The sequence below is a fragment of the Cellulosimicrobium sp. KWT-B genome (assembly GCF_002127155.1).
GTDB classification, from domain to species: domain Bacteria; phylum Actinomycetota; class Actinomycetes; order Actinomycetales; family Cellulomonadaceae; genus Cellulosimicrobium; species Cellulosimicrobium funkei.
Genome location: NZ_NEDO01000004.1, coordinates 345,375 through 403,045 on the forward strand (window position 1 = coordinate 345,375; position 57,671 = coordinate 403,045).

The window sequence follows — 57,671 nt, forward strand, 5'->3', positions numbered from 1 at the left end:
CCTGCTCTGGTACGACGTGGTCACCACCCCGGAGGGGGAGGTCCTGCGCCAGAGCGTCGAGCCGGGCCGCGCGACCGTCGACCGCATCGTCGGCATGCTCGTGACCACCATCCTCTGCCTCGTCGCGCTCGCGATCGGCACGAACGTGCGCGCGCGCCGTCAGCACGTGTCCGACCTCGTCGAGCGCGCCAACTCCATCGCGCGCGACCGCGACCAGCAGGCGCAGCTCGCCGCCGCCGCCGAGCGCACGCGCATCGCGCGCGAGATGCACGACGTCGTCGCGCACTCCCTCACCGTGATGGTCGCCCTCGCGGACGGGGCCAAGGCGTCGGGCGCCAAGAACCCCGAGCTCGCGGGCCACGCGCTCGACGAGCTCACCGCGACCGGCCGCGCCGCGCTCGCCGACATGCGGCGCGTCCTCGGCGTCCTGCGCGAGCCGGGCGGCGAGCAGACCGTGCCCCTCGCGCCCGCGCACGAGACGCCCGAGCTCGAGGAGATCGTCGAGCGGTTCCGCACCGCCGGGCTGCCCGTCCGGCTCGTGCGCTCCGGCCCGCAGCCGACGCCCGGCCCCGCCCTGCGCCAGACCGCGCACCGCATCGTCCAGGAGGCCCTGACGAACGTGCTGCGCTACGCGCCCCTGTCCCCCGTGGTCCTCGTCGAGGTGTCGCGCCGCGCCGAGCCCGGCGCCGACTGGCTCGAGCTGCGCGTCGTCAACCAGGCGGGCCGTCGTCCCGGGGAGGGCGCGAGCGCCGACGAGCGCGGGCTCCCGCCGTCCGTCGCGGAGCAGCACCCGCCCGGCGTCCCCGTCGGCACCGGGCGCGGGATCATCGGGATGCGGGAGAGGGCCGCGGTCTACGGCGGTACCGTGTCCGCGGGGCCGAGCGGGACGGGCTGGGAGGTGCGGGCGAGCCTGCGCCTCGACCTCGACCCCGGCCGCCAGGCCGGCGCACGCGACGACGGACGGGAACGCACATGACGGGAACGGGGGCACCGATCCGGGTGCTGCTCGTCGACGACCAGGCCCTGCTGCGCATGGGCTTCCGCATGATCCTCGCCGCCGAGGACGACATCGAGGTCGTCGGCGAGGCCGGGGACGGCGAGACGGGCGTCGCCCAGGCGTCCGCGCTCACGCCGGACGTCGTGCTCATGGACGTGCGCATGCCCGGCACGAACGGCATCGAGGCGACGGAGCGGATCGTCGCCGCCCAGCCCGGGTCGCGCGTGATCATCCTCACGACGTTCGACCTCGACGAGTACGCGTTCGCCGCCCTGCGCGCCGGGGCGAGCGGCTTCCTCCTCAAGGACGCCAAGCCCGGCGAGCTCGTCGGGGCGATCCGCGCCGTCGCGAGCGGCGACGCCGCCGTCTCCCCGCGCATCACGCGCCGCATGCTCGAGATGTTCTCCGGCCAGCTCCCGCAGGACGGCGCCGCCGCCCCGGCCCAGGCACCGACCGGCCGGGACGACCCGCGCCTCGCCGACCTCACCGCGCGCGAGCTCGAGGTCTTCGAGGCGCTCGGCGAAGGGCTGACGAACGCCGAGATCGCCGAACGCTTCGTGCTCTCGGAGGCGACGGTCAAGACCCATGTCGGGCGCGTCCTCGGCAAGCTCGGCCTGCGCGACCGCGTCCAGGCCGTCGTGCTCGCCTACGAGACGGGCGTCGCCCGCCCCTCCTGACTGTCCCGCCCCCGGCGCCGAGCAAGTGGTTCTGGCGCGTCCAGGACCTCTGACGCGCCAGGACCACCTGCTCGGCCCGCCGGGATCGCCTGGTCGGCGGGGGGTCCGGGGGTCCGGGGGGTCCGGGGGGTCCGGGGGGTCCGGGGATGGTCGGGCGGTTCAGGCGTTCGCCGTCGTCTCCTCGGCGGCGGCCTTGTCGGCCTCGGCCTGGGCTGCCGCCTGCTCCTTGGCCGCCCGGCGCGCTGCGCGCTTCTCGCCGCGGCGCTCGGCGAGCGTGTAGAGCACCGGCACGACGACGAGCGTGAGCAGCGTCGAGCTCAGCAGGCCGCCGATGACGACGAGCGCGAGCGGCTGGGAGATGAACGCGCCGCCGCCCGTGATCCCGATGGCCATGGGCGTGAGCGCGAAGATCGTCGCGGCGGCGGTCATGACGATGGGGCGCAGGCGCTTGCGCGACCCCTCCATGACGGCGTCGTCGAGCGCCCGCCCGCGCTCGCGGTACTGGTTGATGAGGTCGATGAGCACGATCGCGTTCGACACCACGATGCCGACCAGCATGAGCAGGCCGATGAGGGCCGGCACGCCCAGCGGCGTCCCCGTGGCGAGCAGCAGGAGCAGCGCGCCCGTCGCGGCGAACGGGATCGACACGAGCAGGATGAACGGCTGCAGGAGGCTGCGGAACGTCGCGACCATGACGAGGTAGACGATGAGGACCGCGACGAGCAGCGCGAGGCCGAGGTCGGCGAAGGCGTCGGCCTGGTCGGCGGCGACGCCCCCGACCTCGACCGTCGCACCGCCCTCGAGCTCGAGCCCGTCGATCGCGGTCGTGAGCTCGGTGGTCAGCGCGCCGAGGTCCTGCCCCGCGGGGGTGACCGCGATCGTCGCGCTGCGCTCGCCGTCGACGCGCGTGATCGAGGTGGGGACCTCGACCTCCGCGACCTCGGCGACCTGCGTGAGCGGCACGGGGCCCGCGGCGGTGGGCAGCACGACCTGGTCGAGCTCGGCGACCGTCGCAGGCGCCTCGCCCGCGACCACGCGCACCTGCACCGGGCCGTCGCCGAGGTTCACCGTGCCGACCGGGGCCGGGGACATGGCCCCCGCGACCGTCCCGGCCACCTGCGTCTCCGTGAGCCCGACGGCGGCCGCCGCCTCACGGTCGACCGTCACCTGGACGGTGGCCTGGGCGGCGGCGAGGTTGTTCGTCACCTGCGCGGCGCCGTCGGTCCCCTCCGCGAGCTCCTGCACCTCGGCGGCCGCCGCGGCGAGGGTGTCGGTGTCGGGCGCGCGGACCACGAGGTCGACGGTCGAGCTGCCGAACGCGGCGTCGGCGCCCGCGACCTCGATGCCCTCGCTCGCGTCGCCGCCCAGCCCGGAGACGGCGTCGCGCACGTCCTCCTGGGCCGCCACGGCGTCGGCGTCCGCGTCGAGCGTGACGGCGAACGTCGCCGTCGGGGACCCGCCGCCGCCGAAGAACGCGGCCTCCGGACCGCCCGCGGTGCCGACGGTCGTCTGCACCGTGGCGACGCCGTCGACGTCGAGGAGCGCCTGCTCGACGTCGCGCGCGGCCGCGTCCTGCGCGTCGAGCGACGTGCCCGGCGCGAACGACTCGGTGACGGTGAGCGTGTCCTGGCCGGTGTCGCCGAGGAAGTTGGTCTCGAGCCGCGGTACGAGCGCGAGCGTCCCGGCGAGGATCGCGACCGACACGCCGAGCGTGATCGCGGGGTGGCGCAGGGCCGCCCGCAGCGTCGGGAGGTACGCGCGCTGCCACAGCCCGCGACGCTCCTTGGCCTCCGCGGCGGCGCGGGCGCGCTCGCCCGCGCGGCGCGCGGCCTCCGGGTCGGCCGGGACGGGCGGCGACGTGATGAACCAGTACGCGAGGACCGGGACGATCGTCAGCGCGACGAAGAGCGAGGCCAGCATCGCGATGGCGACGGTGAGCGCGAACGGCCGGAAGAGCTCGCCGACCATGCCGCCCACGAGCGCGATCGGCAGGAACACGGCGACGGTCGCGACGGTCGAGGCGGTGATCGCGCCCGCGACCTCCTTGACCGCACCGATGATGGCGCCGACCTTCTCCTCGCCGTACGACAGGTGCCGCTTGATGTTCTCGATGACGACGATCGAGTCGTCGACCACGCGGCCGATCGCGACCGTCATCGCCCCGAGCGTGAGGATGTTGAGCGTGTAGCCCGTGGCGTTCATGACGATGAAGGTCACGAGCAGCGACAGCGGGATCGACACGGCGGAGACGAGCGTCGAGCGCAGCGACGCGAGGAACAGCAGGATCACGACGACCGCGAAGAGGAGCCCGAGCAGGCCCTCGGTCGCGAGGCCCTCGATGGACTCCTCGATGAACGGGGCCTGGTCGAACACGACCTCGACGCGCACGTCCTGGGCGTCGAGCACGCCGGAGAGGTCGTCGACCGCGTCCTGGACCGCGTGCGACACCTCGACCGTGTTGCCGGCGGGCGTCTTGGTGATGGCGACGGCGAGCGCGGGCTCGCCGTCGAGCCGGGAGAACGACGTCGCGGGCTCCGGGCCCTCGGTGACGGTCGCGACGTCGCCGAGCGCGACCGGCGGGGTGCCGGGCGCCGCGGTCGGGGACACGAGGGGCAGAGCGGCGAGCTCGTCGACGGTCGTGACGGCCGTGCCGACCTGCACGCTGAGGGTGCGGTCGCCCTCCGCGACGGTGCCCGCGGGCACCACGACACCGTTGTCCTGGAGGATCGTGGAGACCTGCTGCGGGCTGAGCCCGGCGGCGGCGAGCGCGGCGGGGTCGAGGGCGATCGTCACCTGCTGGTCGGCGACGCCGCTCACCGCGACGCTGCGGACCCCCTCGACGTCCTCGAGCGCGGGGACGAGGCTCGACGTCACGGTGTCCGCGAGCGCCGCCTCGTCCGCGCCGCCCGACACGGCGAGCTGGATGACCGGGAGATCGTCCACGGAGCCGGTCACGACCTGCGGCTCGACGTCCTCCGGGAGCTGGGACTGCAGCCGCGTGACGGCCGTCTGGAGCTGCGAGGCCGCGGCGTCCATGTCCGTGCCGTACGCGAACTGGACGGTCGTCACCGAGAGGCCGGTCGACGACGTCGACGTGACGTCCTCGACCCCCTTGACCCCGCGCGCGGCCGTCTCGACGGGGACGGTGACCTGCTGCTCGACGATCGCCGGGGCCGAGCCCGGGTACGCGCCGACGACGGCGGCCGTGGGGATCTGCAGGCTCGGTATGAGCTCCTGCTTGAGCGATCCCATGCTGAGGACGCCGAAGATCGCGATCGCGACGGTGGCGAGCGCGACGAGCGCGCGGTTGGCCAGCGACAGCCGGGCGAGACGGGACACGGAGCCTCCAGGGGTTCCAGGTCGGGCGGGAGACGACGTCGGCGTCGCGATTTCGTTAGCGTAACGCGAAGCATCTCAGGATGGTTCCCGCGCCCACCGATAGAGTCGGCGCCGTGACCCACCCCGCCGACGACGAGCGCGCGGCGCTCGCCCGGCGCCTCGAGGACGCCCAGCGCCGGCTCGCCGACCTGCTGCTCGCGCAGCGCCTCGAGCCGCTGCTCCGCACGACCCTGACGGTCCCCCAGCTCCGCGCGCTCGCGGTGCTGCAGCTCGACGGGGAGACGAGCTCGCACCGGCTCGCGGACGTGCTCGGCATCTCCCCCGCGACGCTCTCGGGGATCGTGGACCGGCTCGAGGCGGCGGGCATGGCGTCGCGCCGCCCCGACCCGCAGGACGGTCGCGTGCGCCTCGTCGCCGCGACCCCGCGCGGCGCCGCGGCGGTGCGCCGGCTCGTCGCGCAGGAGGACGAGCCCCTCACGGACCTCCTCGACCGGCTCGACGTCGCCGACCTGCGCGCGCTGACGGCCGGGATCGAGGCCCTCACGCGGGCCGCGGAGTCGGCCGCGGCCGACCCCGACCCGGCGACCAGCGCGCCGTCGGGCACCTCGGGCGACGGCTCGGCCGACGCCGGGACCGACCCCGAGGACTGAGGGTCCCGGGCCGCGCGGCCCAGGACCCTCTCCCCCGTCGGTGCCGCCGGCGGCTCAGACCTCGCCGAGCGCCTCCTCGGGCGTCCCCTCGACGGTCCGGGCCGTGCGGTTCCACCGGGACCACAGGACGCGCTCGCCGAGCTCGCCCGCCATCCGGTGCCCGTACGCCACGAACACGACGACGCCGAGCACGAGGATCCCTGCCCCGAGCCAGAACGGCGCCGTCGCGGACACCGGGTGCAGGAGCCCCGCGATGACCGGGGCGGGGGCGGCGAAGCCCCAGCGCACGAGGTTGAACGCGCCGGTGGTCACGCGGCGGTCGGGGTCGCCGAGCGCGAGCGAGAGGTCCGTGAGGTTGGCGTTCGCGATGCCCATGAACACGCCGGCACCGACGAGCACGACGACGGACCAGGCGGTCCCGAGGTCGAGCGCGAGGAGCACGAGCGCGACGAGGACGCCCACGACGGCCACGCCCAGCGTCTGGACGGCGCCGACGCGGTGCGCGAGCCGGTGCCCGACGACGAGGATCCCGACCGCGAGCCCCACGCCCCACGCGGTGAAGACGAGACCGAGCGGCACGACGTCGAGCCCGAGGAACACGGGGGTGTACCCGAGCACGACGAAGAAGCAGAAGTTGTACGCGGCGGTGACCGCGGCGAGCGCGAGGAAGCCGGGCTTGCGGAACAGGCGGAAGACCTGGCCGACGCGCAGCGGCGCGGGCTTCTCGGCGGGGTCCTTGAGGCGCGTCACGGACACGAGCAGCGCCACGAGCATGAAGACGCCGCACACGAAGAACGGCACGCGCCAGGAGATGCCGCCGAGCAGCCCGCCGAGGAGCGGCCCGACGGCGAAGCCGAGGCCGACGCACGTCTCGAAGAGCTCGACGACCCACTCGCGGTCGTTCGCCAGGGAGACCAGGAGGACCATCGCCGTCGCGAAGAACATCGCGTTGCCGAGACCCCACAGGCCGCGGAGCGCGGCGAGCTGGCCGATGCTCGTGCTCAGCGCCGCGAGCACGGCCGCGACGGCCACCAGGCTGACGCCCGTGGCGAGGATCTTCTTGTAGCCGAAGCGCCCGGTCGCCATGACGGCGGGGATCATGCCGAGCGCCATGACGGCGATGTAGGCGGTGAAGAGGAGCTCGATCTGCCAGGTCGACGCCCCGATCTCCTCGCCGATCACGGGCAGGATCGGGTCGACGACGGCGATGCCGGCGATCGCGAAGAACGCGGTGAGGGCGGTCGCGTAGATGGCGGTGCGGTTCGGTTCGTTGCGTGTGGAGGCCACTCGGTCGCACTTCCTGGTGAGGGAGGCCGCCGCACGAGGAGCGGCGGCGGGAGAAGTACCTGTATCTAGCAGGCAACTATCTGTAGAATACACCCATGACGGTTGCCAAGGGAAACGATCAGCCGCAGGCCGAGGAGCGCGGGGACGCGACCGCCCAGGACGTGCTGGGCACGATCGAGCTCGAGGTCGCCCAGCTCCTGCGCCGTGCGGAGCGCACGCGCGCCTCCGGGAGCCCCGGCACGTCGCGCCGGGGCGGCACGCTCGACCGGTCGGGCTACCTGCTGCTCCACACGCTCGGCACCCACGGCCCGCTGCACGTCAACGCGCTCGCCGAGCGCCTCGGGCTCGACGCCTCCACCGTCACCCGCCAGGTGGTCGCGCTCGAACGGGCCGGGCACGTGCGCCGGGCCCGGGACCCGCACGACGGCCGGGCGGTCGTCGTCGAGCCCACGAGCGCGGGCCTCGACGAGCTCGCGGCCCACCGCGTGGCGCGCACCGCGCTCTACGCGGACGTGCTCGGGAACTGGTCGCGCCTCGACCGGGCCCTCCTCGCCGAGCTCCTCGGCCGGCTCAACGACGACCTCGACGCCTACCGTCGCCGCCGCGACGAGGCCTGACCCGCCGGGCGCGCCTCGCCGTCAGGCCCCGGGGAGCGCCCACCGCAGCAGCCGCGTGACCGTCTCCCCCGCCGGGTGCGCCCACCGCTGGGGCAGTCCCCGCACGCGCGGCATGCCCGCGCGTGCCCAGTCCGGCAGGGACGCCCGCGCGGCCACCGCGAGCCCCGCGTACACCCGACGCACCGCCCACGGCAGCGGCGGCTCGACGAGGAGGAACCGCGCGGCGTCGAGCGCTGCCGGGGTGAGGCCGAGCACCGGACGGTACCCGGCGACGGCGTCGTCCAGCTCGCGCACCGTGACCGGCACGTCCTCGACGCCCAGGGCGCGGCCGACCACCGCCGCCTGCGCGACGTACTCGTCGCACCCGGCGGCGTCGAGCGGGCGGTGCCCGAACTCCTGGTGCGCCACGAGGAAGCTCTGCGTCTCGGCGACGTGGACCCAGCGCAGCAGGTCCGGGTCGCTCGCGCGGTAGGGGCGGCCGTCGGGCGCGACGCCGCGGACCCGCTCGTGGACCGCGCGGACCGCCGCCACGGCGCCGGCGGCGTCGTCGGCCGTGCCGAAGGTCGTCGTGGCGATGAAGGTCGAGGTCCGCTGGAGGCGCCCCCAGGGGTCGCCCCGGTAGCCCGAGTGGGCGGCGACCCCGGCCATCGCGAGCGGGTGCAGGCTCTGCAGGAGCAGCGCGCGCAGCCCGCCGACGAACATCGACGCGTCGCCGTGCACCCGCTGGACCGCGGACCCCGGTGGGAACCAGCGCGGGCCGGGCGTCTCGTGGATGCGCGCCCGCGTCGCCGTGGCGTCCGGGCCCGCGACCCGCAGGAAGATGGCGCGCTCCGCCGCGCCGCGCACCCGCTCCGCCACCTGCGTCATGCGCTCGATGCTCGCACCTCGCGCACGCCCCCGCTCCCCGCGCGGGCCGTCCGACACATGCCAACATCTCGCTGCAAAGAAACTCTTGCAAAGAGTCGTTTGCATCGCTACGGTCGTCGTATGCCCACCGACAGCGCACCGGCACCCGTCCCGGCCGAACGCCACCCCGCGCTCGGCCCCGCGCAGCTCAAGGCGCTCGCGCACCCGCTGCGGGTGCAGATCCTCGACCTGCTCTCGACGCACGGCGCGCTCACCGCGAGCCGCCTCGCCGACCTCGTGGGCGAGTCCAGCGGGTCCACGAGCTACCACCTGCGCCAGCTCGCGCGGCACGGCTTCGTCCGGGAGGTCGCGGGCCGCGGGACGGCGCGCGAGCGCTGGTGGGAGCGCCCGCCGGGCGGGTTCACGGTCGACGTCCCGCACGACGAGGAGGACGCCGCCGCCACGCTCGCGGGCGCGATGGTGAGCCGCGAGTTCGAGTCCGCGCGGGCGCGCAAGATCCAGGCGTTCCTCGAGCGCTCCCCCGAGCTGCCGACGCGGTGGCTCGACGGCAGCCGCCTGACGACGGCGAGCATGTGGCTCACCGCCGACCAGATGCTCGAGGTCGCGGAGGCGTGGGACGCGTTCGACGCGACGCTCCAGCGGTTCCAGGGCCAGGAGCAGGCGCCCGGCGCGCGGCCCGTGCAGATCCACTTCAACGTCTTCCCGACGATCGACGGCAAGGAGAACCCCTCATGAGCGCGTACTCCCCCACCCTGCCCCGCACGGCCGAGCTCCGTGGCACGGACCGTCTGCTCGTCCTCGTGGGCTCTGCCCTGGCCGACCTCGGCCGCCGCCGCGCGGCCGCCCGGTCCCGGGTGTCGACCACCCCGCGCGCCGCGGAGGCCGCCGTCCGCCCGGACGACGCGTCGCTCCGCACGGCCGAGGACCGCACGCGCGACCGGGCCGCCCTGTCCCGTGCGTCCCTTCTGCCCTGATCACCGGAAGATTCCACCCCCATGGGGACTCCTCCCCATGCCCTGAGCGACCCTGCCTCGGTTACCCTCGTCGGGGCGTTCTGCGGGCAGTCTGCGGGCACCGGAGCACCCGTTCCCCTCGTCACCGCCGCTCGGCGGGACCAGGAGACCGTGTGCCCCGCCCAGGCACAGAGGAGCACACGTGGGTCTTCTCACGACCATCCGCGAGCATCGTCGTACCGTCGCGTCGGTGAGCACCGTGTCGGTGTTCTCGACGGCGCTGGTGGGCATGGCGCTGCTCTACGAGGGCGAGGCCACGGCGGACGTGGACCTCAACGACTCGGGCGTGTGGGTGACGAAGACGTCGGCCGGCCTGGTGGGGCGGTTCAACTACGAGTCCCAGGCGATGGACGGCACGCTCAACGCGGGCAGCGCGTCGTTCGACGTGCAGCAGGACGCGGGCCGAGTCCTCCTCGACGACCAGGGGACGAGCACGTCGTCCCCCGTGGACGTCGCCCACCTCAAGCTCACCGGGCAGATCCGCCTGCCGGCCGGGGCGCAGGTCGCCTCCGGCGGCGCGACGACCGCGATCCTCGACGGCGAGGAGGGCCTGCTGTGGGTCCTGCCGTTCGACGGCGCCACCTCGTTCGACGCCGAGAAGCTCGACCCGACGGCCGAGGTCGGCGGTGACGGCGCGCTGACGGTGTCCGAGGACGGGACGGTCTTCGCCGCGATCCCCTCGACCGGGGCCCTGTGGACCGTCGAGACCACGAGCAAGGGCGCCGTCCTCGGTGACCCGTCGTCGACGTCCCTCCCGGTCGGGAAGGGCGCCGAGGTCGAGGTGACGGCCGTCGGTGACGAGCCCGTCGTCCTCGACCGCTCCGCCTCGCAGCTCGTGCTGCCCGGCGGCCGGACCGTCGCGGTCGAGGGCGCGGAGCAGGCGCGGCTCCAGCAGCCGTCCGCCGGGTCGGGCGACGTCGTCGTCGCGACGACCGACGCGCTCGTGACCCAGCCCCTGAAGGGCGGCGACGCCCAGCGCCGCGCCGCCCAGGGCGTCCCGGCCGCCCCGGTGCGCCTCGGGTCGTGCACGTACGGGGCGTGGGCCTCGACCGGCCAGGTGATCCGCGACTGCGAGGGCACCGACCGCGACGTCGACGAGCGCCTCGAAGGGCTCGACCCTCAGACCCGCCTGGAGTACCGGGTGAACCGGCAGGTGATCGTGCTCAACGACCTGTCGGCGGGGACGTTGTGGATGGCGGCGGACGAGTACCAGAAGGTCGACGACTGGGACGTCCAGATGCCCGAGGAGGCCGAGGGCGAGGAGGCCGACGCGGAGCTGACGAACCCCGAGCAGGTGGACCAGTTCATCGCGGACCGGTCCCAGCCGAACCGGCCGCCGCAGCCGAAGGACGACACGTTCGGGGTGCGTCCGGGGCGCACGACGATCCTGCCGGTGCTGGGCAACGACGTGGACCCGGACGGGGACGTGATGACGGCGTCGCTCGTCGGGGACTCGCCGTCGAACGCGACCGTGCAGACCATCATGGGCGGCGCCGCGCTCCAGGCCGTCGTCCCCGAGGACGCCGAGGGCACCGGGTCGTTCCGGTACTCCGTGTCCGACGGCCGCGGCGGCGTCGCCGAGGCGGGCGTCACCCTCAAGGTGTCCCCCTGGGGCGAGAACGCTCCCCCCGAGCAGACCGGTGACCCCGTCCTGCGCGTCGCCCAGGGCGGCGCCGCGACGATCAAGGTGCTGCCCTTCTTCAAGGACCCGGACGGCGACGACCTGTACCTCGCCTCGGCGGCCGCGACGGTCGCGGGCGACGACGTGCGCTCGCGCCCCGACGGCACGGTCGAGCTGCGCGACGGCGGCGGCTCGACCGGGCGCAAGATCGTGACCCTGCTCGTCTCCGACGGCGAGCTGTCCTTCGAGGGCAAGCTGCTGGTCGACGTGGTGCCCGGTCCGCAGCCGCCGGTCGCGGTGAGCGACCACGTGGTGGTCCCGGCGGGGCAGCCGGTGACGGTCGAGCCGTTGCGCAACGACACCGACCCGAACGGGGACGAGCTGCGCCTGGCGTCGGTGTCGGAGTCCGCCCCGGCGCAGATCACGCCGAACTACGACGCGGGCACGTTCACGTTCCTCTCGATGGAGCCGCGCTCCTACGACCTGACGTACCAGGTGACCGACGGCCCGAACGCGACCACGGGCCTGGTGCGGGTGGACGTCCTGCCGCCGTCCGAGGCCGAAGGCGCCCCGATCGTCGTCACCGACACCGCGCTCCTCCCGGCGGGCGGGTCCACGCTCGTGGACGTCCTCGCGAACGACACGGACCCCGCGGGCGGCGTGCTCGTCGTGCAGTCCGTGCGCGTGCCCGCCGACGCCGGGGTGTCGGTCGCGATCCTGGCCCACCAGATGCTGCGGGTGACCGAGATCCGGCGCCTGGACGCGCCGGTGACGGTGGAGTACACGGCCTCCAACGGCACCGAGACCGCGACCGGCCAGGTGCGGGTCGTGCCGGTGCCGGCGCCGACGCGGCTGCAGCCGCCGAACGCGGTCGCGGACGAGGTGACGGTGCACGCGGGGGACGTGGTGACGGTCCCGGTGCTGAAGAACGACACGCACCCGGACGGGTTGGAGCTGTTCCTGCAGCCCGAGCTGGAGCAGGACGTGGACCCGGCGCTGGGCGAGGCGTTCGTGTCGGAGGACACGCTGCGGTTCAAGGCGGGCTCGGAGGCGGGCACGGCGTACGCGATCTACCGGGTGCGGGACGTCAACGGGCAGGAGGACTCGGCCCAGGTCACGATCCGGATCCGCGACGGTGAGGACAACGCCCCGCCGCAGCCGCGCGAGATCGAGGCCCGGGTGCTGTCCGGGTCCAGCGTGCGCATCGCGGTCCCGCTGGACGGCATCGACCCCGACGGCGACTCCGTCCAGGTCACCGGGATCGCCACCCCCGCGGGCAAGGGCACCGCCCGGGTCGTGGACGGGATGATCGAGTACGCCGCGTCGAAGAACGCGACCGGGGCGGACACCTTCACCTACTCCGTGCTCGACGCGCGCGGCGCCACCGCCACGGGCACGGTCAACGTCGGCATCGCCCGTCCCGCGGACACGAACCAGTCGCCGGTCGCGGTGGACGACGAGGTGACGGTGCGCCCGGGGCGCACGGTCTCGGTCGCGGCGCTGGCCAACGACACCGACCCCGACGGCGACCAGGTCGGGCTGGTCCCGGGCGGGATCGAGGACACCCACGACCTGGACGCCGAGGTCGTGGCCGACCGCATCGTGCTCACCTCGCCCGACCAGGACGGCTCGTACACGTTCTACTACCAGATCCAGGACACCTACGGCGCCCGCGCGACCGGCGCGGTCACCGTGAACGTCTCGGCGAACGCGCCCCTGCTGCCCCCGGTCGCGCGCGACGACACCGTGCCCGTGGAGGACATCCTGGGCAAGACCGAGGTCACCGTCCCCGTCCTGGACAACGACGAGGACCCCGACGGCGCCGCGAGCGAGCTCACCGTCACCACCGACGCGACCACCGCGAGCGTCACCCCCGACGGCGAGCTCACCATCACCCTCACCGAGGGCCGCCAGGTCATCACCTACACCGCGACAGACATCGACGGCCTCACCGCCAAGGCCTTCGTCAAGGTCCCCGGCCTCACCGACCAGGCCCCGACCCTCCGTCCCGGCATCACGCCCCTGGAGGTCGTGAGCGGCGAGCCGCTGCCCATCGACATCACGGACTACGTCCTGGTCGTCGAGGGCAAGACTCCCCGGCTCACCACGGAGGAGAAGGTCACCGCGCTCGAGGGCACGCGCGAGGTCCTCTCGACCACGGAGATCACCTACACGTCCGCGGCGGACTACGTCGGTCCCGCCGCCGTGACCTTCGAGGTCACCGACGGCTCCGGTCCCGACGACCCCGACGGCCACACCGCGCTGCTCACGCTGCCGATCAGCGTCGTGCCGCCGGAGAACCTGCCGCCGGAGCTGTCGACCCCGACGCTCGACGTCGCGGCGGGCGAGGAGGCCTCGATCGACCTCGCGCGCTTCGCGACCGACCCCGACGGCGACCCCCTGACCTTCAAGGCCACCGGCCAGGCGCAGGGCGTGACCGTGTCCGTCGAGGGCACGACCCTGCGCGCCCAGGCGACCCCGGACGTGCCCAAGGGCTCGGTCGTGCAGGTCCCGATCACCGTCACCGACGGCGAGCACCCCCCGGTCGAGGGCACCGCGACCCTGACCGTCGTGGCCTCGACCCGGCCCCTGGCGCGCGCCAACCCGGACACCGTCGACGACGCCCATCAGGGCAAGGCCACCACCGTGCCCGTCCTGGCCAACGACTCCAACCCCTTCCCCGACACGCCGCTCGAGATCGTGGCGGCGAGCGTCGAGACGGGCAGCGGCGACGTGTCGTACAGCGGGGGCGACGTCGTCGTGACGCCCGCCGACTCGTTCGTCGGCGTCATGGTGGTCGTCTACCGGATCCAGGACGCGACGAAGGACCCGGACCGCATGGTCGAGGGCCGCGTGCAGCTCAAGGTGCTGGGCAAGCCCGAGGCGCCCTCGACCCCGCAGGTCGTCGAGGTCCGCTCCAAGACCGTCGTGCTCACCTGGGACCCGCCGAACAACAACGGCGCCGACATCACCGGCTACACCGTGCGCTCCCAGAACGGCTACGAGAAGGCCTGCGGCACCACCACCTGCACCCTGGACGGCCTGACCAACAACGTCGAGTACACCTTCACCGTCTACGCGACCAACGCCGTCGGCGACGGACCCGCCTCCCCGGCCTCCGCCGTCGCCCGCCCCGACGAGAAGCCCGACCCGCCAGCCGCACCCACCCTCGAGTTCGGCGACAAGTCCCTCACGGTCACCTGGACCAACAAGACCTACACCGACCGCTCGCCGATCGAGACGGTCGACCTCGAGATCTCCCCGGCACCGAAGGGCGGCGCCGTCCAGGTCACGGCGCTCTCGGGCACCCAGTACGTCTGGAACGGGCTCGAGAACGGCACCGCGTACAGCGTCCGGGTCCGGGCGAACAACCTCGCCCCCGACCCCTCGGACTGGGGCGAGTACTCGGCCGAGGAGATCCCGGCGGGCCTGCCGGACGTCCCGGAGACGCCGAGCGCGGTCCGCGCCGCGGACTCGCCGCTCAACGGCGGCTCGATCGACGTGTCGTGGAAGGCGCCGTTCGAGAACGGCGACGCGATCAAGGGTTACACCCTGCAGCGGTACAAGAACGGCTCCCGCGACGGCGCCGCGCTCTCCCTCACCGCGACGAGCCACAAGGCGACGGGCCTCGACAACGAGTCGTCGTACACGTTCACGGTGACGGCCGAGAACAAGGCGGGCCGGACGGCGGAGAGCGCGGCGTCCGCGGCCGTGGTCCCCTACGGGCGCCCCGAGGCTCCGCCCCGGCCGAGCGTGCAGAACGTGGGCGGCGGCGGGCAGGACAGCGGCATCCCGCGCGTGTCGTGGGGCGCCGCCGACGCGAACGGCAGCCCGATCACGAAGTACACCGTCACGGCGTCGCCCGGGGGCGCGAAGAGGGACGTCGACGGTACGTCCGTCGACTTCACGGGCCTCCCCGCCGGGAACTACACGTTCACCGTCACCGCGACGAACAAGGGCGGCACGTCCACGTCGAGCCCGGCGTCGGGGCAGATCAGCGCGTACGGCAAGCCCAGCGAACCGGGCGTGTCCGTGTCCCGACTGAGCGCGACCTCGGGCCGCTTCTCGATCTCCGCGCCCTCGTCGAACGGCGGCAACGGCGTCTCGCGCTACAACTGGCAGATCGAGGGCGGGTCCAGCGGCTCGGGGCAGACGGTCGACGTCGGGAACGACTACGACCAGACGTTCCGCCTCCGGGCGCAGGCGTGCAACGCCGCCGGGTGCGGGCCGTGGAGCGGCTGGGCGACGCACCGCACCGACCCTCGCCCGGTCCCGCCGAGCGTCTGGGTGACGCGCGGTCCGCAGCGCAACACGCAGCCCGGCTACGGCAACTGCACCGGCCACATGTGCACGGTCTTCCGGGTCAACGCGAACTCCACGTTCCCGTCCGGCACCTACACCTTCCGGTGCTACTACGACGGCAACCAGGTCGGGAGCTACTCCTGGACCGAGTACCTCGCGGCCGGCAGCTACGTCGACCTCGGGTGCATCCTCGGCAACCCGTACGGCACGCAGCGCACCGCGACGGTGACGGTGAGCATCTCACCGGGGAACGGCGTGACCGTCGAACCGAAGCCCTGGCCCATCCTGTGACGCGGTCCTGAGACGGCCGATCTGCCGTCGGCGAATGAGCCGACGGCAGATCGGCCTCCTCACGGGGCCACTGCGGGCGCAGGGTGGTCGCATGACCACGCACCTGACCGGCCGACCCGCCGTCGGCGACCACCACCGGACCCCGCGCGCGGAGGCCGCCGCCCCGGCGGCCTCGTCGTTCGACGACCAGCTCACGACGCGCCTGCTCCACCAGCGCATCGTCGTCCTCGGCACGGCCGTGGACGACGCCGTCGCGAACCGCCTGTGCGCCCAGCTCCTCCTGCTCTCGGCGGAGGACCCGCGCGCGGACGTCGCGCTCTACGTCAACTCCCCCGGGGGCTCGGTGAGCGCCGGCCTCGCGATCTACGACACGATGCGGCTCATCCCCAACGACGTGTCGACCGTCGCGATGGGCTTCGCCGCGAGCATGGGCCAGTTCCTCCTGTGCGCGGGGACGCCGGGCAAGCGGTTCGCGCTGCCGCACGCGCGGATCATGATGCACCAGCCGTCGGCCGGGATCGGGGGCACCGCCGTCGACATCGCGATCCAGGCGGAGAACCTCGTCTACACCAAGGGGCTCATGCACCGGCTCCTCGCGGAGAGCACCGGGCAGTCCGTCGAGACGATCGCCGACGACTCCGACCGCGACCGTTGGTTCACGGCGCAGCAGGCGCTCGAGTACGGGATGGTCGACCGGATCGTCGAGAGCGTCGACGACGTCCGCCCCGCCCGCGCGGCCCGGAAGGTGGGTCTGTGATGGCGAGCTACACGATCCCGACCGTGGTCGAGCGCACGCCGCTGGGCGAGCGCGCGTTCGACGTCTTCTCCCGCCTGCTGTCCGAGCGCATCGTGTTCCTCGGCACCGAGATCGACGACGGCGTCGCGAACGTCGTCATGGCGCAGCTCCTGCACCTGGAGTCGGACGCCCCGGACCAGGAGATCGGGCTGTACATCAACTCCCCGGGCGGCTCCGCGACCGCGCTGATGGCGATCTACGACACGATGCAGTTCGTCCGCTGCGACGTCTCGACCATCTGCATGGGTCAGGCGGCCTCGGCCGCGGCCGTCCTGCTCGCGGCGGGCACGCCCGGCAAGCGGTTCGTGCTGGAGCACTCGCGCGTCCTGCTGCACCAGCCGTCGGGCGGCGGGGAGGGCACGATCTCGGACCTGTCGATCCAGGCCGAGGAGATCCTCCGGATCCGGTCCGAGACGGAGGAGGTGCTGGCGCGGCACACGGGCCAGACCGTCGAGCGCCTGCGCGCCGACACCGACCGCGACCTGGTGCTCACCGCGCGCCAGGCCGTGGAGTACGGCGTCGCGGACGCCGTCGTCACCTCGCGCAAGCTCGCCGTGGCGGCGTGACGCCCGACCGCGGAGGCGACCCGGGCGTCGTCAGCCGCGTCGTCGGAACCACGACCGGCGGCGCGGCTCGGGGGTCGTCGTCTCCGCGGTCGACGGCTCGGGCTCGGCGGGCTCGTGCTCCGCGGGCGCAGGCTCTGGCGCGGCCGGCTCCTCCGCCGGCGGCTCCGGGACGGTGAGCGCGGGCGCCCTCGGCGCCGAGGCGGCAGGGTCTGCCGTGGCCGGCTCCGACGCCGCGGCCTCGGGCTCCGCCGCTGCGGCCTCGGGCTCCGCCGCCGTGGCCTCGGGCGCGGCGGCCAGGGGCGCGGCGGCCTCGGGCGCGGCGGTCCGTCGGGACGACGCGGAGATGCCCGCGATCCGCCCGCGCTCGTCGAACCGCACGGTCACGGTGCCGTCGGGCACGTCCAGCACGACGGCGCCGGTCCCGTCCTCGACGGCCGGCAGGCCACGTGCGCTCGCGTAGGACGCGACGGCGCGCCGGTGGTCGACGACCGTGACGGACAGCAGCCCCTCGCTCAGCGTCCGCACGACGCGCGGCACGCTCGGGGCGGCCAGGGCGAGGTCGGCGTCGTCCAGGAGGAACCACGCCCGCGTGCCGCCGCCGACGGGGGCGCTGTAGTGGGCGAACGTGCCGGTCACGGCCTTGGCCGCGAGCGCGAGCCGGTGGGCGAGGTCGTCGGCCAGCGGGAGCTCCGGCTCGGCGGCCTCGCGCAGCCCGGTCCGGCGCGTGCTCTCGGCGGCGGTGAGCACGGCGTCGGGGAAGCCGTTGACGTTCTGCCACGCCCACATCCACGTGCCCGGTCCGGGCGCGGCCGTGCCGAGGAACTGGAGGCGGCACGTCGCGGTCCCGCCGTCGGGCGCGGTGAAGGTGAAGACCCCGGTGGTCAGGTCGGCGGCCCAGGCGTCGTCGCCGTGGAGGTCCGTCAGGTGGAGCTGGTGCTCGTGGGAGAGGAACGCGGCGTCGTCGACGAGGTCCTGGAGGGCCGGGACGTCCTGGGCTGCCGTGCCGTGCGCGGTCTGCGGCTCCGTCATGGACCGACGGTAGCGGCGCGCACGGCGCCCGGCCCCCGCACGACACGCGGTGCGACGGGACCGCCGCTCAGGCCGCGAGGAGCAGGACGTCGCCGGCGCGCGCCGTCGGACGCCGGAGCGTCTCGGCGACGGGGAGGTCCCGCACGGGCTCGCCCACCGGGGCGACGTGCCGTGGCGCGGAGAGGGCACCGCGCTCTCGCGCGGAGGACAGCACGCGGACGGGCGCGAGCGGCCGGAGCTCCTCGCCCGTGCGGGCGACGAGGTCGACGAGCCGCAGGCCGAGGGCGCCGCACACGGCGGCGAGGACCTCGGACGACGCCTCCTTGCGCCCGCGCTCCACCTCGGACAGGTAGGCGGTGGAGACGCGCGCGTCGGCCGCGACGTCGACGAGCGTGCGCCCCTGCGCGAGCCGCGCCCGCCGCAGGATCCCCCCGATGACGTGGCGCAGGAGGGGCTCCGCCCGTCCGCCCGCCCGGGAGCGGGGGCTCGGCGTCACCCCGTCCGGCACCACGTCCGGCACCACGTCCGGCAGCGTGCCCGGCACCGCGCTCGTCGCGTCCATGCGTTCACGCTACCCGCGGCCCACCCGGGTGCCGAGGCGCCCGGGTGGGTATCTGCTGCTGGCGTAAGGCCGGGCGCACGACGCGACGCCGGCCGCGCGCCCGGCCGGACGGGTCACCAGCGCTCGAGCGACCAGGCCATCTGCCAGAAGCGGATCTCGTGGCGGCAGCTCAGCTCGAACGCGCGCTCCATGCGCGCGCGCTCCGCCTCGCCCGCGTCCGCGGCGAGCGCGTCGAGGCGTGCGCGCAGGTCCGTGAGGACGTCCTCGGTGCGCTCGGCCGCGTAGAACTGCCACCAGCCCGCGAGCGGGTGGTCGTCGCCGAGGGCGCCGGGCGTCGTCGCGCGCTCGCCGAGCCAGAAGCGCCGCGCGGACCAGATGTAGGTCCACGGGCACGGCAGCAGCGCGGCGAGCAGCACGCCGAGCGAGTCGCGGCCGGCCGCCGTCATGTGGTCGACGTAGGCCTGCGCGCTCGGCGCGAGGCGGTGCGTCTGCGCCTCCTCGTACGTCACGCCGAGGAAGTCGCACATCGCGTGGTGCGCGTGCGACTCGTCGTCGAGGAGGAAGCCGGCCTTGTCGTGGAAGTAGGCCGCCCACGACCGGTCGGGCGCGAGGGCCATGCCGAGGCCGTAGCAGCGCAGGTAGGCCGTGAGGTACTGGTGGTCCTGGCCCACGTAGTGGCGGACCGCGGCGGGCTCGACGGAGCCGTCGCGCAGCCCGGCCAGGAAGGGGTGGTCGTAGAACGTCTCGAAGAGGTCCGCGTACCGGCGGGCGAGGTCGGCGGTGAAGCCGGTCTCCTCCTGCCGGACGAGCGCGGTCGGGTCGTCCGCGAGGACAGGGTTCAGGGTGATGGCAGCAGGCGTCGTCATGCCCACGTTCCTCCGCTCGTGCTAGCGAGATCAGGTTCGACGGGTCCGGGCGGCCGTACCGCTCGTCTCAGTCCCTCGGCCCGGGCCGTGGCCCGGGCGGGACGCCCCGCGTGGTTCGCGCCGACCCTAGCAAGGACGGCGCCGGTGCGGGAGCCCTCGCCACGGTGTGGGAATATAGTTGTAGCGACAACAAGTTGGAGAAGACATGACCACGAGCACGCCGGGCGCGCCGACCGACCGCCTCCTGTCCCCGTCCACGAGCATGGACGCCGTCACGCTGCGCGTGGGCGACCTCGAGCTCATGACCTCGTACTACACGGGCGCGTTCGCCCTCGCCCCGCTCGAGGAGCGGTCGCGCGGCGCGGAGGTGCACCGTGTGCTGGGCCGCGGCCGCACACCCATGCTGCGCCTCGTGCACACCCCCGGGCTCCCGCCCGTCGACCCGCGCCAGGCCGGCCTGTTCCACACGGCCTTCCTGTTCGACGACGGCCCGAGCCTCGCCGCGACCGTCTACCGCGCCGCGCAGGACCGCCGCGGCACCTTCGTCGGGTCGAGCGACCACCTCGTCAGCGAGGCGTTCTACTTCACCGACCCCGAGGGCAACGGCGTCGAGCTCTACACCGACCGCCCCCGCGAGACGTGGGTGCGCGAGCACGGTCAGATCCTCATGACGACGACGTTCCTCGACCCGAACGCCTACCTGCGCACGCACCTCGACCAGGAGACGTTCGACGCCGGCCCCTCGCTCGCGGGCCGCGTCGGCCACGTGCACCTGCAGGTCGGCGACGTCGCGACCGCCCACGCCTTCTACGTCGACGCCGTCGGCTTCGAGGCGACGCTCACCGGGTACAGCGGGGCGCTCTTCGCGTCCGCGGGCGGGTACCACCACCACGTCGCGATGAACGTGTGGAACAGCGCGGGCGCCGGGCCCCGCGCCGCGAGCCTCGGGCTCGGCGACGTCGCCGTCACCGTGCCGGGCCGTGAGGACCTCGACGCGCTCGTCGCGCGCCTCCGCGCCCGCGGGCTGGAGCACGCGGACGACGGCCGCTCCGTCGTCGTGCACGACCCGTGGGGCACGCGCGTGACGCTGTCCGTCCCCGGCACCACGACCGAGGAGCTGCTCGCGCGCTGAGGCGCGGCGGCCCGGGCACGGAGCGCGCGCCCGGGGCACGAGGCGCACGATGGGAGGACCCGCCGAGCGCACCGAGGAGCGACCGTGTTCCGCAGCCTCTTCCCCGTCCTCACCGTGGCCGACCTCGACCGGTCCCTCGGCTTCTACCGCGACCTGCTGCGCGGGACGGTCGAGTACGCGTTCCCCGACGACGGCCCGCCCGTCTACGTGAGCGTGCGCGTGGGCGGGTCACCACTCGGGCTCGGGCAGGGCGACCCGCCTCCGGCGGACACCCGCGTCGTGCTGTGGGTGTACGTCGACGACTGCGACCGCGCCGTCGAGCACCTCGCGGCAGCGGGCGTGCCCGTCCTGGAGCCGCCCGCGGACCAGCCGTGGGGCGAGCGCGTCGCGCGCGTGCAGGACCCGGACGGCACCGTCGTGATCCTCGGCCAGGAGGCCGCTCCCCCGGCCGAGCCGGAGGGCCCGACGGGGCTGTCCTAGCCCGGGGAGCCCTGGCGCCTCGGAGCCGACCGCCCGTCGGCACGGTGCCCCCACCGGGACTCGAACCCGGAACACGCCGGGTTTAAGCCGGCCGCCTCTGCCAGTTGGGCCATGGGGGCGCGGGCCGAATCTACCGCGCGCGCGGCGCTCTCCGGGCCCGTCGGCACGACGGCCGCCCGCTCGGGACCCGGACGCGACGAGGGGCGAGCCGCACGCGCGGCTCGCCCCTCGTCGTCGGGCACGACGGCCGGGCCGGGGCCCGGCCGCGACCTCAGGAGGCCTTCGCCGCCGGCGTCCGGTCGTCGGCGTCGACGGTGCCCGCACCGGACTCCGCCGCGGCCGCCGAGCCCTGCGCGGTCTGCTTGACCGGGTCGCCGTCCTTCTTGGGCGGGACGGACGCGGCGCGGAACTCCGCGCGCGGGTCGTGCAGCGAGCCGAGCGACACGAGCTCGCGACCCATGAGGAACTGGCCGATCCAGCCGATGAAGATGCGGATCTTGCGGTTGCCCGTCGGCATCGCCATGACGTGGTAGCTGCGGTGCATGAGCCACGCGAGCGTCCCGCGGAGCTTGAACACGCCGAACAGCTCCGCGACGCCCTTGTACAGGCCGAGCGACGCGACCGTACCGACGCTCTTGTGGCGGTACTCGACCGGCGGCTCGCTGTGCAGCTCGAGCGCGAGGTTGTCGGCGAGGCGCGTGGCCTCGCGGATGGCGTGCTGCGCGTTCGGCGGGCAGAACTTGCCCGGGTTCAGCACGTCCGGGACGGCGGCGCAGTCGCCCGCGGCCCACGCGTTCGGCACGACGTTGCCGTCGGCGTCCGCGACCTGGAGCGTCGGCAGCACGGTGATGCGGCCCAGCTTGTCGACCGGGAGGTCGGACGACTCCTTGAGGACCGGGTTCGCCTTGACGCCCGCGGTCCACACGATCGTGTCGGAGTCGAACTCGACCCCGGTCGAGGTGACGACGTGGCCGTCCACGCACGACGACAGGAACGTGCTGAGGTGGAACTCGATGCCGCGCTTCTTCAGCTCGTCGAGCGCGTACTGCGCCATGGGCTCGCTGAGCTCGGGCAGGATGCGGCCCGCGCCCTCGATCATGACGAAGCGGAGGTCCTTCTCCTCGATCGTCGCGTAGTTGCGCGTCGCGTAGCGGGCCATGTCCTCGATCTCGGCCAGCGCCTCGATGCCCGCGAACCCGCCGCCGACGAACGTGAACGTGAGCATGCGGCGACGCAGCTTCTCGTCCCACGTGGACGACGCGACGTCCATGCGGTTGAGCACGTGGTTGCGGACCGCGATGGCCTCCTCCACGTTCTTGAAGCCGATCGCGTTCTCCGCCAGGCCCGGGATGGGCAGCGTGCGCGACACCGAGCCGAGGCCGACGATCAGGTGGTCGTACGTGACCGAGTAGTCGTCGCCCTCCTCCGGGTGGATCGTCACACGGCGGTCGGTGTGGTCGATCGAGACGACCTTGCCCTGGAGCACGTCGACGCCCTTGAGCGCACGGCGGTGCGGCGCGACGACGTCGCGGCCGTCGATCGAGCCCGCGGCCGCCTCGGGGAGGAACGGCGCGTACGTCATGTACGGGCGCGGGTCGACGACGACGATCGCCGCCTCGCGGCGACCGAGCTTCTTGCGCAGCCGGCGGGCGGCGTACAGACCCACGGAGCCGCCGCCGAGGACGACGACGCGGGGCACCTTGCGGGGCCGCGGCGAAGCGGTCTGGGCACGGCTGACCGAGGTCAGGTCATTCTGAGGCATGGTTCCAGAGTATTACCGGTTGCGGCACAGGCGAGCCGGAGCGTCCGCCTGACGGGCGTGACGCGCCCCACGCCGCGCGGACGGACGGGGGCAGAGGCGGGCACACGCGGGCACAGGCGACATTCCGCAGGGCCCGGGACCGGGGTGGGGCGCCGCCGTCCGCCGTCGGCGCACCACCCCGGGCCTGCCGGTCAGCCGATCGCGCCCACGACGGGCGTCGGGCCGGTCGGTGCGGGCGGCACCCCGCCCGCGGGCGGGGTCGCGGGGGCCTCCTGCGACGGCGCCGGATCGCCCTCGGCCGGCTCGTCGGCCGGCGCGTCGCTGGTGCCGCCCGTGCCCGACGACGTCTCCCCCGTCCCCACGCTCGACGGCACCGCGGTCGGTGCCTGGAGGAACGGCCACGGCATGTCGCGCGTGCGCGTCCCCGTCGCCGGGACGGGGCGGCCGTCGCCCTCGGGGTACTCGACGTCCTCCTCGGCGACCGCGCGCAGCGGGTAGACGTTCCACCGCTCGCGCCCGTCCGTCGCCAGGGCGGGCTGGAAGTACCACGTGCCCTCGACGTCGGGCACCGCCCACGCCCCGGAGGCACCCTCCTCGGTGATCGTGCGGACCTGGCGGCCACGGTCGTCGAAGACCTGGACGTCGCGGAGCGGCTCGCCCGCCGCGTCGTAGACGAAGAGGTTGGACACCTGCGCGCCGTCGACCCACACGCCCGCCGTGCCCGGGGAGTCCCCGCTCCCGAACGACACGCTGCTCACCAGGCCGCTGCTCGCGTCGCTGCGACCCTGCTCGTAGCCGCGGTCCCACGCGTACGGGCTCGACGCGCTCGCCGAGGCGGCGACGAGGACGGCGGGCACGGCCGCGACGGCCGCGGCGACCGACAGGGGTCGGCCGACCTTCCGCAGCCCCCGGGTGGGCAGCCACCGGCCCCGGCCCCACTGCACGCTCACGACGACCGCGAGCAGCACGACGACGCGCGCGGACAGGTCCGGCGGGAGCACGGCCACCTGGTATCCCGCGACCAGGGCGAGCAGGAGCGTCGCCACGACCCAGCCGCGCAGGATCCACCACGCGGGCGTGAGGGCGCGCAGGAACTCGGCCGTCGAGGCCCACTGCGGCGACGTGGTGACGGGCTTCCACCCCGCGCGCCAGTCCGCCGCGAGCATCTCGCCGAGCCCGGACAGCCGACGGCGCAGCCCAGGGCGCGGGCCGCGCACGCCGTCCGGGGCGGCGGGAGGCAGGCCGGCCGCGGTGCGCAGCTCGGCGGCGTACTCGGCGGGCGGACCGAAGAACGCGACGAGGTCGAGGCCCGTGTCGTCGAGCGCCTCCGTGCCGGCCGTGCCGGCCGTGCCGGCCGGAGCGCCGTCGGACGACGCCGAAGCGGGAGCTCGGCGCGGGAGCGCGCCGGGCGCGTCGACGACGGCCTCGGCGAGGTCGGCCTCGAGCCCGTCGGCGAGCTCCTCGACCTGGTCGGGGCGCAGGTCGGCGAGGTGCGCGCGCACCTGCTGGGCGTAGGCGTGGACGTGCCCGTAGAAGGCCCGCCCGACGGGCGCGCCGGCGGGCGGCTGCGCGGGGGTCGTCGTGCTCATCAGGCGGCCACCTCTCCGGTCCGCAGCAGCGCGGACACGGTGCCCGCGAACGTCTGCCACTCCTTGCGGTGCAGGTCGAGCATGGCCCGGCCCTGCGGGTTGATCCCGTAGTACTTGCGGTGCGGCCCGGCGTCGGACGGCACGACGTAGGTGGTCAGCGCCCCGCCCGCGTACAGGCGTCGCAGCGTCCCGTACACGGACGCGTCCCCCACGTCCTCGAGCCCCGCCGCGCGCAGGCGCCGCACGACGTCGTACCCGTACCCGTCCTCGGCCTCGACCGCGGCGAGCACCGCCGCGTCGAGCACCCCCTTGAGCAGCTGCGTGGTGTCCATCCGTCCCTCCGTCGGGCGTGGCCCCGGTCCGTCCCGGTGCTCGGCCACCGGGATCACGGGATGCACACTACCGCGCGATGCGCAGTACCGGGCACACGACACGCCCCTCGCCCGGACACGCCGGAGCCCGGGCCGCGGGCACCGGGGTCCGGTGCCGCGCGACGCCGGGCTCGGCGGTCGGGCGGGAAGGGCCGCCGGGGCGGCCCGGGGTCAGGCGAGCGACCAGGCGATGCCGTCGAGGATGTCGTGCTCGCTCGTCACGACCTCGGTGAGCGACCCGCCCGCGGCGGCGACGTCGTCGCGCACGCGGCGCACGACCTCCGACCACACGAGCGCGCCCGCGCCGATGACGTCGACCCGCCCGGGGTGCATGAACCCCAGCGCGGTGCGCTCGGCGCGCGTGCGGTGCAGCAGGTCGTCGCACGCCGCGAGCACGGTGTCGACCGGCAGCACGGACCCGTTGATCCGGTCGCGGTCGTACCGGGCGAGGCCGAGCGCGTGGGCCGTGACCGTCGTGACGGACCCGGCGAGCCCGACGAGCGTCGCGGCCCGCCCGAGCGGCACCACGCGGGCAGCGTCGTCGAGCGCGGCCCGCACGTCGGCACGGGCCGCCGCCTCCTCCTCGGGGGTCGGCGGGTCGGAGCGCAGGTGCCGCTCCGTCATGCGCACGCACCCCACGTCCATCGAGTACGCGGCGTCGGGCGTCGTCGTGCCGAGCACGAGCTCCGTCGAGCCGCCGCCGAGGTCCACCACGACGTAGGGGCCGGGGCGCACGGCCGCGACGGTCGACGTCGCCCCGCGGAACGACAGCGCGGCCTCCTCCTCGCCCGAGACGACCTCGGGCTCGACGCCGAGCGCGTCGAGGACGCCCGCGACGAACTCGTCACGGTTCTCGGCGTCCCGCGTGGCCGACGTCGCGACGAAGCGCGTCCGCGTCGCGCCCAGGTCGGCGATCACCTGCGCGTAGCGGCGCGCGGCGTCGAGCGTGCGCGCGAGCGCCTCGGGGGCGAGCCGACCCGTGCGGTCGACGCCCTGGCCGAGCCGGACGACCTCCATGCGGCGGTCCAGGTCGACGAGGGTCCCGGCCTGCGGGTCGACGTCGGCGACGAGGAGGCGGATCGAGTTGGTGCCGCAGTCGATCGCCGCCACGCGCGAGGCGCCGGGCGGGACGGGGGCGGGCGAGGTGGCCGGCGCGGCGGTCGCGCCCGGGTCCCGGGTGAGCGGAGAGGTGGAGCCAGAGGTCATGCGTCCAAGCGTGCCACGCGGTCAGCAGGTGCAGCGGTCGGGGCGCCACACGTCGCGCACGCGCTCGAGCGCCTCGTCGCCCAGCGGGTTGACGCCCGGCCCGGCCGCGAGCGCGTGGCCCACGAGGACGTGCAGGCACTTCACGCGCGTGGGCATCCCGCCCGCCGAGATGCCGTCGATCTCCTCGACATGGCCGAGCGCCTCGCGCTGCGCGAGGTAGTGCTCGTGCGCGCGCCGGTAGGCGGCGGCGAGCTCCTCGTCCTCGGTGAGCCGCTCCGACATCTCCTTCATGACGCCGTTCGCCTCGAGCGTCGACGCGGCCGCGACCGCGCCCGGGCTCGTGAGGTAGAAGGTCGTGGGGAACGGCGTGCCGTTCTCGAGCCGCGGCGCCGTGCGGACGACGAGCGGGCGCCCGCACGCGCACCGCGCGGCGATGCCGACGACACCGCGCGGCGTGCGCCCGAGCTGCTCCGCGAGCGTCTCGAGGTCGCGCTCGGAGACGACGGCGTCCGGGTCGTCGGCGGGGATGGCCAGGCGGGCGTCGGGCACGGGACTTCCTTCGGGTCGGTCGGCGGCGTCGGGACGACGCCTCACCCATTCTCCCCGCTCGGCGGAGCGTCCTCGTCGCCGGCCGGTTCCTCGCCCGCGGGCGCGGTCCCGTCGGACGTCCCCGCGTCGTCGCCGGCGGGCGTGCGCGGACCGCCCGCGACCTGCACCGACTCCCAGATGGCCTCGTACCAGGGCGTGCCCTCCTCGTACCCCCGGACGGGCCCGTCCGTGATCGTCCGCCCGGTCTGCGGGTCGGTGTCGTCGACCACCGTCTCCGGGTCGAGCACGCGCCACGGCCGCTCCCCCGGCATGACGAAGTTCAGCCGGTCCCGCGCCTCGCGCTCGACGTAGGCCTGGTCGTCCCACCGGGCGAGCTCGGCCTCGAGCTCGGTGTGCTCGGCCTGCGCCTGCTCGAGGCTGGCGCGCAGCTCGCGCAGCTCCCCCGTCTGGTTGACGTACGCGCGCAGCGTCGGCAGCAGGAGCACCGCGGCGAGGAGCACGACGACGGACAGGACCAGGGTCCGGACGGTCACCACCTCGGGCAGGAGGAAGCCGTAGCGGCTCCGACGCCGGTCCTCGGGCGCCGGGCCGGCGGCACGTCGCGTCGACGTCGCGCTGCTCGGTCGGGCGGCGGGGCGGCGCGCTCCGGACGACGACGGGGTCCGGGCGGTCGAGCCGCCTCCCGGGGACTTCGCCGAGGAGCCCGACGCCGTCCGCGGGGCGCCCGTGGACGCCGGGCGCGGGCTCGCGGACCCCGACGACGCGGAGCGCTTCGTGGGCTTCGTCCCGGACGTGCCGCGCGCGGGCCCGGAGCCCGGCCGCGCGGGGGCACCGGGGCGCGGGGGACGGCGCGAGGACGGCATGCCCCGATTGTGCTGCCGCGAGACGCGGCGCGCCGGGAGCACGCGCGGTGCGCCCGCGAACGTGAGGCGATCGACACGACTTCTTCACCCGCCGGACGCGCCGGAGCCCGGCGGGCCGACGAGCGGCCCTCCGGGCTCCGGGTGCCGGGTCACCCCGGCGGGGTCGTGCGCGACCGACGGTCAGCCGCAGGTCAGCCCTGCACCGTCCAGCGCGGGAACGCGCCACGGCCGGCGTAGCGGGCGGCGTCGTCCAGCGCCTCCTCGATGCGCAGGAGCTGGTTGTACTTGTTGATGCGCTCGCCGCGGGCGGGGGCGCCCGTCTTGATCTGGCCGGCGTTCGTCGCGACGGACAGGTCCGCGATCGTCGTGTCCTCGGTCTCGCCCGAGCGGTGCGACACCATCGCGGTGAAGCCGTTGCGCTGCGCGAGCTCGACGGCGTCGAGCGTCTCGGTGAGCGTGCCGATCTGGTTGAGCTTCACGAGGAGCGAGTTCGCCGCCTTGAGCTCGATGCCCTTCGCGAGACGCTCCGGGTTGGTGACGAACAGGTCGTCGCCGACGATCTGCACCCGGTCGCCGACCTCGGCGACGAGCTGCGACCAGCTGTCCCACTCGTCCTCCGACAGCGGGTCCTCGATGGAGACCAGCGGGTAGTCGCGCACCAGCTGCTCGTAGTAGGCGATCATCTCGGCCGGCGTCTTCGCGCCACCCTCGAACTGGTACGCGCCGTCCTTGAAGAACTCGGTCGACGCGACGTCGAGCGCGAGCGTCACGTCGGTGCCCGGCGCGAAGCCGGCCTTCTCGATCGCGACGAGGATGAGGTCGAGCGCCTCGCGGTTGCTCGCGAGGTTCGGCGCGAAGCCGCCCTCGTCGCCGAGGCCGGTGGCCAGGCCCTTCTCCTTGAGCACGGACTTCAGCGCGTGGTAGACCTCGGCGCCGGTGCGCAGCGCCTCGCGGAACGAGGACGCGCCGATCGGGGCGACCATGAACTCCTGGATGTCCACGTTCGAGTCCGCGTGCGACCCGCCGTTGAGGATGTTCATCATCGGCACGGGCAGGACGTGCGCGTTCGGGCCGCCGACGTAGCGGTACAGGTCGAGGCCCGCGCTCTTCGCGGCGGCCTTCGCGACGGCGAGCGAGACGCCGAGGATGGCGTTCGCGCCGAGCTTGCCCTTGTTCGGGGTGCCGTCGAGGTCGATGAGGGCGGCGTCGATGAGGCGCTGGTCCTCGGCCTCGAAGCCGATGAGCTCCGGGGCGATGTCGTCGATCACGGAGTTCACCGCGCCCTCGACGCCCTTGCCCAGGTAGCGGGACTTGTCGCCGTCACGACGCTCGACGGCCTCGAACGCACCGGTCGACGCGCCCGAGGGCACTCCGGCGCGGGCGAACGTCCCGTCGTCCAGGACGACCTCGACCTCGACGGTCGGGTTTCCGCGGGAGTCGAGGATCTCGCGCGCTCCAACGGCTTCGATGCTGGCCACAGGTGCTCCTTCGGGGCAGGGCTGCGGGCGCTTCGAACGGTGGTGGCGGACCCGGGCAGGGAAACCCGGGACGCCGCGTGCGCGCCCGCGACGATGGTGGGTTTACGACCACAGCCTAGTGCCCGGTTGTGACCTGCGCCGCTGCGTCCGGTCCGTGGGCCCCGGGTCGGGGACCTGCGCGTCGACGATCGGGACGAACGTCCCGTCTCAGCCCTGCGCCGCCGGGCCGGGCTCCGCGGGCGCCCCTGCCGACGTCTCGGCCGCGACGATCCGCGCCTCGACGCGCCGCAGCTCGCCCCGCAGCGCGGCCTCCGCGTCGAGCCCGTCGGCCTCCGCGCGGGCCACGAGCGCGAGCAGCTCGCGTCCGAGCCGCTCGTCCGGCGTCGGGCCGGCGCCGTCCTCGCCGGCCGCACCCGGCCCGGTGCCCGACGGTGCCGCGAGCGCCGCGCCGACGACGTCGCCGAGGCCGCCGCGCCCGGCCCGGGACAGGACCTTCTGCGCGCGGGCGAGCGCCCCCTGCGTGTGCGAGATGCCCTCGAGCACCGACGAGCGCTGCTTCTCCGCCTTCTTGATCGCGTCCCACTGCCCGTGCAGGTCGGTCGCGTCGGCGTCCGCGAACACGTGCGGGTGGCGCCGCACGAGCTTCGCCGCGAGGTCGGCGGCGACGTCGTCGACGGTGAACGGGTCCGGCTCCTCGCTCGCGATGCGCGCGTGGAACAGCACCTGCAGGAGCAGGTCGCCGAGCTCCTCGCGCATCCCGGCGCGGTCGTCGGTCTCGATGGCGTCGGCGAGCTCGTGCGCCTCCTCGAGGAGGTACCGCACGAGCGAGACGTGCGTCTGCTCGCGGTCCCACGGGCACCCGCCCGGGGAGTAGAGGCGGTCCATGACGGCGACCACGTCGCGCAGCGGGTCGGTCGCGGCGTGGGGCGCGCGGTCGTGCGCGGGCTCGTGCTGATCCGGGGCGGCCGAGGGCTCGGGGGCGGTCACCGCCTCATCGTAGGTTCGCCGGGCGGCACGCGGTCGCCGCCGGTCGAGCGTGCCGTCGCTGCCGGTCGAGCACGCGGTCGTGGCCCGGGCCGGGCCACGACCGCGTGGTGGGGATGGCGGAAGCGCTACGACCGCCAGGTGTCCGACAGCGTCACGGAGCCGTCGGCGCCGACCGTCGCCGTGCGGTTGCCGCCGCTCTCCCAGACGACGTTCCCGCCGCCGTCGCGCTTGACGTACTTGTACTGGAAGGTCGTGCCGGCCGGGAGGTCGACGCGCGCGGTCCACACCGGGTAGGCCGACGACGACAGCGGGACGCCGTTCGCGGGCGCCCAGGAGCCGAGCGCCGGGATGCTGCCGACGACGTGGACCGTCTGGCCCCACGTGGTGGTCGCGGTGACGGAGAACGACGCGTCGCCCTGCCCTTCGACCGGCCCGCCCGGCGACCCGCCGCCGTCGCACGGGTTGCCCGCCGTGACCGTCCCGCCGGAGACGGCGACCGCGGCGCCGGACAGGGAGTAGTCCTTGCCGCCGTTGCTGTCCCAGGCGCCCGAGCCGTTCGTGAAGGCGGCGGTGACGGTCGCGGCCGCGCCCGTCGCCCCGCTGGGCAGGGTGATCTGCCGCGAGACCCAGCCCGTGCAGGCCGCCGTCATCGGGACCCCGGGGACGGCGGTCCAGGCGCCCGTGCCGACCTTGTAGTGGACGTTGTACGCGTTCCAGCCCTTGTCGGTCGCGTAGTAGACGGTCGTCGTGCCGGCCGGGTCGACGGGCCCGGGGCCCCCGGTGCCGCCGTCGCCGCGCGCCCCGACGTGGAGCGCGAGCGCCCCGTACGCGGGCACCGTCGCCGTGAAGGTGCCCGAGCCGGAGACGGAGACGGTCCTCGAGCAGTCCTTCGATGCCACGACGTCGCAGTACGTCCCGGCGGGGAGCGAGGTCTGGTAGGTGCGCGTCACGGCGTTCGCGGAGTTGTTGATCGTCACGTAGCCCTTGGCGCCCCGCCCGTAGGCGATGTGGTTGTTCCCGTCGTCCCACCAGCCCGTCACCGGGGTCCCGGCGACCGCGTTGTGGAAGCCGACCATGCCCGCGATCTCGGTCCAGCGCTGCGTGCAGACCCACGCGCTGCCGGCACAGCTCGCGTCGGGCACGGAGGTGGCCGACGCGCCGGGCGCACCCGCGTCCTTGTCGCTCCACGTGTAGCCCGAGTAGACGCTCGGCGCACCGTAGGGCCACGAGAGCATGAACGCGTTGGCGAGCCGGTACTTTGCGCCCCACTTGTAGTTCATCGTCTCGCCGTTGCGCTCGGTGTCGTGGTTGTCGACGAAGACGCCCGCCCGGTCGGAGGGGAGCTTGTTGTCGCCGATGGTGCGCAGGTCCTTGATCTGGCCGTCGAACCGGGACTTGAGCTCGCGCGCGTAGAAGAACTCGTGCGAGTCGCCGGAACCGAGGTACTCCGAGGGCTGGATCGGCTCGCCGCTCGCGCCGATGACCTCGTGCACCCAGAAGACGTTCGGGTTCGTGAGCCGCGCCTTGATCGCCGCGAGGTCCGCGGCCGGGATGTGCTTCGCGGCGTCGATGCGGAAGCCCGAGACGCCGAGCGACAGGAGGTCGTTGAGGTAGCCCGCGATCTTGCCGCGCACGTAGTCGGAGCCCGTCCGCAGGTCCTGGAGCGAGACGAGGCGGCAGTTCTGGACGTTGTACCGGTCGCCGTAGTTGCTGATGTTCGACCGGCAGTCGTTGAAGTCGTTCGGCCCGTACGGGACGCCGGGGAAGCTGTCCACGGAGTAGCTCGTCCCGCCGGTCCCGGTGCCGGACCCGGTGTCGGCGCCCGCCGTGTGGTTGACGACCGCGTCGACGATCACGCCCACGCCCGCCGCCTTGCACGTGCTCACCATGCGCTGGAACTCGGCCCGCGTGCCGAGCTTGGACTCGAGCTTGTAGCTGACGGGCTGGTAGGACGTCCACCAGGCCGTGCCCTGGATGTGCTCCTGCGGCGGCGAGACCTGGACGTAGCCGAACCCGGCCGAGCCGATGGTGCTCGTGCACTCGGCGGCCACGGAGTCCCACGTCCACTGGAAGAGGTTGAGGATCACGTCGCCCCGGCCGTTCGGGGAGTCGACGACGGGCGTCGGCACGGGCGGCGCGGCCGCGGCGGGTGCGGCGACCGGGACCGCGGCCAGCGCCGCGGTCAGCGCGAGGGCCGCCGAGGCGCCCGCCGCGAGGACGCGGCGCAGGCGGCCGCCGCGTGGGCGGGCGGGGCGTCCTGCGGGGACGGGGGTGGGCGCCGGGGGTCCGGCGAGGTCGGTGGTGCGCGTCATTGCAGCTCCTTCGAGGATGCGGCCGCCCCACGCTCGGCGTCGAGCACGGACGGGCCACGCGGTGATGACGAGCGCCCCGGGGTGGCGGGCGCGACCGGCACCTGCGGCTTTGCAGGATGTTTCCGGATGTTGCTGCAACCTTACAGAGACCGGCGCGGGCTGTCACGACCTGTGTCGACGGGTCGTGCGGTCGGGTCGTGCCGGTGCGGCGGCGGCCCGGACGGCATAGCGTCGGAGGACGAACCGAGAGGAGACGCCATGGGAACCAAGCGCCGGTGGAAGGACCTGACGAAGGGTCAGCGGATCGCCGTCGGGGTCGTGGGAGCCGCCCAGGTCACGCTCACCGCCGCGGCGTACCGGGACCTCGTACGTCGGCCGGCGGAGCAGGTGAACGGGACCAAGCTCGCGTGGGGCCTCGCGCTCCTCGTCAACTGGGTCGGGCCCATCGCCTACTTCCTCGACGGCCGCAAGAGCTGACCGCGGGAGGGCTCAGCCCTCGACCGTGAGCCCGGCCGTCGGCTCCAGCAGCGTCAGCGCGCGCCGCAGCGCCGTGCTCGACGTGTGCACCGTGTAGGGGAAGTAGACGACCTCGACGCCCACCTCGGCGAAGCGACGCTCCAGCTCGGCGCCCTTCGGGGTGCCGCGCCAGTCGTCGCCCTTGAAGAACACGTCGAACGGGCGCTGCCGCCAGGTCTCGAGCTTGTCGGGCTGGGTCTCGACGAACACCTCGTCGACGAACCGGACGTGGCGGACGATCTCCGCGCGCTCCGTGACGGGGACGACCGGGCGCCGGCCCTTCGCGAGCTCGAGCATGTCGTCGTCCACGACGCCTGCGACGAGGTAGTCGCACTCGCTGCGGGCGTGCCGGAGGACGTTGAGGTGCCCGACGTGGAACAGGTCCCACGCACCGGGGGCGTACCCGACCTTCATGCCCGTCCTCCCGTCCTCGGCCGCGCGCCCCGCACGGCGAGGGGGCCGCGTCCAGGCTAGGACCGGGAGGAGACCCGCAACCACGCCCTGCGAGGGTGAAGAAGGCGGCCCACCGGGTGAATTGTGGGCTCGACGAGCGCGTGGGAGCGCACCCGCCCGCCCGCCCGGCAGGGGCCCGATCGCTGCGTGCTACCTTCGGTCGGTCGCCTTTCCGGACGACGTCCCCGCGCACCGGAGGGAGTGCCGACCTCAGTCATGCCGTCCCAGGTCCTCACCGTGTGCACCGGGAACGTCTGCCGCTCCCCCACCGCCGAGCGGCTGCTGAGCATCCGCAGCGACACGAGCGTCACGGTGTCGAGCGCCGGGACGCACGCGCTCGAGGGAGCACCGCTCGACGAGCCGATGGCGCGGCTGCTGACGGCACGCGGCCTGGAGGCGTCGACGCACACCGGGCGGCAGCTCACGGCGGCGATGATCGAGCAGGCGGACCTCGTCCTCACGATGTCCCGGGCCCAGCGGGCCGCCGTCGTCACCCTCGTCCCCCAGGCCGTCCGACGCACCTACACGCTCCTGGAGCTCGCCGCGCTGCTCTCGGCGATCGACCTGCCCGTCGACCCGGACGAGAGCGACGCCGACCGCATCGCCCGCCTCCCGGAGATCGCGAGCGCCCAGCGCGTCCGGACGATCACCCCGCGCACGCCCCTCGACATCCCGGACCCGCACGGCCGCTCCGAGCGGGCCTACCGGCAGGCGTTCACGACGATCGACACCGCGGTCGCGGCGGTCGCCCGCGTCGTGCACCCGCCCGCCGCCCGGCGCCTCGAGTGGTCCCCCACCCTCACCGAGCGGGGCGCGCGCACGCCGCCGTTCCCCGGCGGCGGCGACGGCACCGACCCCACCGGGCGCGGCGGCAGCAGCTCCCCCCGGCACGGCGGCCGGCGGAGCTGGCGCCTGCGCTGACCGCGCGTCAGCGGGCCGACGACGTCCCCACCGTCGCGGCCGCGCTCACCTCGCCGAGCACCACGGCGTCGATGAGCTGGCGCGCCCACCCGAGGACCTCCGCACCGCGCAGCGGGCGGCCGCCGATGCGCGCCGTCGTCGGGTACGGGACGAGGATCGCGCGGATCGCGGGCTTGAGCAGCGTGCCCGGGTAGAGACGCTTGAGCCGCAGCTGCGCCGACTCGGGGAGGTCGACCGGCGCGAACCGGATGAACTTGCCCTGCGCCGTGACGTCCGTGAGCCCCGCCCGGCGGGCGTGGTTGCGGAAGTCCGCGACGTCGAACAGCGCGGACGCGACGTCCGGGAGCGCGCCGTAGCGGTCGACGAGCTCGGCCCGCACCTCGGCGAGCTCCGGCGCGTCGGCCGCGGCGGCGATCTTCTTGTACGCCTCGAGCCGCAGGCGCTCGGTCGCGATGTAGGACTCCGGCAGGTGCGCGTCGACCGGGAGCTCGATCGAGACCTCCGGCTGCTCCTCGGGCCCGTCGCCGCGGTAGTTCGCGACGGCCTCCCCCACCATGCGCACGTACAGGTCGAACCCGACGCCCGCGATGTGGCCGGACTGCTCCCCGCCGAGCAGGTTGCCCGCGCCGCGGATCTCGAGGTCCTTCATCGCGACCTGCATGCCCGCGCCGAGGTCGGTGTGGGCCGCGATCGTGGCGAGGCGGTCGTGCGCGGTCTCGGTGAGGGGTCGCTCGGGCGGGTACAGGAAGTACGCGTACGCGCGCTCGCGCCCGCGGCCCACGCGGCCGCGGAGCTGGTGGAGCTGGGACAGGCCGAGCATGTCGGCGCGCTCGAGGATGAGCGTGTTCGCGTTGGAGATGTCGAGGCCCGTCTCGATGATCGTCGTGCAGACGAGGACGTCGAGCTCCTTCTCCCAGAACGCCCGGATCACCTGGTCGAGCTGGTGCTCGTTCATCTTGCCGTGCGCGACGCCCACGCGGGCCTCGGGGACGAGCTCGCGCAGCCGCGCCGCGGTGCGCTCGATCGTCTCGACCTTGTTGTGCACGTAGAACACCTGGCCCTCGCGCAGGAGCTCGCGGCGCAGCGCCGCGGCGATCTGCTTCTCCTCGTACGCCCCGACGTACGTGAGGACGGGGTGCCGCTCCTCCGGCGGGGTCGCGAGGGTCGACATCTCGCGGATGCCCGTGACGGCCATCTCGAGCGTGCGCGGGATCGGGGTCGCGGACATGGCGAGCACGTCCACGTTGGTCCGCAGCTGCTTGAGCGTCTCCTTGTGCTCGACGCCGAAGCGCTGCTCCTCGTCGATGATGACGAGGCCCAGGTCCTTGAACCGCACGCTGCCCGTGATGAGGCGGTGGGTGCCGATGACGACGTCCACCGTCCCCTTGGCCAGCCCGTCCACGACCTCCTCGGACTCCTTGGGAGTCTGGAAGCGCGACAGCGCCTTGACCGTCACCGGGAAGCCCGCGTACCGCTCGGAGAACGTCTCGAGGTGCTGCTGCACGAGCAGCGTCGTGGGCACGAGCACCGCGACCTGCTTGCCGTCCTGGACCGCCTTGAACGCCGCGCGGATCGCGATCTCCGTCTTGCCGTAGCCGACGTCGCCGCACACGAGCCGGTCCATCGGGACCGTCTTCTCCATGTCGGCCTTGACCTCGTCGATCGTCGCGAGCTGGTCGGGCGTCTCGACGTACGCGAACGCGTCCTCCAGCTCGCGCTGCCACGGGGTGTCCGGGCCGAACGCGTGGCCCTGCGTGGCCATGCGCGCCGAGTACAGGCGGATGAGCTCGCCCGCGATCTCCTTGACGTGCTTGCGCGCGCGGGACTTCGTCTTGGCCCAGTCCGACCCGCCCATCTTGTTGAGGCTCGGCGCCTCGCCGCCCGTGTACTTCGTGACCTGGTCGAGCTGGTCCATGGGCACGAACAGGCGGTCGCCCGGCTGGCCGCGCTTGCTCGACGCGTACTCGATCACGAGGTACTCGCGCGTCGCGGCGTTGCCGCCCGTGCCGAGCGTCCGCTGGACGAGCTCGACGAAGCGGCCCACGCCGTGCTGCTCGTGCACCACGAAGTCGCCCGCCTTGAGCTGGAGCGGGTCGACGACGTTGCGACGCCGGCTGGGCATCTTGCGCATGTCGCGCGTGCTCGTGCCGGCCCGGCCCGTGAGGTCGGCCTCGGAGAAGACGGCGAGCCGCAGCCCCGGCGCGACGAAGCCCTTGCCGACCATCGCCGGCGTGACGAGGACGATGCCGCCCTCGGGCTCGTCGTCGAGCCGCGGCACGAGGCGCGCGGGCGTGTCCGCCGCGCCGAGCTGCTCGACCATGCGCTTGGCCGGCCCGTGGCCCTCCGTCGTGAGCACGAGCCGCCAGCCCGCGTGCTGCAGGCCGCGCACGTCGTCGAGCGCGCGCGCCACGTCGCCGCGGTAGGACTCGACGTCGCGCGCGCCGAGCGTGAAGGTCGGCACGCCGTCGGCGCTCTCGCCGACGTGGGCGGCCGTCGTGCCCGCGCCGCCGCTCGACGTGGCGGCGCCCGCAGCGGCGCTCCCGTCGGCGTCCGGCGGGACGTCGAGGTCGGGGTTGTCGAGCGCGAACGACGACAGCGTCCACCAGCCCAGGCCGCGGCGCTGCGCGACCGCGCGCACCTGGGAGAACGTCTCGAACGACGCCGCGGACAGGTCGACCGGCGCCTTGCCGCCCGCCACCGCGCCCGTCCAGGCCGCGGCGAGGAACTCCTCCGTGGTCGCCACCAGGTCGTGCGCGCGACGGCGCACGCGCTCGGCGTCGTCGACGACGAGGAGCGCGTCGTCGGGCACGAGCTCGAGCACCGGGACCATGCGGTCCACGAGCACCGGCGCGAGGGACTCCATGCCCTCGACCGCGACGCCCGCCGCGAGCCGGTCCAGCATCTCGGTCGCGCCCGGCAGGTCCTCCACCAGCGCGGCGGCGCGCGCCCGCACCGAGTCCGTGAGCAGGATCTCGCGGCACGGCGGCGCCCACAGCCCGTGCTCGGCGATCTCCAGGCTGCGCTGGTCGGCGACCGCGAACCAGCGGATCTCCGACACCTCGTCGCCCCAGAACTCCACGCGCAGCGGGTGGTCCTCCGTGGGCGGGAAGATGTCGAGGATGCCGCCGCGGACCGCGAACTCGCCGCGCCGCTCGACCATGTCCACGCGCGTGTACGCCGCCGCGACGAGCCGCTCCGCGACGTCGGTGAGGTCCGCCGTCGTGCCCGCGTGCAGCTCGACCGGCTCGAGGTCCCCCAGCCCGTCCACGACGGGCTGCAGGAGCGCCCGGACCGGCATGACGAGCACCCGGACGGGACCGGACGGGCCGACCTCCGGGTCCGGGTGCGCGAGGCGGCGGAACACCGCGATGCGCTTGGCGACCGTGTCCGCGCGCGGGCTCAGGCGCTCGTGCGGCAACGTCTCCCAGCTCGGCAGCACCGCGACGACGTCGCCCAGCTCGTCCGGCAGGTAGGCGCGCACGCTCGCGGCCAGCTCGTCCGCGTCGCGCCCCGTCGCGGTCACCACGACGAGCGGGCGCGAGCCCGCGGCCCACGCCGGGCCGCCCCCGCCGCCTGACGCCGGGGCGTCGCCGTCCGGGACCGGCCCCGTCGCGCGCGCCCCCGCCATCGCCGCGAGGAGCGGCGGGCGGACGCCGGCCGGGCCGACGACGTCGGCCTCGCCGCGGGCGCGCACGTGCTCGACCGCGGCCGCCGCGGCCTGGTCGGCGAGCAGCGCGGGCAGGATGCCGGTGAGGTTCATGGGGGTCCTTCGAGGAGAGGGCACGACGACGGTCCCGACCGGGGCGGGCGATCGGGTCCGGCGTCCACACTACGCGCGTGGACCCACATCGTTCCGCGCGCGGGCGCGCGTCAGGCCCCCGCCACCGGGGCCTCCTCCGAGCGCCCCGCCGCCGCGGCCCGCCGTCGGGCGCGCAGGTCCCGGGCGACCCAGATCGAGTTCGGCACCACCTGGAAGACGAGGATCGCGACCGCCGACCCGACGACCGGCCCGGCCGCGCCCAGCGGCTCGATGAGCACCCACGAGAGCGCCACGTTGCTCACGGTCATGAGCAGGACGGGGACGACCTGGAACCGCAGGCCGCGCTCGTCGGTCATGTACATGCCCGGCGGGTAGTTGAGCGCCTGGACCGCGACCAGCGCGCAGTAGCCGAGGACCAGCGCGAGCGGCACGGTGATCTTGCCGTCGGCGACCACGTCCTGGAGGAACGGCAGGCACAGCGCGAGCACCGTGGACAGCAGCACGCCCCCGGCGAGGAACGCGAGGGAGATCCGGAACGGGCTCATCACCTCGTCGCGCGCCCGCGCCTGCGCGAAGTAGGGCCACATGCTGACGCCCGCCGCGATGATCGCCTGCATGACGAGCCCGAAGAGCTGGGTCGCGAACGTGTACTGCGCGAGCGCCTGGGTCGTGGACAGGTGGGACAGGAGCAGCCGGTCGCTCTGCATCGCGACCGGCATCGCCACGGACTGCACGAGCATCGGCACCGCGACCGCGGCCACCGGCACCCCGGGCACCGCCCGGCGCCGCGGGACGTCGCGGAACGCCCGGCCGACCTGGGGCGCGAGCAGGCGCGCCGCGACGCTCACCGTGATCGCCGACGCGAGCCCGGCCGCGACGTAGGAGACGAGGGCGACGTAGTCGCCGCCCTGCCCCTTGCCGACGAGGACGAGCACGACGACGCCGACGAAGAAGAGCGGCGACACGATGCCCTGGAGGAACGTCTGGAGCACGTTCTGCTTGAGCCCGATGAGGACCCGGATGCCGATCCCCAGCGGGAGCGACAGCCCGAACACGACGAGGCACAGCGTCGCGACGACGTCCCCGCCCGCGACGAGGCCGTCGCCCAGCAGGAGGGGCCACCACCCGAGGAGCTGGATCGCCACGCACACGGCGGCGATGGTCAGGCCCGAGACGGTGAGGACGCGAAGCGCCGTCGTCAGCGTCCGGTGGACCCGCTCCGACTCGCGCGGGGACGACGCCTCCGCGATGGCGTTGATGACGACCGCGCCGATGCCCAGGTCGGCGAACGGTAGGAGGTTGCGCAGCCCGTTGAGCAGCCCGTACTGGGCGTAGGACGCGACGCCGAAGTGCTCGATGATCAGGCGGCTGGTGACGATCCCGAGGAGCCCCGCCAGGCCCATCACGGCGACCTTGGCGCCGGCCGTCCCGGTCACCGAACGCCAGAGGCCCACTCGTCCTCCTCGTGCTCCCGGTGCGTCGCCCGCAGGCCCGAGCGCCGGACCGCTGCCCGGAATTCACGATCTTAGGACCTTCTCCACGAGATCCGACCGTCGCGGGAGGGTGAATCCCGCCCGACCTGCGGCGACCGTCCGGTGCGCCCGACTACGGTGGACGCAGGGCCCGTCGCCGACGGTGCCGACCGGCCGCGGAGGGCGAGAGATGACGCTGCGCGAGTACGTGACCGCGGTGCTGCGCCACTGGGTCGTGGTCGCCGTGTGCGCCGTCCTGGGGGCGGTCGCCGGGTTCGGCTACGCGCGCTCGGAACCGAAGGTGTACCAGTCGTCGGCGTCCGTGATGGTCGTCCCCGAGCAGGGCGAGAACGCCGCCGAGCTCGTGCAGGGCTCGAACTACGTGCAGAACCTCGTCGCGTCGTACGCGGTGCTCGCGCAGTCACCGTACGTGCTCGAACCCGTGATCGAGGACCTGGGCCTCGACACCACGCCCGCCCGCCTGGCCCGCAGCGTCAGCGTGAACACGCCGCTCAACACGGTCGTCATCGAGATCGCGGTGAGCGACACCTCGCCGGACCGCGCGCGCGAGATCGCCGACGGGATCAGCGACCAGCTCGCGCTGGCCGTCCCCGAGCTGTCGCCGCAGCTGGCCGACCGCTCGTCGGCCGTGCGGATCACGACGATCGCCCCCGCGCGCCAGCCCGTGAACCCCATCGCGCCCAACACGCGCATGCTCATGATGGTCGGCCTCGCCGCGGGGCTCGCCGTCGGCGTGACGTACGCCGTCCTGCGCGAGCTGCTCGCGCGCCGCGTCGTCAGCTCGTCGTCGATCCAGTCGATGCTCGGCGTGCCGTTCCTCGGCGAGGTGGTCAAGGTGCCGTCGCGCACGTCGCTGCCCGCCGTCGTCGCCGCCGGTCCGGGGAGCCGCCCGTCCGAGAGCGTCCGCACGCTCGTCGCCAACGTGCGCTTCGCCGACGTCGACCACGGCCGCCGCGTGCTCATGGTCTCCTCCGGCGACGCGGGCGAGGGGAAGAGCTCGATCGCGATCAGCCTCGCGCTCTCGCTCGCCGAGGACGGGAGCAGCGTGCTCCTCGTCGACGCCGACCTGCGCCGGCCCTCGATCGCGCGCGTCACCGGGCTGGAGGGGTCGGTCGGCCTGACGAACCTGCTCGTCGGCGACGTGGCCCAGGAGGACATCGTGCTTCCCTGGACGCGCCCCAACCTCTTCGTGCTGCCGAGCGGGGTCCTGCCCGCGAACCCCGGCGTGCTGCTGTCCTCCGAGCGGCTCGTCGCCGTGATCGGCGACCTGCGGACGCACTACGACTACGTCGTCATCGACACCGCGCCGATCCTCCCGCTGAGCGATCCGCTCTGGCTCTCGCGCGCCGTGGACGGCGTGCTCGTCGTCGCGCGGGCCCGCAAGACCCGCATCTCGCGGCTGCGCCAGACGGTCGACAAGTTCGAGCGGGGCGAGGCGGACGTCATCGGCATCGTGCTCAACGACGTCAAGCCGCGCGGGCGCAGCGCCTACTACGTCAACGACTCCCGGGTCGGCGTCCCCGGCGCGTTCTCGCGCGAGGCCGGGTCCCCCGACGTCAGCCCCGCCGCGACGGCCGACGACGCGGCGGCGCCACGCGCCGTCGAGGACGCGGACCGCCGCACGACGCCGTGACGACCGGGTGACGACGCGATGACGGCGCGCGCCGGGGCCGAGCCCGGCACCGGGCCTTCGACGACGGTCCCGACGGCGCAGCCCCTCCCGGGGGTGTCCGACGTCGCGACGCGCATCGCGGCCGGCGCGGCCGCCCTCGCGTGCGGCGCCTGGATCCCGATCGTCGCGGGGATCACCCCGGCGATCGTCGTCGGGCTCGTGCTGCTCCCCGTGTGGCTCCCCGTCGTGCGCCGGTCCCGGCCCGGCCGGTGGTTCGTGGGGCTCGGTGTCCTCGCCCTGCTCAGCGGCGTCCTGCTCACCGAGCTCTCCGCCCCGGACCGCGTGCTGTCGTCGCTTGCCCTGCGCGACGGCCTCATCACGCTCTCGGCGCTCGTCCTCGGCGCCGGGGTGCTCCTGTGGTGCCGCGCCGTCCTCGAGACCTCGACCGTCGCCGTCCTCTTCGGGGTCGGCGCGCTCGTCGCGGCCGCCCTGCGCACCGGCGGCGCCGACAACCCCTGGAAGTACACGTTCGGCATGCCGGTGACCGTGCTCGTGCTCGCGCTGTGCCTCAGCACGCGGTCGCGCGGGCTGCAGGTCGTCGCCGCCCTCGCGCTCGCCGGGGTCTCCGCGGTCAACGACTCGCGCTCGGCCGCGACGACGATGCTCATGGTCGCCCTCCTCGTCGCCTGGCAGGCGATGCGCACCGGCCTGCGCGTGCGGTCCGGCGGGGTGCGCGTCGCGACGCAGCTCGGCGTGCTCGCGCTCGTCGTCTTCCTCGGGATGCAGACCCTCGTGCTCGACGGCTACCTGGGCGCGGACGCGCAGCAGCGCACGGAGATGCAGATCCAGACGTCGGGCTCCGTCTTCACGGGCGGGCGACCCGAGATGGGCGCCGCGACCGCGCTGGTGGCGGCCCGGCCCTGGGGGTATGGCGCGGGCGCCGTGCCCAACCTCGAGGACCTGCTCACCGCGAAGACCGGGATGGCGCGCCTCAACTACGACCCCAACAACGGCTACGTCGAGAAGTACCTCTTCGGGTCCGGCTTCGAGGTGCACTCCGTGCTCGGCGACCAGTGGATCCGGTTCGGGCTCGTCGGGATGCTGTTCGCCGTCGCGTGCGTCGTCGTCGTCTGGCGCGGCACCCTCGCCGACCTCGGCCGCAACGCGGCGTCGGCGCTCCTGCTCTACCTCGCGCTCTCGTGCGCGTGGGACCTGCTCTTCAGCCCGTTCTACTCGGTGTCCGCCACCGTCCTCATGCTCGGCGTGGCGATCGCGACGCCGTACACGCTGCCCGACCGCGGCAGCACCACCCCGCTCGGTAGCCCCTGAACACCCACCGAGCCCCCTGGACGCGCCGGTGCCCCCGGGTCGAGGACCCGGGGGCACCGGCGGACGTGCGGGGCGGCGGGCCTACGGCTCGCGCACCACCTTGACGTCGTCGAACGACACGCGCGTGGTCGGGTTGGTGGACGCCGAGCTCACCGCCACCTTGATGCTCACCGTGCCGGGCGCCTGGAGCGCCGCCGTCGCGTCGGTCGCCTCGAGGTGCCACGCCTGCGCCGGTCCGGCCGCCGTGGGCCAGACCTTGGCGGAGAGCGTCGTCGGGGACGTCCCGACCGCCGAGATCGACACCGTGTACCGCGCGCCGGGTGCGTACGTCGCGGGGAGCAGCTGGTTCCCGAGGAGCGTCTCGTCCCGGAGCAGGTACAGCCGCATGAGGCCGTTGGGCTCGAGGCGGACGCGCGCGGAGTACGTGCTCGTCCCGACCTGCCGGCCGATGAGCGTGACCGACGTCGTCCCGCCCACCGACGCGACGTCCGACCAGAACGTCGTCTCGGTGCGGGCCCGCGACTCCGAGACCCCCGCCAGGCGCGCCTCGCGCGTCCAGGAGGGCGACATCGCCAGCGTGCCGGCCGAGTCAGCGACCGAGAAGGCCGCGGCCCCGCCGAGCGCGGACCACGCCGCGCCCGACGTCGTCGTGCCCCAGCCGGAGGTCACCGCGCGGTCGAACGTGTCGCGCACGACGACGTTCTCCGCCGGCGCGGTCGCCACGACGTCGTGCGACACGGAGGACGTGCCCCCGCGGTCGTCCGTCACCGTGAGCGTCACCGTGTACGTCCCGGCCTGCGCGTACGTGTGCGAGGCCGTGGCGCCCTCCGCGGTCGCGTCGTCCCCGAAGCTCCACGCGTACGACGCGATCGTGCCGTCCGGGTCGCTCGACGACGAGCCGTCCACCGCGACGGTGAGGTCCGTCGCGGAGGCCGTGAACGCCGCCTGCGGCTTCACGTTCGGCGCGAGCACCGTCACCGAGGTCGTCGCCGTGGCCGTCGCCCCGCGGTCGTCGGTCACGTCGAGCGTGATCGTGTACGTCCCCGGCGCGTCGTAGGTGTGGGTCGCCGTCGCCCCGGTGCCGGTCGCGCCGTCACCGAAGTCCCACGCGTACCCGGTCAGGGTGCCGTCCGGGTCGCTCGACCCCGAGCCGTCGACCGACACCGTGAGCCCGTCGGCCTGCGCCGTCACGACCGCCTGCGGCGGGACGTTCGGCGTGGTGCCGGAGCCCAGCTGGAAGTGCTGCTTCACCTGGGCCGGCGTGAGCGCGACCGGGTAGACGGCCGCCTCGTCGAGGTAGCCCTTCCAGTAGGTGTCGCCCTCCCAGCCGTTGTCGCCGCCGAGCCGCCAGTAGCCGGTGTTGTTCTCCGGCACCGCCTTGTCGTTCGACCCGACGAGCTCGCCGTCGAGGTAGAGCCGCATGCCCGCGCTCGACTGCGTCGCCACGACGTGGTGCCAGGCGTTGTCCCGGTACGACCCGGTGGTGCTGAGCACCTGCTGCGCGCCGTCGTACGTGCCGAACTTCACCTTGCCGTCCGGCGACATGTACACGTGACGGTCGTAGTTGGAGCTCGTGCCCGTCCGGCTGCTGCCGAACCCGATGAGCTTCCCGCCGGTCGTGGTGTCGGTCTTGAACCAGGTCTCGACCGAGTACACCGTCGGGTTGGCGTAGCTGCGCTGGCTCGCGACCAGCCCGCCGTTCCAGGTGCCGAAGATGTTCTTCGTCGGCTGGAAGCGCACCGCCTTGTCCGTCACGCCCGTGAGCGCACCGGTCTGCGACTTCGTCACGGGGCCGGAGTACGAGCCGTCGGACGCGTCGGGGCCGGAGTCCTTCGCGACCGAGCCCGAGGACTCGCCGAGCCGCCAGTACAGCGTCGGCTCGAGCGAGTAGACCGCCTGGCCGTACGCGTCCTGCGGCGCGGTGGCCCCGGCCGCGGGACGGCCGCTCGCCGTCCAGTGGTCGGCGACCTCGCCGCGGGTGAGCGCACGGTCGTACACGGCGACGTCGGAGATGGTGCCGTTGAAGAAGTTCGAGCTCCCGCTGTTCGGCCAGCCCGACTGGCTGTCCCCACCGACGCGCCAGTAGCCCGAGTAGGACTGCGCCGACGTCGTGTCGCTGCGCTGACCCGCCTTGACGCCGTCGACCCAGAAGGTCATGCCGGAGCCGTCGAGCGTGCCGACCACGTGGTGCCACGCGCCGTCGTTGTACGAGCCGGCGGTCGTGATCTCGCGGACCATCCCCGGGTGGACGCCGAACGTCAGGCGCCCCGAGTTGTTCATGTAGATGTGCCGGTCGTAGCTCGACGACGTGCCGGTCTTGGCGTTGCCGAAGCCGACGATCTTGCCGCCCGACGTCGAGGTCGTGCGGAACCAGGCCTCGACGGAGAACCGCTGCGGACCGGTGGTCGCTGTCGGGGTGCTCCCGGAGACGCCGTTGGCGCCCGAGAAGCGCGTCGCCTTCGCCGTCGGCGGGACGTCCTTGCCGTCGACGCCGCGGGTCGTGCCGTTCGTGAGCGCGAGGTCGGACAGCGAGGCCCAGTCGGTCGCGCTGCTCCCGCTCGCCTCGCCCATCGGCCAGTAGCTCACCGGCGAGTCGCCGAGCACCGAGTCGTTGTAGGCCGTGCTCGACCCCTGCGCGGCGATCGTGACCGGCGTCCAGTTGGAGACCGTGGAGTTGCCGTCGCCGTCGATCACCTTGACGCGGTACTCGACCGTGCTGCCCGGCGCGAGGCCGGAGTCGGTGTAGCCCATGGTCGGGCGCACCCAGTACGTGGACGACGCCTTCTGCGTGGAGATCGGGGCGGTCGTGCCGCGGCGGTACAGCTCGTACGTGAGCTCGGCGTTGTCCTGGTCGATGTTCGCCGGCCAGGAGACGCGGGCGCTCCCGCTGACGAGGGACCGCGTCGAGATGGCGTACTGCCCGCCCTGGATCGTCGGGCCGATCTTCGTCGGGGCGACGTCGCGCCGCGCGAACCGGACCAGGCCCTGCTGCCGGGCCCCGGCGACGCGCGTGAACTCGCCGCCGTACACGACGTACTTGTCGTTGGCCGTGATGTCCCACCCGGCCTGCGAGATGCCGGACGCGCTGCCCGTGCTCCACGTCGGGTACCAGTGCAGCAGCTTGCCCGCCGTCTGGCCCGTGAAGCTGCGGTAGCCCCAGATGTCCGGCGTGATCTTGCGGTCCGACGGCTCCTTGGCGAAGGCCAGCGAGTGGTTCACCGTCCAGGGGTCCGTCTGCGGGAACTCGCCGATGTTGCCGCAGTAGTGCGCGTGCGTCGCGACGTAGACGGAGTCGCCGGCGGGGTACACGGAGTACGTGTCGCCGTGGCAGTCCTCCATCCAGACGAGCGACCCGTCGGACCAGCTCGCGCGGAACGAGCCCTCGAAGTCGTCCTCCGTCTTGCTGCCGCCGTAGTCGTAGCCCGACCCGTAGACGCTGTCGCCGTCGGACGCGAGCGAGTAGATCGCGGCGTTGTCGCCGCCGTTGCGGATCACGGAGTTGACGGCCCACGGGAGCACGGTGCCCGTCGTCGCGTCGAGGGCCGCCATGCCGCGGCCGGGGTTCGTCGACCCGTTGGTGCTCGTGAACGAGCCCGCGACGACCACCTTGGCGCCGTCGGGCGAGATCTCGATCGCGCGGCCGCCGTACCCGCCGGCGAGCTCCGGCGCGAAGCCGAGCAGCGCGCCCGTGGACGCGTCCAGCGCGGCGATGCGGGCGCGCGCGGTGTTGTTGACGTTGGAGAACTCGCCGGTGATGTAGACCGTGGAGTTCGTCGCCTTGATGTCGTAGACCGTGGAGTTGGTGCCCGGGTTCCAGCTCGAGACGAGCGCGCCGGTCGCGGTGTCGAACGCCGCGAGGCGGTACCGCGTCTGGCCGGCGATCTCGGTGAACGCGCCCGCGACGTAGAGCCGCTTGCCGTCCGGCGACGACGAGATCGCGAGGACGCGGCCGTTCGTGCCCGGGTTCCACGACGCGTCGAGCACGCCGGTCTCGACGTCGTACCGCAGGATGTTCGCGCGCGGGGTCTCCCCCGTCCCGGCCGCCGCACCTGCGGGGCGTGCCGAGGTGAACTGGCCGCCGGCGTACGCGCGGCCGCCGACGATGGTCTGCGCCCAGACGATCCCGTCGATCTGGGTCGTGGGCAGGGGGTCGGCCGTGACCGGGACGGTCGCGTCGGCCGGGGTGACGGCCGCGGCGACCGGCGCGTCGGGCGCGACGGCGGCGGGGGCCGCGGCGGGCGCCGCGGGCTCGACCGCGCCGGCCGCCGGGGCGACGAGGGCCGTCGCGACGAGGGCGGCGACGGTCAGCCCGGCGACGCGGCCGACGACACGTCGCCGTCCCGGCGGCGCGCCCCGAAGAGAGCCCTGGACGACCGTCCGACTCACATCATTGTTTTTCATGGGTCACTCTCTTCGTCGCGGACCCGCGGAAATGCCGGTCCATCAGCCGGACGTTGTGACTGTAGCGCCGGCGAACCGGCCGCAGAACGGCGCGAGCGGGCGAAATTTACCGCCCCTTCCCGCGCGGGTCAGGACAGATCGCCGCGAAATACCACGGTCGACGTGCCCGGCGCGTACTCCACCGCGACGGTGACGTCGTCGCGGTCGGCGTCGGGGATGGAGAACAGGACGACGCCCGTCCCGCTCTCGCCCGGGGCGAGCTCACCCTCGAAGGGCCGGCCGCCGGGCTGCACCAGGCGCCCGGCCGGCACGCGGTCCTCGCCCGTGTAGGCGTTGACCACGGCGTAGGAGAGGTCGAGCGGGGCGTCGGTCCCGTTCGTGACCTCGACGGTGAGGCGGACGGCCGGACCCGAGGTCTCGCCCGCGGCCACGGCCTCGCCCTCGACGTGCTCGACCTGCGCGAGCCGCACGGTGACGCCGTCGGGCGCCTGGACCGTCTGGTCGGGCGCGGCCGGCTCGAGCTCGGGGGCCACGGGCACGACGGCGGGGTCCGCCCCGTCGGCCTCGCCCGTCCCGGCGGCGGTGTCGCCGCCCGCCGCGGCGGCGCCGTCCTCGTCGCCCGCGTCGCCCGCGGTCGCGTCCGCCGAGGCGTCGCCGCTCTCCTCCGGGGAGGCGACGGGCGCGGGCGTGACCGTCCCGCCCGGGGACTGGTCGCCGTCGGACCGCCACGGCTGCAGCACGACGAGGGTGACGGCGACCGCGAGCGCGACCGCCGCCCCGATCACCGCGACGGCACGGCGGGAGGGCCGCCGCGTCGGGGTGGCGCCCTCGGGGGCGCCGTCGTTCTCCGCGTTCATCGTCCGCCTCCGGTCGTGCTCCGTGCCGGCTCGCGCCGGTCCGCCGTCGCGGCGCCCTGCCGGGCCGCCCGCCGGCCGTCGCGCAGCCCGCGCCAGGCCGCCCGCAGCGGGACGACCGGCCGCAGGAACTGGCGCCGGCCGCCGCGCCGCAGGACCGCGCGGGCGTTGCCCGGCGCGCTGCGCCGCCAGCGCCGCACGGACACCTCGTCGAGGTGCTGCGCGGCGAACAGCATCCGGTTGCGGATGTTGTAGTAGTAGTACGTCTCCGACTTGGCCTCCGGCCGCTGCCGGCCGTCGCGGTGGGTCCCGCCCTCGTCGTGGACCGCGACGGCGTCCTCGACGACGGCGACCCGGCCGCCCGCACGCTGCAGGCGGTAGGACAGGTCGACGTCCTCCCAGTAGAGGAAGTAGGCGTCGTCGAACCCGCCCGTGCGCTCCCAGACCTCCCGGGTGACGAGCAGGCACGCGCCGCTGAGCCACTCCACGCGCGCGGCGCCCGGGTGCTCGTCGCGGCGCGACGGCGCGCGGAAGGTGCCGTCGTCGAGGTAGACGTCGAGGCCCCCGAACCAGCGGCGCCCGGCGGGTGTGAGGACCACCGGGGACACGAGGAGCAGGCGGTCGTCCTGGACGGCCGCCCGCAGGGTCCGGACGTCGGCCGCGGCGATCGTCGCGTCGGGGTTGAGGAGGAGCACCTCGGCGGCGCCCGCGTCGAACGCCGCGCGCATCCCCAGGTTGGCGCCGCCGCCGAAGCCCAGGTTCTCCGCCGGGGCGAGCAGGTCCCAGCCGCGCTCGTCCGCCAGGCGGGAGACCCGCTCGCGCTCCGGCGTCGTCGAGCGGTTGTCGACGACGACCACGCGGGCCTCCCCGACCGCGCCGCGCGCGCCGAGGTTGCGCTCGAGGAGGGCGACGGAGCCGTAGCTCACGACAACGATCGCGAGGTCGCCGGAGGCGTCCGAGACGTCGTCCACGGTCGTCACCTCCAGGTCCTGGCACGTCGGCCGTCGCGGCGATCCTAAGCCCGCCGTCGGGCCGTGACGCCGGAATTCACCCGGGCGAGATACAACCTCACCCGCTGTTCACCCGCGCTCGCCTCGATACGATTCTCGGCACGGTCGGGGGCGGGCAGACAATCCGTCGCCGCCGCTTCCCAGAAGCTCCCCCCGTCTCTTTCGCGAGGTGCCCATGTCCGAGTTCGGCGCGGCGATGACGCGACTGCACGACGCGCAGAAGTCGTCGAGCGGCGCGGCCGCGTACTCGCGCTTCGTCAACCGCCCGCTCGGCCGCCCGCTCGCCGCGAGCGCGTACGTGCTCGGCCTGACGCCGGACGCGGTGACGCTCGTCAGCGCGGCGACCACGCTCGCCGGGATCGCGACCATCGCGCTCGCCGAGCCGACGCTCGGGTCGTCGCTCACGGCCGTCGTGCTCCTCGTCTTGGGGTACGCCCTCGACTCCGCGGACGGCCAGCTCGCGCGGCTCTCGCGGTCGGGCAGCGCGGCGGGCGAGTGGCTCGACCACTTCTTCGACGCCCTCAAGACGGTGGCCCTGCACCTCGCGGTGCTCGTCTGCTGGTTCCGGTACTACGACGTCGACGCCGCCTGGCTCGTCGTGCCCCTCGCGTTCTGCGTCGTGAGCAGCACGTTCTTCTTCGGGATCGTCGCGGTCGACCTGGTGCGCCGCGCCAAGGGCTCGCCGGGCGGGGCCGCACACGGGACCGGGGGCCGGCTCCGCGAGCACCCGCTCTACACGCTCGCGGTGCTCCCGACCGACTACGGCTTCCTGTGCCTCTCGTTCGCGCTGCTGTGGCTCCCCTCCGCGTTCCTCGTCGTGTACACCGCGCTGGCCGTCGTGAACGCGCTCGTCCTGCCCCTCGCGGCCGTGCGGTGGTACCGGTCGCTCCAGGCCCTGGAACGCGGCGCGGCGACGACGGCGGGAGTCCCCTCGTGAGGCCCGTGCGGGTGATGCAGTCGTTCCGCGCGCCGCGGCCGACCACGAACCCGTACATCACCCAGCTCGACGCGGCCCTCGCGGCGGAGCCGTCCGTGGAGCACCTGCGCTTCGACTGGCGCACGGCGATCGTGGGCCGCTACGACGTCTTCCACTGGCACTGGCCCGAGGGCAAGCTCGAGGGCACCACGTGGTGGAAGGCCGCCGCGAAGCACGCGCTCGTCGCCGCGATCCTCGTGCGGCACCGCCTGAGCCGCGTGGTCGTCGTGCGGACGGTCCACAACGTCGAGCTGCCCGACGTCCCGCGCGTCTCGCGCTGGCTCCTGGTCCGCGTCGACCGCTCGACGGACCACCGCATCGTCCTCAACGAGACGACCGAGCTGCCCCCGGAGCAGCCGCGCACCACGATCCTCCACGGCCACTACCGCGACTGGTTCGCCCGGTACGCCCGGGACGAGCGGGTCCCGGGACGGGCGGGCTACTTCGGCGGCGTGCGGCGCTACAAGAGCGTGGGCGACCTCGTGCGCGCCTACCGCGAGGCACGCGCCCTGCGCGACGACCTGAGCCTGGAGATCGGCGGGCGCCCGTCGTCGGCCGAGCTCGAGACCTCGCTGCGCGCGGAGACCGCGGACCTGCCCGGCGTCGAGCTGACCCTGCGCTTCCTCCAGGACGACGAGCTCGTCGCCCTCGCCTCGCGCTCCCAGCTCGTGGTGCTGGCCTACCGGTTCATGCACAACTCCGGGAGCGTGCTCGCCGCCCTGTCGCTCGACCGCCCGGTCCTCGTGCCGCGCAACGCGGTGAACGAGGCTCTCGCGAAGGAGGTGGGCGACGAGTGGGTGCTCATGTTCGACGACCGGCTCACGGGCGAGCGCCTCGTCGGGGCGCTCGCCGAGGCGGCCGCGATCCCGGAGGGCGCGCGTCCGGACCTGTCGCGCCGCGAGTGGGCGGACGCGGGGGCGGCGCACGCCCGCGCCTACCGCACCGCGCTCGCAGGCCGCCGGTCGCGCCGCCGCGCCGGGCGGGAGGGGGCCGCGTGATCGCCGAGGCGGCGTTCCGCGCCAAGGCGGCCGTCGTGGGCCGGGACAGCACGGCCCAGCTCGACGCGTTCGTGCGGCACGACGCCCTCCCCGCACCGGCGCTGGAGCAGCTCTCGCGCGAGCGCGCGCTGCGGCACGCCCGGTTCGCGTCCGAGCACAGCCCGTTCTACCGGGACCTCTACCGCGACGCCGGGATCACCGCGGCCGACCTCCGGGACGACGCGGTGCTCGACGCGCTCCCCCTGGTCGACAAGCCCGCCCTGCGCGAGCACTTCGACACGATCCGCACCGACGAGGCGACGGACCGCACGTCGGCGACGTCGCGCACGGGCGGCAGCACGGGCCTCCCTCTGCACGTGCTGCGCGACCTGCGCTTCCCGGCGCGCGCGCTCGAGTGGCGGCTGTTCCGGTGGTGGGGCGTCGAGCCGTGGGAGGACCGCGGGATCATCACCCGGCACATGCTGGAGGGCCTCGCGCGCGTCCGCCACGACCTGCAGTGGCTCCCGAGCCGCCGCGTGCAGCTCGACGCGTTCCGCATCACCGACGAGACGGTCACCGAGTTCGCGCGCCGCTGGAACCGGCTGCGACCGCCCTTCCTGCTGGGCTACGGCGGGGGCGTGCTGGAGCTGGTCCGGCGCACCGGGCGGCTGGGCATCGAGCTCGCGCCGCCGCGCGCGGTCGCGGTCACGGCCGCGCCGCTCGCCCCGGGCGTCCGCGCGGAGATCGCGACGGCGCTCCGGGCGCCCGTCTACGACCACTACCGCAGCGCCGAGGTGCCGTGGATCGCCGGCGAGTGCGCCGAGCAGTCCGGGATGCACGTGTTCTGGGACGTGCGCCGCGTCGAGATCCTCGACGACGACGACCGCCCGGTCCCCGACGGGCAGGAGGGCAACGTCGTCGTCACCGACCTGACGAACCGCGTCTTCCCCGTGGTGCGGTACCGCCTCGGCGACGTGAGCAGCATCCACCGGGAGACGTGCGCGTGCGGGCGCTCCCTGCCTCGGCTCGGCGCGGTCTCGGGGCGGGCCTCCGACGCCGTCCGGCTCCCGGACGGGACGACCATCGCCGGGGCGCTCGGCCACATCTTCGACCACGCGCCGCTCTCGGTGCGGCAGTTCGAGATCGTGCAGGGCAGCGACTACGCCGTGACGCTGCGCTGCATCCCGGCGAGCGACGAGCGCGCCGACATCGAGCGGGCCCTCGCGACGCTGCGCCGCGCGACGCGCGGCCTCGTGCCGGTGACGCTCGAGCTCGTCGACCACATCCCGCAGGTGGGCGGGAAGATGAGGTTCATCCGCAGTGACGCCCCCTCCTGAGCTCCGGCTGGTCGTCGGGGTCCCGACGTTCCGGCGCCCCGCCACGCTCGCCGGGCTGCTCGCGCGGCTGCCCGAGCGGCTGGCCGAGGTGGAGGGCGCCCGGGTGGAGGTGCTCGTCCTGGACAACGACCCCGCCGGGTCGGCGCGGGAGGTCGTGCGCGACGCCCCGCTGCCCGTGCGCTACGTCGTCGAGCCGCGCCCGGGCATCGCCGCCGTGCGCGACCGCGCGCTCGACGAGACGGCCGACGCCGACCTGCTCGCGTTCCTCGACGACGACGAGCGCCCGCGCGAGCGGTGGCTCGCGGCCCTCGTGGACACGTGGCGCGAGACGGGTCGCCCGGCGGCCGTCATGGGCCGCGTGATCTCCGTGTTCGCGCACGAGCCCGACCCGTGGCTGCTCGCGACGGGCGTGTTCCGCCGTCGACCGCGCCCGACCGGGATAGAGATCCCCGTCGCGGCGAGCGGGAACCTCCTGCTGGACCTGCGGCGGGTGCGGTCGCTCGGGACCCGGTTCGACGTCACGCTGGGCCTCGCCGGTGGCGAGGACACGCTCTTCTCGCGCGCGCTCGTCGCCGCGGGCGGCCGGATCGTGTGGTGCAACGAGTCCGAGGCGGAGGACCTCGTCCCGGCCGAGCGCATGACCCGGGCCTGGGCGATGCGGCGGGCGTTCAACGGCGGCAACGGCGCGGTGCAGGTCGAGCTCCGCCTCGCCCGGGGCCCCGCGCGCCGGGCGCTCGTGCGGGCGCGCGCGCTCGTCGGGGGTACGGGCCGCGCCGTCGCGGGCGCGGCCCGGCACGTCTGGGGCCGCTGGACGGGAGACCTGGAGAGCGACGCGCGCGGCCTGCGCACGAGCCACCGGGGTCGGGGCATGGTCGCCGGCGCGTTCGGGCACCTGCACCGGCAGTACGCCCGCGACGGCGCGACGCCTCAGGGGGCGAGGCCCGCCTCCTCGGCGACCGGCGCGAACGACGATACCGCGGCGGGGATCTCCGCCTGAGCGACGAGCGCCCGCGTGAGCAGCACGTACCGCGCGACGTAGTCCTCCTGCCGCAGGCCCCGCGCCCGGACGTCCGCGGCGCTCGTCGCCTCCCCTGGGCCGAGCGCGTGCCGCACCGCCTCGGCGAGCGCGGCGGCGTCGTGCGGGGCGACGAGCCGGGCCTGCGTCCCCGCGACGTAGTCGCGCACCCCGCCCGCGTCGGTCACGACGAGCGCGCGGCCCGCCGCCATCGCCTCGACGCACGCCGTCGCGCCGGACGCGTGCCGGTTCTCGCGCAGCGGCACGACGACGACCCGGCAGCCCGCGTAGAGCCGCGCGAGCTCGGCGCGGCCCGTCGCGGGCGCGACGTCGACCCGGCCCGGGACCGCGACCCGGGCCGCGGCCGCCGACCGCGACGCGACGCGCGCGGTCACGCCGGGCAGCAGGTCGAGCGCGGCGCGCAGCACGTCCCAGTCCCGGTCCCGGTCGTTGCCCACGGCCAGCACCTCGGGCGTGGTCCCGGGGCCGTCGGTCCCGGCGGCACTCCCCTCCCCCGTGGCGGGCGCCGTCCCGAACGGGACGAGGACGACCCGACGACCGGGCACCCGGTCCAGCGCCACGCGCCGGTTGACGTCGCTGTGCACCGCCTCGACCGCGTGCCCGCGCAGCACGGCCGCGAAGAGACGGCGGCGGGCGCGACCGAGGTCGTCCCACCGGTCCCAGAGCCACACGGACTGCGCGAGGACGGCGGGCCTGCGGCGTCGGGGCAGCGTCGCGCGCACGAGGCCGACCGCGAGGTGCTCGCGCTCGGTGTGCGTCCACACGACGTCGGCGCTCCCCAGGAGCGCGCGGTTGCGCCACGCGTGCACGACGTCGGTCCCGAGCCGCGCCGCGAGCGCGCGCCGCACGCGCGCCACGGACGGCCGCTCGCGGTGGGACACGCTCCACGCGAGGTCGACCGCGCCCGCGGCGAGGTCGTAGCCGTAGGGCGTGCGGTCCAGGGTCTTCCCCGCCGCGTACCGCGCCCGCCACGCCACCGGGTCCTGCTCGTGCGCGAGGTGCACGACGACGCGCGGCCGCGTCACGGGACGAGCCCGCGCAGCCGCTCCACCACGCGGTCCCACTCGTACCGGGCGAGCAGCCGCTCGCGCAGCGCGGCGTCCGGGGTCGTCCCCCAGGCGGCGTCCAGCGCGGCCGCGACGTCGCCCGACGGCGCATCGAGCGGGACGAAGCGCGCGAGGCCGTCGGCGAGCTCGCGGAAGACGGGGGTGTCGGCCAGCACGAGCGGCGAGCCGAAGTGCGTCGCCTCCAGCACGGGCAGCCCGAAGCCCTCGTCGCGCGACAGGAACGCCGTGACGGCGGCGCGGGAGTAGAGCCACGCGAGCTCGGCGTCGTCGATCGCGCCGAGCAGCCGCACCGCACCGCTCGCGAGGAGCGCGTCCGTGCCGGGCGGGAGGTCCGGGGCGACGCCGGAGTGCTCGGCTCCCCCGACGACCAGGAGGGGCGCCTCGGGCCCCAGCCGCGCGGACAGCGGGACGGCGCGCAGCACGGCCTCGAGGTTCTTGCGGACGTTGAGGCGCCCGACGCACAGCGCGAACGGGAGCCCCGGGTCGATCCCCGCGGGCGGGCGCGGGACGGCGTCGGTCAGGGTGCGCGGCACGCCCAGCCCCACGGGCGTGACCGGGCGGCCGGAGCGGCCCTCGATGCGGTCGGCCTCCGTGCGCGACGACGTCGCGACCGCGTCCGCCGCGCGCAGGAGCGGGATCATCGGCGCGAAGTACGCGCGCTCGGTCCGCGAGAACCACTCGGGGTGGTCGCGGAACATCACGTCGTGGACGAACGTCACCGTCGGGACCCGCCCGACCGGCGTGTAGTTGTGGGCGACGACGACGTCGGCGTGGACCGTCCGCGCGAGCCGGCCGAGCTCGACCGCGTTCGACAGCGCGTGCGGGTACAGGCGCGTCCCGATCGTCCGCGCGCCGGGCGGCAGGTCCGACGGCGCAGCACTCTCCCCGCCGCGGACTGCGAGCACGAGCTCGTCCTGCGGGAACCGCTCGCGCCAGTGGTGGATGAGCGCGCGCTGGACCGACCGGTTCGAGAACGGCCCCCGGTCCCACCAGTAGGCGTCGAACAGGACCCGGCGGGGAGAGTCGTCGCGGGGCACCTCAACCGCGGCTGCGGCGGGGTGGGGCGCGTCCTGCCGGTCCGCGGCCGCGGCGCGACGGCGCGCGGTCCGCCACGGCCCGGGCGTGCGCCGGGCCGCGAGGTCGCGCGCGAGCTGCTCGTACCCGTCGGCGACGTCGTCCCACGAGTAGTCCTCGGCGCGCTTGCGGTTCGCGCGGCCGCGCTCGAGCGTCCCGAGCTCGTCGCGCTCGGCGTCCTCGAGGATCCCGGCGAGGTCGTGCGGGCCGCGGAAGTAGAGGCCGGGGTCGCGCACGACCTCGCGGTTGAAGTCCACGTCGAACGCGACGACGGGCGCGCCGGCGCCGATCGCGCGCAGGAGCGACGGGTTGGTCCCCCCGACGGAGTGCCCGTGGACGTAGGTGAACGCGGACGCGTAGAGGTCGTCGAGCAGCTCCTGGTCCCACACCGCGCCGAGCAGCCGGACCCGCTCGTCCCCCTGGGCGAGCCGGTCGATCCGGTCGGTGTACTCCGCGGAGTACGGCGCGGAGCCGACGACCACGAGCGGCTTCGTCGCGGTGGACCGCACGTAGCCCTCGACGATCTCCTGCACGTGGTTCTCGGGCTCGAACCGCGCGACGACGAGGTGGTAGCCCTCGGGCTCGAGCCCGAGCTCGGCGACGCGCGCGCCGCGGTCGTCGTCGAGCAGCGGGGCGCCGTACGCGATGAGCGACGACGGCACGCCGTACTCGCGCGCGTAGTAGTCCTGGATCCCCCGGGCGTCGGCGATGATCGCGTCGGAGCACCGGACGGCCGTCGTCTCGGCCGCGCGGTAGTAGCGGCGGCCCGCGGGGCCCCACTTCGCGCGTCGCCACTCGAGCCCGTCCACGTGGGTCGCGACCGGGATGCGCGCCGCGCGCAGCAGCGGCAGGAACGGGGCGTTCGCCGCGTTGAAGACGAAGGCCGCGTCGGTGCGGTGCGCGACGAGGTGGGCGACCGACACGGCCGTGTGGCTCAGCGTCTCGAGCGAGCGGCTGCGGAGCGCGCCGGCGGTGACAACCTCCATGCCGAGGTGCTCGCGGACGACGTCCTCGGTGTTCCCCGTGCGCGTGTAGACGCGGACGCGGTGCCCGCGCGCCGCGAGGCGCGAGCCGACCTCCTCGACCGCCGTCTCGAAGCCGCCGTACCGTGCCGGGACGCCGCGCGTGCCCACCATCGCGATGCTCAGCGTCGCCGCCACCGTCACTCCCGCCCTGCCGCCCTGTGCCTTCCTGCGAGGCTAGTGGTGCGCGGGACCCGTGGGGCCGGGTTCCCGGCGCCTCACCCGGGTGATTTCCCCGGCGGGACGGGGTGGAGAGGCCTCGGCGGGCCGGACGGGTCAGGCGCGGGCGTGGTACTTGCCCTGCGCCGCGAGCAGCCCCTCGGTGAGCACCATCTCGACCGCGTCGGCCGCGTCGTCGAGGAGGAAGGGCAGCTCCTTCGCCTCCGTGCCCTTGAAGTCCTTGAGCACGTAGTCGGCGGTGTCCATGCGGCCGGGCGGACGCCCGACGCCGCCCCGGACGCGCACGTAGTCCTTCGTGCCGAGCGCCTTGGTGATGTCGCGCAGCCCGTTGTGGCCGCCCTCGCCGCCGCCGATCTTCAGCTTGACCGCGCCGAAGGGGATGTCCACCTCGTCGTGGACCACGACCACGTGCTCGGGGTCGATCCCGTAGTACTTCGCGAGCCCCGCCACGGGCCCGCCCGAGACGTTCATGTACGTCGTGGGCTTCGCGAGCACGACGCGCGGCCCGGGACGCCCGCCGGGCAGCATGCCGAGGCGCGCCTCCGCGACGGCGGCCTGCGCGCGCGGGTGCCGCGCGAACCGGGCGCCGGCCCGGCCCGCGAGGACGTCCAGGACCATGTGGCCGAGGTTGTGGCGGTTGCCGGCGTAGCCGGAGCCCGGGTTCCCGAGCCCGACGACGAGCCACGGCTGGTCGCTCATGTGCACCGTTCCTTCGCTGACGTCCTGCACGGTCCCGGCTCCCGACGCGCACGAGGCGTCCGGCACCAGGGTGCCGGACGCCTCGACGAGAGCATGGCGCGGACGACGTCCGCGCGGGGGGTCACTCGCCCGCGGTCGCCTCGGCGGCGGCCTCGGAGCCGGCGGCCTGCTCGGCGGCCTCGGCCTCGGCGGCCTCGATGTCCGCCGAGTTGTCCTGCGGCACGGAGATCGTCACGACGACGAGCTCGGGGTCCGTCGTGAGCGTCGCGCCGGAGGGGAGCTTCACCTCGCCCGCCGTGACGGTGGTGCCGGCCTCGAGGCCCTCGATGGAGACCTCGACGGACTCGGGCAGGTGCGTCGCCTCGGCCTCGATGGCGAGGGTCTGCAGGTCGACGAGGTGGATGGTGCCGGGGGCGGACTCGCCGGTGACGGCGACCGGGACCTCGACGGCGACCTTCTCGCCCTTCTTCACGATGAGCAGGTCGACGTGCTCGATGACGTTGCGGACCGGGTCGCGCTGGACGTCCTTGGCGATGGCGAGCTGGCCCTTGCCCTCGAGCTCGATGGAGAAGAGCGCGTTCGAGTGCTTGAGCGCCATCATCGTCTGGTGGCCCGGCAGGGTGACGTGCACCGGAGCGCTGCCGTGGCCGTAGAGGACGGCGGGGATCTTGTCGGCGCGGCGGATGCGGCGCGCGGCGCCCTTGCCGAACTCGGTGCGGGCCTCGGCGGCGAGCTTGATCTCGGA

General features: G+C 74.6%; 44 protein-coding genes, 1 tRNA gene, 1 pseudogene and 1 riboswitch (2 of these 47 cut by a window edge). Of the genes and pseudogenes, 19 read left to right on the forward strand and 27 right to left on the reverse strand.

Annotated elements, in window-relative coordinates; genetic code table 11:
* Both B9L22_RS14310 and B9L22_RS14315 read left to right on the forward strand, forming a co-directional pair.
* Window positions 1-976, forward strand: the 3' portion of a protein-coding gene (locus B9L22_RS14310) for a sensor histidine kinase (protein WP_143317315.1). Its footprint begins 533 nt before the window's first position; 976 of the gene's 1,509 nt are visible here — the last part of the coding sequence; its start codon lies off the left edge, out of view; the stop codon is at window positions 974-976.
* Complete coding sequence (locus B9L22_RS14315) at window positions 973-1,674, forward strand: response regulator transcription factor (protein ID WP_086150877.1); 702 nt, start codon at window positions 973-975, stop codon at window positions 1,672-1,674. The genes B9L22_RS14310 and B9L22_RS14315 overlap by 4 nt, the downstream gene beginning before the upstream one ends.
* 159 nt (window positions 1,675-1,833) lie before the next feature.
* On the opposite strand, the gene B9L22_RS14320 is transcribed toward B9L22_RS14315, so the two are convergent.
* Entirely contained in the window at window positions 1,834-5,013 is a 3,180-nt protein-coding gene (locus tag B9L22_RS14320) for an efflux RND transporter permease subunit (protein ID WP_086150878.1), read from the reverse strand.
* 113 nt (window positions 5,014-5,126) lie between these two features.
* On the opposite strand from B9L22_RS14320, the gene B9L22_RS14325 reads away from it, so the two are divergent.
* Window positions 5,127-5,663 (forward strand): MarR family winged helix-turn-helix transcriptional regulator, encoded by a 537-nt coding sequence (locus B9L22_RS14325; protein WP_158097213.1) that lies wholly within the window; start codon window positions 5,127-5,129, stop codon window positions 5,661-5,663.
* A 54-nt stretch (window positions 5,664-5,717) separates the two neighbouring features.
* On the opposite strand, the gene B9L22_RS14330 is transcribed toward B9L22_RS14325, so the two are convergent.
* Complete coding sequence (locus B9L22_RS14330) at window positions 5,718-6,950, reverse strand: MFS transporter (RefSeq protein WP_051028020.1); 1,233 nt, start codon at window positions 6,948-6,950, stop codon at window positions 5,718-5,720.
* 95 nt (window positions 6,951-7,045) lie between these two features.
* Between B9L22_RS14330 and B9L22_RS14335 the strand changes: the two genes are divergently transcribed.
* Complete coding sequence (locus B9L22_RS14335) at window positions 7,046-7,567, forward strand: MarR family winged helix-turn-helix transcriptional regulator (protein WP_086150880.1); 522 nt, start codon at window positions 7,046-7,048, stop codon at window positions 7,565-7,567.
* A gap of 21 nt (window positions 7,568-7,588) precedes the next feature.
* On the opposite strand, the gene B9L22_RS14340 is transcribed toward B9L22_RS14335, so the two are convergent.
* Window positions 7,589-8,434: an oxygenase MpaB family protein gene (locus B9L22_RS14340; protein ID WP_086150881.1), complete on the reverse strand. Its 846-nt coding sequence runs from the start codon at window positions 8,432-8,434 to the stop codon at window positions 7,589-7,591.
* A 120-nt stretch (window positions 8,435-8,554) separates the two neighbouring features.
* Here B9L22_RS14340 and B9L22_RS14345 point away from each other — a divergent pair, with 120 nt between their 5' ends.
* The 5 genes from B9L22_RS14345 to B9L22_RS14365 all read left to right on the forward strand — a co-directional run bounded on the left by B9L22_RS14345 (window position 8,555) and on the right by B9L22_RS14365 (window position 17,023).
* The gene (locus B9L22_RS14345) at window positions 8,555-9,169 is read left to right on the forward strand and encodes a transcriptional regulator (protein ID WP_085387470.1); all 615 of its coding nucleotides are present in this window, start codon (window positions 8,555-8,557) and stop codon (window positions 9,167-9,169) included.
* The gene (locus B9L22_RS14350; protein WP_086150882.1) at window positions 9,166-9,408 is read left to right on the forward strand and encodes a hypothetical protein; all 243 of its coding nucleotides are present in this window, start codon (window positions 9,166-9,168) and stop codon (window positions 9,406-9,408) included. The genes B9L22_RS14345 and B9L22_RS14350 overlap by 4 nt, the downstream gene beginning before the upstream one ends.
* A gap of 229 nt (window positions 9,409-9,637) precedes the next feature.
* Window positions 9,638-15,661 (forward strand): Ig-like domain-containing protein, encoded by a 6,024-nt coding sequence (locus B9L22_RS14355; protein WP_233140147.1) that lies wholly within the window; start codon window positions 9,638-9,640, stop codon window positions 15,659-15,661.
* A 91-nt stretch (window positions 15,662-15,752) separates the two neighbouring features.
* Window positions 15,753-16,418 carry a ClpP family protease gene (locus B9L22_RS14360; RefSeq protein ID WP_043659111.1) on the forward strand — a complete coding sequence of 222 codons (666 nt, stop codon included), beginning with the start codon at window positions 15,753-15,755 and terminating at the stop codon, window positions 16,416-16,418.
* Window positions 16,418-17,023 (forward strand): ClpP family protease, encoded by a 606-nt coding sequence (locus B9L22_RS14365; RefSeq protein WP_086150883.1) that lies wholly within the window; start codon window positions 16,418-16,420, stop codon window positions 17,021-17,023. The genes B9L22_RS14360 and B9L22_RS14365 overlap by 1 nt, the downstream gene beginning before the upstream one ends.
* Before the next feature lie 30 nt (window positions 17,024-17,053).
* Here B9L22_RS14365 and B9L22_RS14370 read toward each other — a convergent pair whose 3' ends face one another.
* The 3 genes from B9L22_RS14370 to B9L22_RS14380 form a co-directional block, all read right to left on the reverse strand.
* On the reverse strand, window positions 17,054-18,052 hold the full coding sequence (locus tag B9L22_RS14370) for a DUF6882 domain-containing protein (RefSeq protein ID WP_086150884.1): 999 nt from the start codon (window positions 18,050-18,052) through the stop codon (window positions 17,054-17,056).
* 67 nt (window positions 18,053-18,119) lie between these two features.
* Entirely contained in the window at window positions 18,120-18,614 is a 495-nt protein-coding gene (locus tag B9L22_RS20700; RefSeq protein WP_086150885.1) for a helix-turn-helix transcriptional regulator, read from the reverse strand.
* 113 nt (window positions 18,615-18,727) lie between these two features.
* Window positions 18,728-19,480: a TenA family protein gene (locus tag B9L22_RS14380; protein ID WP_086150886.1), complete on the reverse strand. Its 753-nt coding sequence runs from the start codon at window positions 19,478-19,480 to the stop codon at window positions 18,728-18,730.
* Window positions 19,471-19,599: riboswitch (TPP riboswitch) on the reverse strand. It overlaps the preceding gene by 10 nt.
* Before the next feature lie 86 nt (window positions 19,600-19,685).
* Here B9L22_RS14380 and B9L22_RS14385 point away from each other — a divergent pair.
* Window positions 19,686-20,612, forward strand: coding sequence for a VOC family protein (locus B9L22_RS14385; protein ID WP_061268676.1), 927 nt, complete (start codon window positions 19,686-19,688; stop codon window positions 20,610-20,612).
* A gap of 84 nt (window positions 20,613-20,696) precedes the next feature.
* Window positions 20,697-21,092: a glyoxalase/bleomycin resistance/extradiol dioxygenase family protein gene (locus tag B9L22_RS14390; protein WP_076406322.1), complete on the forward strand. Its 396-nt coding sequence runs from the start codon at window positions 20,697-20,699 to the stop codon at window positions 21,090-21,092.
* 45 nt (window positions 21,093-21,137) lie between these two features.
* Here the strand turns inward: B9L22_RS14390 and B9L22_RS14395 are convergent.
* From B9L22_RS14395 to B9L22_RS14440, 10 genes are all read right to left on the reverse strand, one after another.
* A tRNA-Leu gene (locus B9L22_RS14395) sits at window positions 21,138-21,211 on the reverse strand.
* Window positions 21,212-21,363: 152 nt separating this feature from the next.
* The gene (locus B9L22_RS14400) at window positions 21,364-22,854 is read right to left on the reverse strand and encodes an NAD(P)/FAD-dependent oxidoreductase (protein WP_043656236.1); all 1,491 of its coding nucleotides are present in this window, start codon (window positions 22,852-22,854) and stop codon (window positions 21,364-21,366) included.
* A 191-nt stretch (window positions 22,855-23,045) separates the two neighbouring features.
* On the reverse strand, window positions 23,046-24,443 hold the full coding sequence (locus tag B9L22_RS14405) for a hypothetical protein (protein WP_086150887.1): 1,398 nt from the start codon (window positions 24,441-24,443) through the stop codon (window positions 23,046-23,048).
* Window positions 24,443-24,775, reverse strand: a complete 333-nt coding sequence (locus B9L22_RS14410) for a PadR family transcriptional regulator (protein WP_034651541.1) — start codon at window positions 24,773-24,775, stop codon at window positions 24,443-24,445. Before B9L22_RS14410 ends, B9L22_RS14405 begins: the two co-directional genes overlap by 1 nt.
* Window positions 24,776-24,985: 210 nt before the next feature.
* On the reverse strand, window positions 24,986-26,020 hold the full coding sequence (locus B9L22_RS14415) for a Ppx/GppA phosphatase family protein (protein WP_086150888.1): 1,035 nt from the start codon (window positions 26,018-26,020) through the stop codon (window positions 24,986-24,988).
* Between the two features lie 21 nt (window positions 26,021-26,041).
* A complete protein-coding gene (locus B9L22_RS14420) occupies window positions 26,042-26,569 on the reverse strand; it encodes a DUF501 domain-containing protein (protein ID WP_233140149.1) in 528 nt (175 codons plus the stop codon).
* Window positions 26,570-26,610: 41 nt separating this feature from the next.
* Window positions 26,611-27,432, reverse strand: a complete 822-nt coding sequence (locus tag B9L22_RS20545; RefSeq protein WP_233140151.1) for a septum formation initiator family protein — start codon at window positions 27,430-27,432, stop codon at window positions 26,611-26,613.
* A gap of 191 nt (window positions 27,433-27,623) precedes the next feature.
* Complete coding sequence (gene eno, locus B9L22_RS14430; protein WP_021483383.1) at window positions 27,624-28,910, reverse strand: phosphopyruvate hydratase; 1,287 nt, start codon at window positions 28,908-28,910, stop codon at window positions 27,624-27,626.
* Window positions 28,911-29,117: 207 nt separating this feature from the next.
* On the reverse strand, window positions 29,118-29,897 hold the full coding sequence (locus tag B9L22_RS14435; protein ID WP_233140152.1) for a MazG family protein: 780 nt from the start codon (window positions 29,895-29,897) through the stop codon (window positions 29,118-29,120).
* 125 nt (window positions 29,898-30,022) lie between these two features.
* Window positions 30,023-32,209 carry a carbohydrate-binding module family 20 domain-containing protein gene (locus B9L22_RS14440; protein WP_086150889.1) on the reverse strand — a complete coding sequence of 729 codons (2,187 nt, stop codon included), beginning with the start codon at window positions 32,207-32,209 and terminating at the stop codon, window positions 30,023-30,025.
* Window positions 32,210-32,467: 258 nt separating this feature from the next.
* Between B9L22_RS14440 and B9L22_RS14445 the strand changes: the two genes are divergently transcribed.
* Entirely contained in the window at window positions 32,468-32,686 is a 219-nt protein-coding gene (locus tag B9L22_RS14445) for a PLD nuclease N-terminal domain-containing protein (protein ID WP_021483198.1), read from the forward strand.
* A gap of 12 nt (window positions 32,687-32,698) precedes the next feature.
* Here B9L22_RS14445 and B9L22_RS14450 read toward each other — a convergent pair whose 3' ends face one another.
* Entirely contained in the window at window positions 32,699-33,139 is a 441-nt protein-coding gene (locus B9L22_RS14450) for an adenylyltransferase/cytidyltransferase family protein (protein ID WP_021483197.1), read from the reverse strand.
* 255 nt (window positions 33,140-33,394) lie between these two features.
* Here B9L22_RS14450 and B9L22_RS14455 point away from each other — a divergent pair, with 255 nt between their 5' ends.
* On the forward strand, window positions 33,395-34,099 hold the full coding sequence (locus B9L22_RS14455) for a hypothetical protein (protein ID WP_086150890.1): 705 nt from the start codon (window positions 33,395-33,397) through the stop codon (window positions 34,097-34,099).
* A gap of 7 nt (window positions 34,100-34,106) precedes the next feature.
* On the opposite strand, the gene mfd is transcribed toward B9L22_RS14455, so the two are convergent.
* Window positions 34,107-37,859, reverse strand: coding sequence for a transcription-repair coupling factor (gene mfd, locus B9L22_RS14460; protein WP_086150891.1), 3,753 nt, complete (start codon window positions 37,857-37,859; stop codon window positions 34,107-34,109).
* Window positions 37,860-37,969: 110 nt separating this feature from the next.
* A complete protein-coding gene (locus tag B9L22_RS14465) occupies window positions 37,970-39,313 on the reverse strand; it encodes an oligosaccharide flippase family protein (RefSeq protein ID WP_233140153.1) in 1,344 nt (447 codons plus the stop codon).
* Between the two features lie 208 nt (window positions 39,314-39,521).
* On the opposite strand from B9L22_RS14465, the gene B9L22_RS14470 reads away from it, so the two are divergent.
* Both B9L22_RS14470 and B9L22_RS14475 read left to right on the forward strand, forming a co-directional pair.
* Window positions 39,522-40,985 carry a polysaccharide biosynthesis tyrosine autokinase gene (locus tag B9L22_RS14470; RefSeq protein WP_085387461.1) on the forward strand — a complete coding sequence of 488 codons (1,464 nt, stop codon included), beginning with the start codon at window positions 39,522-39,524 and terminating at the stop codon, window positions 40,983-40,985.
* Window positions 40,986-41,003: 18 nt separating this feature from the next.
* Window positions 41,004-42,293 carry a hypothetical protein gene (locus B9L22_RS14475; protein WP_086150894.1) on the forward strand — a complete coding sequence of 430 codons (1,290 nt, stop codon included), beginning with the start codon at window positions 41,004-41,006 and terminating at the stop codon, window positions 42,291-42,293.
* Window positions 42,294-42,374: 81 nt separating this feature from the next.
* Here B9L22_RS14475 and B9L22_RS14480 read toward each other — a convergent pair whose 3' ends face one another.
* The 3 genes from B9L22_RS14480 to B9L22_RS14490 form a co-directional block, all read right to left on the reverse strand.
* Window positions 42,375-46,694 (reverse strand): LamG-like jellyroll fold domain-containing protein, encoded by a 4,320-nt coding sequence (locus tag B9L22_RS14480; protein WP_143317317.1) that lies wholly within the window; start codon window positions 46,692-46,694, stop codon window positions 42,375-42,377.
* Window positions 46,695-46,822: 128 nt separating this feature from the next.
* Complete coding sequence (locus B9L22_RS14485) at window positions 46,823-47,551, reverse strand: hypothetical protein (protein ID WP_086150896.1); 729 nt, start codon at window positions 47,549-47,551, stop codon at window positions 46,823-46,825.
* Window positions 47,548-48,528 (reverse strand): glycosyltransferase, encoded by a 981-nt coding sequence (locus tag B9L22_RS14490; RefSeq protein ID WP_233140154.1) that lies wholly within the window; start codon window positions 48,526-48,528, stop codon window positions 47,548-47,550. The genes B9L22_RS14485 and B9L22_RS14490 overlap by 4 nt, the downstream gene beginning before the upstream one ends.
* Before the next feature lie 205 nt (window positions 48,529-48,733).
* Here B9L22_RS14490 and B9L22_RS14495 point away from each other — a divergent pair, with 205 nt between their 5' ends.
* From B9L22_RS14495 to B9L22_RS14510, 4 genes are read left to right on the forward strand one after another with little or no spacing between them, the layout of a single operon-like run.
* Window positions 48,734-49,495: a CDP-alcohol phosphatidyltransferase family protein gene (locus B9L22_RS14495; RefSeq protein ID WP_086150897.1), complete on the forward strand. Its 762-nt coding sequence runs from the start codon at window positions 48,734-48,736 to the stop codon at window positions 49,493-49,495.
* Window positions 49,492-50,532, forward strand: a complete 1,041-nt coding sequence (locus B9L22_RS14500) for a glycosyl transferase (RefSeq protein WP_233140155.1) — start codon at window positions 49,492-49,494, stop codon at window positions 50,530-50,532. The genes B9L22_RS14495 and B9L22_RS14500 overlap by 4 nt, the downstream gene beginning before the upstream one ends.
* On the forward strand, window positions 50,529-51,848 hold the full coding sequence (locus B9L22_RS14505; protein WP_143317319.1) for a phenylacetate--CoA ligase family protein: 1,320 nt from the start codon (window positions 50,529-50,531) through the stop codon (window positions 51,846-51,848). Before B9L22_RS14500 ends, B9L22_RS14505 begins: the two co-directional genes overlap by 4 nt.
* Window positions 51,832-52,845: a glycosyltransferase family 2 protein gene (locus tag B9L22_RS14510; RefSeq protein ID WP_086150899.1), complete on the forward strand. Its 1,014-nt coding sequence runs from the start codon at window positions 51,832-51,834 to the stop codon at window positions 52,843-52,845. The genes B9L22_RS14505 and B9L22_RS14510 overlap by 17 nt, the downstream gene beginning before the upstream one ends.
* Here the strand turns inward: B9L22_RS14510 and B9L22_RS14515 are convergent.
* The 5 genes and pseudogenes from B9L22_RS14515 to B9L22_RS14530 all read right to left on the reverse strand — a co-directional run.
* Window positions 52,776-53,909, reverse strand: a complete 1,134-nt coding sequence (locus tag B9L22_RS14515) for a glycosyltransferase (RefSeq protein WP_158097214.1) — start codon at window positions 53,907-53,909, stop codon at window positions 52,776-52,778. The two genes, B9L22_RS14510 and B9L22_RS14515, sit on opposite strands and share 70 nt — an antisense overlap.
* Window positions 53,906-54,988, reverse strand: a complete 1,083-nt coding sequence (locus B9L22_RS20550; protein ID WP_233140178.1) for a glycosyltransferase family 1 protein — start codon at window positions 54,986-54,988, stop codon at window positions 53,906-53,908. The genes B9L22_RS14515 and B9L22_RS20550 overlap by 4 nt, the downstream gene beginning before the upstream one ends.
* 54 nt (window positions 54,989-55,042) lie before the next feature.
* Window positions 55,043-56,161: pseudogene (locus B9L22_RS20555) on the reverse strand (DUF1972 domain-containing protein); the annotation flags it as partial.
* 162 nt (window positions 56,162-56,323) lie between these two features.
* Window positions 56,324-56,926, reverse strand: a complete 603-nt coding sequence (gene pth, locus B9L22_RS14525; protein ID WP_086150902.1) for an aminoacyl-tRNA hydrolase — start codon at window positions 56,924-56,926, stop codon at window positions 56,324-56,326.
* 121 nt (window positions 56,927-57,047) lie between these two features.
* Window positions 57,048-57,671, reverse strand: the 3' portion of a protein-coding gene (locus B9L22_RS14530) for a 50S ribosomal protein L25/general stress protein Ctc (protein ID WP_021482199.1). The gene runs 3 nt beyond the window's last position; the window shows 624 of its 627 coding nt (coding positions 4-627); its start codon lies off the right edge, out of view — the gene reads right to left on this strand; its stop codon occupies window positions 57,048-57,050.

What these genes read in the sequence shown, in the direction of transcription:
- B9L22_RS14315 (WP_086150877.1), top strand. Translation starts at nt 973, where the DNA reads ATGACGGGAACGGGGGCACCGATCCGGGTGCTGCTCGTCGACGACCAG.
- B9L22_RS14335 (WP_086150880.1), top strand. Translation starts at nt 7,046, where the DNA reads ATGACGGTTGCCAAGGGAAACGATCAGCCGCAGGCCGAGGAGCGCGGG.
- B9L22_RS14340 (WP_086150881.1), bottom strand. Translation starts at nt 8,434, where the DNA reads ATGACGCAGGTGGCGGAGCGGGTGCGCGGCGCGGCGGAGCGCGCCATC.
- B9L22_RS14345 (WP_085387470.1), top strand. Translation starts at nt 8,555, where the DNA reads ATGCCCACCGACAGCGCACCGGCACCCGTCCCGGCCGAACGCCACCCC.
- B9L22_RS14350 (WP_086150882.1), top strand. Translation starts at nt 9,166, where the DNA reads ATGAGCGCGTACTCCCCCACCCTGCCCCGCACGGCCGAGCTCCGTGGC.
- B9L22_RS14360 (WP_043659111.1), top strand. Translation starts at nt 15,753, where the DNA reads ATGACCACGCACCTGACCGGCCGACCCGCCGTCGGCGACCACCACCGG.
- B9L22_RS14365 (WP_086150883.1), top strand. Translation starts at nt 16,418, where the DNA reads ATGGCGAGCTACACGATCCCGACCGTGGTCGAGCGCACGCCGCTGGGC.
- B9L22_RS14370 (WP_086150884.1), bottom strand. Translation starts at nt 18,052, where the DNA reads ATGACGGAGCCGCAGACCGCGCACGGCACGGCAGCCCAGGACGTCCCG.
- B9L22_RS20700 (WP_086150885.1), bottom strand. Translation starts at nt 18,614, where the DNA reads ATGGACGCGACGAGCGCGGTGCCGGGCACGCTGCCGGACGTGGTGCCG.
- B9L22_RS14380 (WP_086150886.1), bottom strand. Translation starts at nt 19,480, where the DNA reads ATGACGACGCCTGCTGCCATCACCCTGAACCCTGTCCTCGCGGACGAC.
- B9L22_RS14385 (WP_061268676.1), top strand. Translation starts at nt 19,686, where the DNA reads ATGACCACGAGCACGCCGGGCGCGCCGACCGACCGCCTCCTGTCCCCG.
- B9L22_RS14400 (WP_043656236.1), bottom strand. Translation starts at nt 22,854, where the DNA reads ATGCCTCAGAATGACCTGACCTCGGTCAGCCGTGCCCAGACCGCTTCG.
- B9L22_RS14405 (WP_086150887.1), bottom strand. Translation starts at nt 24,443, where the DNA reads ATGAGCACGACGACCCCCGCGCAGCCGCCCGCCGGCGCGCCCGTCGGG.
- B9L22_RS14410 (WP_034651541.1), bottom strand. Translation starts at nt 24,775, where the DNA reads ATGGACACCACGCAGCTGCTCAAGGGGGTGCTCGACGCGGCGGTGCTC.
- B9L22_RS14415 (WP_086150888.1), bottom strand. Translation starts at nt 26,020, where the DNA reads ATGACCTCTGGCTCCACCTCTCCGCTCACCCGGGACCCGGGCGCGACC.
- B9L22_RS20545 (WP_233140151.1), bottom strand. Translation starts at nt 27,432, where the DNA reads ATGCCGTCCTCGCGCCGTCCCCCGCGCCCCGGTGCCCCCGCGCGGCCG.
- B9L22_RS14440 (WP_086150889.1), bottom strand. Translation starts at nt 32,209, where the DNA reads ATGACGCGCACCACCGACCTCGCCGGACCCCCGGCGCCCACCCCCGTC.
- B9L22_RS14445 (WP_021483198.1), top strand. Translation starts at nt 32,468, where the DNA reads ATGGGAACCAAGCGCCGGTGGAAGGACCTGACGAAGGGTCAGCGGATC.
- B9L22_RS14450 (WP_021483197.1), bottom strand. Translation starts at nt 33,139, where the DNA reads ATGAAGGTCGGGTACGCCCCCGGTGCGTGGGACCTGTTCCACGTCGGG.
- B9L22_RS14455 (WP_086150890.1), top strand. Translation starts at nt 33,395, where the DNA reads ATGCCGTCCCAGGTCCTCACCGTGTGCACCGGGAACGTCTGCCGCTCC.
- mfd (WP_086150891.1), bottom strand. Translation starts at nt 37,859, where the DNA reads ATGAACCTCACCGGCATCCTGCCCGCGCTGCTCGCCGACCAGGCCGCG.
- B9L22_RS14470 (WP_085387461.1), top strand. Translation starts at nt 39,522, where the DNA reads ATGACGCTGCGCGAGTACGTGACCGCGGTGCTGCGCCACTGGGTCGTG.
- B9L22_RS14475 (WP_086150894.1), top strand. Translation starts at nt 41,004, where the DNA reads ATGACGGCGCGCGCCGGGGCCGAGCCCGGCACCGGGCCTTCGACGACG.
- B9L22_RS14480 (WP_143317317.1), bottom strand. Translation starts at nt 46,694, where the DNA reads ATGAAAAACAATGATGTGAGTCGGACGGTCGTCCAGGGCTCTCTTCGG.
- B9L22_RS14485 (WP_086150896.1), bottom strand. Translation starts at nt 47,551, where the DNA reads ATGAACGCGGAGAACGACGGCGCCCCCGAGGGCGCCACCCCGACGCGG.
- B9L22_RS14495 (WP_086150897.1), top strand. Translation starts at nt 48,734, where the DNA reads ATGTCCGAGTTCGGCGCGGCGATGACGCGACTGCACGACGCGCAGAAG.
- pth (WP_086150902.1), bottom strand. Translation starts at nt 56,926, where the DNA reads ATGAGCGACCAGCCGTGGCTCGTCGTCGGGCTCGGGAACCCGGGCTCC.